Raw genomic sequence first — 57,671 nt, forward strand, 5'->3', positions numbered from 1 at the left:
AACCCAGCCGAGCGTCTTGGTGAACTACTGTCCGCATAACCAACCAGCGGTGTTGCTACGACCCCTGGAATCTGCCCTGTTCGCCGGGGCCCTCGACCTTGTGCCGCCTCAGCCGCCCATCACCCACGAGGTGAGAACCTGGGCCCATCGGGAGGGCGCGCCCGGTGGGTCGTCGTCGGGGGCGGGCAGCAGCACCGTGCCTGCGGTCGTCACCGGGTCGAACACGCTCAGCACCGAGGGCGCGATGTCGGGGCCGCACGAGGGCCTGGTCTCGACGGCGACCCGACCGCCGACGGCGTCGGCGCTGAACACTGTGGCCTCCGGCCGTGGATCCAGGCTCGGCAGCGGGACGGTCCCGCTCTCGCCCACCAGCGCCTCGCCGGCGGCGCAGGGATCGCTCCAGGGGTGCAACCACCCGGTGAGCGGAGTACCCCCGACCGAGACGAGGCGGTCCGAGACGTGCAGACCGGAGAACGGGAGCACGTCTCCGAGCTCGAGCCGACGCAGCAGGGCACCGTTGCCCCCGTCCAGGTCGCTGACCTCGAAGGTCACCAGACGGACCCCCATCTCGCGCAGGGTCCGCTGGTCGCCCACCTCCGCGGGATCCTCGTCCAGGCACTTCGCGAGGATCGCGGTGGCGGTCCACCACCCGACGGACGAGCACCACCCCGCCTGGCCGCCTTGCGGCAAGGACCCAACGACGCGGGCCTCGTCCAGGTCGACGACCTCGTTCTCGACGAGCACGAGGTCACCGCCCGGACTGGCCACGGCCAACCACGCGGGGGCACCGACGTCGACCGTGCGGGTCCCCGACGCACCCACGATGCCGAGCAGACCCTCCCCGCCGGAGAAGAGGCGCCGGCCACCGACCGTCGCGATGTAGTACGGCGTCTCCGCGGGCGCAGCCGTGGTCGGTGTCGTCGCGCCCGTGAGCAGGTCGAGCGTGAGGACGTCCTCGGGCTCGTACACGCCCCTGTCGGGACTGACGACCGCCGGGCGCACCAGGGCCTGCGTCGCAGGGGGTCGCCACTCGAGGATCTCCAGCTGGCGCCAGGCACCCTCGCGCACGTCGAGGGCAGGGTCACGGCGCAGGAGCTCGTAGGCGGTGCCTGCGGGGTCGATGAGCAGCAGGACCTCGACGGTCGGCGCGACGAGGCTGCCGGTGTCGTCCAGGGGTGCGGGGACCGCTGTCGCGAGAACCCACCCCGCGCCGGCGATCTCGAGGAGGCCTTCGGTGGGCGCGTACCGGGTCGGCAGGCCGGGCTCGTCGGCCAGGGCCACCGGCGTCACCACCGGTGGGTCCGTGCTCGGCTCGGGCCTCGGCTCCGGACTCGGCGTCGGGCTGGGCGTCGAGGTCGGGCTCGGGGTGTCGACCGGGACCACCGGCTCGCGCTGGACGCCGACCCACCAGCCTGCCACCGCGACAGCGGCGACCAGCGGCAGCACCACGGCGCCCTGCGTGGCGTGCCGGACGGCACGGCGACGACGCACGCGGCGCGCGAGCCCCGCGATCTCCGTCCCGTCCGGTCCCTGCCCAGCGACCTCACGCACGCGCGCCGCGAACGACGCGTCCATCATCTCGTCCAGGTCACGCACCACGACGCACCGTCCTTCCTGAGGTCTCCACGACGACGTGCGGCTCGGTGGAGGACGTCGTCCCGAGCGCGGCGTTGAGCGCAGCGACCCCGTCGGACACGTACCGCTTGACCGCTCCCTCGCTGAGCTTGAGCACGCGCGCCGTCTCGCGCACCGACAGGTCGTCCATGTGCCGGAGCACCACGCACGCCCGGACGCGGGGGCTCAGCGCGGCCAGCGCGCGTTCGACCTCGGAGGTCAGTCCCGGCACCACCGGCTCGACGTCCCGGACCGGCTCGCTGCCGACCCGTCGCCATGCCGCGCCCTCGGCGGTCCGACGGCGCCCCTGGTCGATGTACCGCGAGGCCACGGAGCGCCGCACGTACGACTCGGCCTCGGCCGCGGAGCTGAAACGCGCACGGCCCGCGAAGGTCGACACGAGCGCCTCCTGGACGAGGTCCTCCGCCGCTGCGCGCTCACCCACCAGGTGCAGCGCGTACGCCACGAGGCGTGGGTAGCGCTCCCGCACCACTTCCTCGAGCAAGGGTTCCCACCTGGCCACGTCTGCCCCTTCGGTCGTCTCTCAGAAGGAGAACGCAGGAGGCCCCGTCCGAGGTTGGGGCCGCGGTCAGCTGGGGTTCGGCTCCGTCCACCGGTGGACCAGAGCGGTGGCGCGCGCGGTGGCCTCGCGGACGGCCTCGGCGGTCAGCGCCTGGGAGCCACGGGGGTGCGCGCCGCCCGCGGCGAGCCCCACGAGGAAGGCGGTGAGGGGCGCCGAGGGTCGGTTGACCTGGTGCGCCACGTCTCTCACGAGGTCGAGCACGGGTTCGGAGACCTCGTCCAGGAGGCTCGCGGGGATCCCCAGCTCGGCGGTGATCAGCGCCGCCCAGCGTGCCCTGTCGTCACCGGTCTCGTCGTGTGCCATGGGTGCCTCCGTCGCTGGTGAGCGGGGGTCGTCGGGACCCCGCCCCTCGCAGGCTAGCCCTCTGCGGGTCGCGGACCACGCCTCGGGAAGGCCCTTGATATTACTTGGACTTGACGTGAGTAATACATCTGCCTGGGACTTAGGGCTGCTCGGACCTGCCCCCCCGACGCGGACACTGGACGGAGACCGGTATCCCGTCGCGAGCGTTCTCTCCTGGGCGGACACGGTCGCAGCAGCACGGGAAGGGCTCGCCATGCCAGACGTCGCAGAGACCGCACGGACATTCCTGGGGATGCCGGTGACCCGACGGCGATTCGTGCAGTGGAGCGCTGCCGCGGGCGGCACCGCCGCCGCCGTCGGGGCAGCTGCGCACTACGGGCTCCTCCCGGCCGACAGCGCGTCGGCCGCCGCCCGCGCGGTCGCCGGGGACGGCGCGGGCGAGAAGGTCGTCTGGAGCGCGTGCGTCGTGAACTGCGGCAGCCGGTGCCCGCTGCGCCTGACCGTGGTCGACGGGCAGATCACCCGTGTGGACAGCGACGACACCGGCGACGACGAGCTCGGGTCGCAGCAGGTCCGGGCCTGCGTCCGCGGCCGGTCGGTGCGCCAGCGCATCTACAACCCCGACCGCCTGAAGTACCCGATGCGCCGCGTCGGCAAGCGGGGCGAGGCGAAGTTCGAGCGGATCACCTGGGACGAGGCCTTCGACGAGATCGGCTCGCGCCTGCGCCGCACCCTCGACGACTACGGCAACGAGGCCGTCTACCTCAACTACGGCACCGGCACGCTCGGTGCGACGGTCGCGACCTCCTGGCCCCCCGCGGCCACCGGCGTCGCCCGTCTCATGAACACCCTCGGCGGGTACCTGAACCACTACTCGGACTACAGCACCTGCCAGATCACCGCGGCCTACCCCTACCACTACGGGTCCTGGGTCTCGAGCAACAGCTTCGACGACCTGGTCAACTCCAAGCTGCTCGTGCTGTGGGGCAACAACCCGCACGAGACCCGCATGAGCGGGGGCGGCGAGACCTTCGTGACCAAGAAGGCCAAGGAGATGAGCGACGTCAAGGTCGTGGTCATCGACCCGCGCTACAGCGACACCTCGGTCTCGATCGGCGACGAGTGGATCCCCCTGCGGCCAGGGACCGACACGGCCCTGGTCGCGGCCCTCGCCCACGTGATGATCACCGAGGACCTGCACGACCAGGACTTCCTGGACACCTACTGCGTGGGCTTCGACGAGGCGCACCTGCCGGACTCGGCCACGCCCGGCAGCTCCTACCGGTCCTACGTGCTGGGCATCGGCCCGGACCGCACCGCCAAGACCCCCGAGTGGGCCGAGCGGATCACCGGCGTCCCCGCCGGCACCATCGTCCGGCTCGCCCGCGACATCGCCCTGACCAAGCCGTGCAACATCACCCAGGGCTGGGGCCCGCAGCGGCACGCCAACGGGGAGAACACCGCGCGGGCGATCTTCACCCTCGCCGCGATCACCGGCAACATCGGCATCCCCGGCGGCGGCACCGGGGGACGCGAGGCTTCGTACTCGATGCCCACCGCCGGCTTCCCGACCCTGGCCAACCCGGTCGAGACCTCGATCTCGGTGTTCTCGTGGACCGACGCGGTGGTGCGCGGCCCGCAGATGACCGCCCTGGCCGACGGCGTCCGAGGCAAGGACAAGCTCGACGTCCCGATCAAGTTCATCTGGCAGTACGCCGGCAACGCCCTGATCAACCAGCACGGCGACGCGAACAAGACGCACGAGATCCTTCAGGACGAGTCCCTGTGCGAGACGATCGTCGTGATCGAGAACCACATGACGGCCTCGGCGCGGTACGCCGACATCCTCCTGCCGGACGTCACGACCTCCGAGCAGGCCGACCTCGCCCAGCAGGGCAGCGCGGGCAACCTCGGCTACCTGATCTTCGCCGACCAGGCGATCGAACCCCTCTACGAGTGCCGCAAGGTCTACGACATCCTCACCGGCGTCGCCCGGGCCATGGGGGTCGAGCAGGAGTTCACCGAGGGCAAGACCCAGGAGGACTGGCTGCGCGAGATCGTCGCCGCGAGCCAGGAGCTCACCCCGGAGATCCCCGACTTCGACGAGCTCCGCGAGATCGGCATCTTCAAGAAGAAGAACCCCGACGGCCCGGTCGTCCCGCTCCGTGAGTTCCGTGACGACCCCGTCGCGAACCCGCTGGACACCCCCTCGGGCAAGATCGAGATCTACTCCGAGCGGCTCCAGGAGATCAGCGAGACCTGGGAACTGCCCGCGGGTGACCACATCACCGCGCTGCCCGAGTACTTCCCGACCTGGGAGGGTGCGGAGGATCCGCTGCGCTCCCGGTTCCCGCTGCAGTGCATCGGACACCACTACAAGGCACGCACGCACTCGACGTACGGCAACGTCGAGTGGCTGCGCGAGGCCCACCCGCAGGACGTCTGGCTGAACCCGACCGACGCCCGGGCGCGCGGCATCGCCCACGGCGACACCGTCCACGTCTTCAACGACCGCGGGCGGATCCGGACCGTCGCCCGGGTGACACCCCGGATCGCACCGGGGGTCGTCTCGGTGCCGCAGGGCGCCTGGTACACCCCCGACAAGGACGGTGTGGACACCGGCGGCTGCACCAACACGCTGACGAGCCACCGTCCCAGCCCGCTCGCGAAGGGCAACGCACAGCACACCACCCTGGTCGAGATCGAGAAGGCGTGAGGTTCCCATCATGGGCGGACAGCTAGGTTTCTACCTCGACCAGAACTACTGCAACGGCTGCAAGGCCTGCCAGACGGCCTGCAAGGACAAGAACGACCTCCCGCTGGGCGTGACCTGGCGCCGCGTCGTGGAGTACTCGGGCGGGACGTGGGCCAACGCCGACGAGACCCTCGCCCCGAACGTCTTCACCTACTACACGTCGGTCTCGTGCAACCACTGCGAGGACCCGATCTGCGTGACCGTGTGCCCCACGGGTGCGATGAGCAAGGGCGAGGACGGGATCGTCACGGTCGACCCCGCCAAGTGCGTCGGGTGCCGGTACTGCGAGTGGGCCTGCCCCTACAGCGCACCGCAGTTCGACGCCTCGGCCGGTGTGATGTCCAAGTGCGACCTGTGCGCGGACTACCTCGCCGAGGGCAAGGAGCCGGCCTGCGTGGCCGCCTGCCCGTCGCGGGTGCTGAAGTTCGGGGAGATCGACGAGCTGCGCGCCCAGTACGGGGACGTCGCCGGGGTCGAGCCCCTGCCGGACCCGTCGATCACCCGGCCGAACCTGGTGCTCACCCCGCACCGCCACGCCCAGCGGACCGGCGAGGGCACCGGTGCGATCGCCAACCCCGAGGAGATCTGACCATGCACGTCGACGAGCTCCCCCTGGTGATCTTCACGATCTTCGCCCAGATGTCGGTCGGTGCCTTCGTCGTCCTGGGAGTGGTGCACCTGCTCGCCCGCCGCAGGGCGAGCACGGCCACCGTGGACCGGCTGAGCGACCCCGCGCTGTACGCCATCGGCCCGGTGATGGTGCTGGGCCTGGCGGCGAGCATCCTGCACCTCGGCAACCCGCTCAACGCCATCAACGTGCTCAACCAGCTGGGCTCGAGCTGGCTGAGCCGGGAGATCCTCTTCGGCTGCGCATTCGCCGGGCTGGGTGCCGCGTTCGCGGTGGTCCAGTGGCGAGGCTGGTTCACCCCCGTGCTGCGCCAGGTCCTCGCGGGCGTCACGGCACTGGTGGGGCTAGGTCTGGTCTGGTCGATGGCGATGGTCTACATGCTGCCGACCGTCCCGGCCTGGAACTCACCGGCCACCCCCGTGATCTTCTTCACCACGACCTTCCTGCTCGGGGCCCTGGCGGTCGGCTCGGCCTTCGTCTGGCTCCTCATGGTCCAGCGCCGTCGGGGCGTCGCGGTCGACGACGAGGTCACCGACCTGGTCCGGACCAGCCTGCGGTGGATCGCCGTCACCTCGATCGTGCTGCTCGGCGTGCAGTTCGTCGTCCTGCCCACCTACGCGTTGAGCCTGGCCGGGGCCGGTGGCGCCGCGGCGACCTCCGCGGCCTCGCTGATGACCTGGGGCGGTGTCCCCCTCGTGCTGCGCCTCGTGCTGGCCTTCGTGGGCGCCGGGCTGCTCGGGGTCTTCCTGTTCAAGGTCGCGGTCGCCGGCCGCGAGCGCCTGCTCTTCACGGTCACCCTGTCCGCCTTCGGCCTGGTGCTGGTCTCCGAGGGTCTGGGACGTGCGCTGTTCTACGAGAGCTTCACCCGGATCGGGATGTGACGTGACGACCACCCGGGTCGACCCTGCCCTGCTCGCCGAGCGGCTGGACTCCTTCGCCGGGGTCTGGCGGATGCTCGCCCGCCTGCTGCTCGAACCCCCCGACGCCGGGCTGGTCGAACGGCTGTCCGCCCCTGGGATGATCGACTCGTGGCCGCTCGAGGCTGACGAGCCGACGACGCGTGGCACGGCGCTGCTGCGCGCATCCGTGGCGACCGAGGACGAGGCCACGCTGCGTCTCGACCACGCGCGCCTGCTGGTCGGTCCCGGGCCGCTCCCGGCGGCACCGTACGAGTCGGTGCACCGCACCCACGACCGCCTCGTGTTCGACCGACCGACCTTCGAGGTCCGTGCCGCCTACCTGGCCTTCGGGCTGCAGGCACCCCGCCTGAACCGCGAGCCGGACGACCACCTCGGTCTGGAGCTGTCCTTCCTCGCTGCCCTGTGCGCCCGCGCGCTGGACGCGATCGAGCACGAGGACGAGCTCACCCTGGACACCTCGCTCGTGGCCCACGAGGCCTTCCTGCGTGACCACGTGCTGCAGTGGGCGCCCGCGTACCTGCGGCTCCTCGAGCAGCACGCCGGGACGGACTTCTACCGCGGCTGGGCCGCCCTGGGCCTGGGGGCCCTCGACCAGGCCCGCGCCGCCTTCGCGCCATGACCGCGCCGACCGTCACCGGTCCGGCGCACGACGGTCCGGCAGACGACGGTCCGGCGCACGACGGTCCGGCGCACGACGGTCCGGCGCACGACGGTCTGGCGCACGACGGTCTGGGACCGCTCCTGCGGTGGCTGCCCCGCCAGCCCGATCCCGTGGACCTCGAGCTGGTCTGCGCCGAGCACGACCGACCGGGCCGCGGACGCGCCGGGCGCACGGTCGTCCAGCTCGACGGGTGCGCGGCGACCCTGGCACCGTCGGTGCACCTCGAGCTCCTCGCTGCGGGTGTCAGCAGCCTCACCGTGCGTCTGGACGAGTGCCTGGCACCCGAGGTGGCTCTCGGGGTGGTCGACCAGGCCAACGCCCTCCTCACCGCAGCGGGTGCCACCGTCCACGTCGTGGCCGAGGTCACCGGGGGCGTGCGTCGTCGGGTCGTGCACCGCACCGATGACCTGCCGGTGCCTCGCCGAGCGGTGCTCGGCCTGCGCCCGGGGACCCGCGACGCCGTCGTCCCCCGGCCCGTGGCCGACCCGGCCCGCGCGGCCACCGCGCTGCGCGTCCTGGCTCCCGCCGTCGCGACCTCTCCACCGGCCGCGCTGAGCCTCCTTGCCGCACCCGGTGCGCGCCTCGAGGTCACCGGGTGCACCGGGTGCGGGACGTGCGTGCGGTCGTGCCCGACCGCGGCGCTGTCCCTGCGCGCGGGGCTGCCGCACCCCGACGGCTCGGTGACCCAGGTGCTCGCCCTCGCACCGGTCGACTGCACCGGCTGCGACGAGTGCCTCACGGCCTGCCCCGAGGACGCCGTCCGCCGGGTCGGGGAGCTGACCTGGGCGGACGTGGTGCGTGACGGGCTCGTCCCGCTCGCCGAGGTGCGGACCGTCGAGTGCCGTCGCTGCGGGGCGCCCGTCCCGGCCGGTGGCGGGGGTCTGTGCCCGGTCTGCGCCTTCCGGCGCTCCTCACCGTTCGGCTCGCTGGTGTTCCCGGAGGTCCCGGGCCCGCAGAACGCCGCACCTGCGCCGACGACGGCTCCCCGCGCCCCCGGGGCGGCGTAGCCTTCTGCGGTGAACGGGGCTGCCGCAGGACGACGACGATGAGCGTGCTGGGCGACCTGAGGGTCGTCGCGGTCCACCCAGGGTTCCGCAGGCTGTTCGCCGTGCGGCTCGTCTCCCAGACCGGCGACGGCATGTTCCAGGTGGGCCTGGCCACCCTGTTCTTCTTCGCCCCCGAGAGGATGACCACCGCGACCGACGTCGCCGCGGCCTTCGCGGTGCTCCTGCTGCCGTTCACCGTGGTGGGTCCCTGGGCGGGGGTCCTGCTGGACCGGTGGCGTCGTCGGCAGGTGCTGCTGGTCGGCAACGCGGTGCGGGTGGTGCTAGCTCTCGTCCTCGCGGTGCTGCTGGTGACGGTCGGGGTCGGGCCTGCGGTGTACGTGCTGACCCTGGTCACGATGTCGATCAACCGGTTCCTGCTCGCGGCGCTGTCGGCCGGCCTGCCCCGCGTGGTGCCCCGCGACCAGCTCCTGATGGCGAACTCGATCACCCCGACCCTGGGGGCCGCCGCGGCGGGTGTCGGTGGCGCTCTGGGCTTCGTCGGTGGACTGGTGGCACCGGCCGGCCCCGCGCACGACGCCGTGGTGCTGACCGGTGCCGCCCTGGTGTTCGCTGCCGCCTCAGCCCTCGCGCTGCGGTTGCGCCCCGACCAGCTGGGCCCGACGCGCCGGGCCGCCGCAGGAGAGGTCTGGGACAAGGTCCGGGAGGTCGGGCGGGGCCTGGGCGAGGGCGCCCGGTACCTGGTCGCCCGCAGGACCCCGGCCCTGGCCCTGGGGGTCATGGCGACGCACCGCTTCATCTACGGCGCGACGTTCATCGCCAGCATCCTCATCTCCCGCAACCTGCTCTCCGACCCAGCCGACGCCGACGCCGGGCTGCGCACCTTCGGGCTGGTGCTCGCCGCCTCGGCCGTGGGGTTCGGGCTCGCCGTGGTGCTGACGCCGCTGGCCCACGAGCGGGTCAGCCCGCCCACCTGGATCCTGGTGTGCCTGGGCGTCGGTGCGCTGAGCCAGCTGCTGCTGGCCGTCACCGCGACCCGCACCACGGTCCTGGTGGGCGCCGCGACGCTGGGGCTGGCCGCGCAGGGAGCGAAGATCGCGGTGGACACCATCGTGCAGCGCGACACCCACGACGACTACCGCGGGCGGGCCTTCGCGCTGTACGACGTGCTCTACAACGCGGCCTTCGTGGGCGCCGCCGCGCTGGCCGCCGTGGCGCTCCCGGACACCGGCTGGTCGCGACCCACCTTCCTGGGCCTGGCCGTGGCCTACGTCGGTGCGGGGGTCGCGTTCCGGGCCGGGACGGTCCGCGCGGGGAGTGCGGCGGACGCCTCGCCGGAGCGGGACTCCTGACCTACCGTTGGTCCTATGGAGGACCTCACCGCCATGATCGAGGGCAGACCTCGGGTGCCCTCGACCTCCTCCGGCGAGCGGGTCTCCGCGGCCATGCCGGCCGCGATGGCGGACCAACCGGCCGCGACCCTGCTGGTCAACCTCGAGCAGCGGACCGTCGTCTACGCCAACCGGCTGGCCGTCGAGCTCGGACCTGGCATCGAGCTCCCGGTCCCGCTGGCGCAGTGGTCCCGTGCGGCGGGACTGCGCACCCCGGACGGCACGCTCCTCGAGGACGGCCCGGACCTGCTCGAGGCGATCGCTGCGGGCAGCCCCGAACGGGGCCTGCAGATCAGTGCGGCCCGCGCCTCGGACACCTCGGCCGCGGGTGAGGCGCTGTGGGCCGTCGGCATGCCACTCACCGACGCGCCCGCACCGCTCGCCGACCAGGCCCTGGTGATCCTGCTGCCGATGCGCCAGCAGGAGACGGTCCGGGCCCTGCAGGACATCAGCGGCGATCTGCACGCCCGGGCGGCGACCGCCAGCGAGCTCTCGTTCACCATCTCCGACCCGCACCGGCCCGACGACCCCCTGGTGTGGGTCAACCCGGCCTTCGAGCAGGTCACCGGGTACCGCGCCGAAGACGTCCTGGGCCGCAACTGCCGCTTCCTGCAGGGACCGGACACCGACCGCTCGACGGTCGACCGCCTCGGTGCGGCCATCCGTGCCGGGACGACCGTCGCCGAGACCGTGCTCAACTACCGCAAGGACGGCACCCCGTTCTGGAACCAGCTGGTGATCAGCCCGGTCGTGGACGGCAGCGGCCAGGTCACCCACCACGTCGGCATCCAGACCGACGTCACCGTGCAGGTCGAGGCGCAGCGCGCCAGGGACGCGGCCCTGGACGACGCCCTGGCCTCCGAGGGGCGGCTGCAGCTCCTCGCCGAGGTCGGGCAGTCGCTCATCCAGCACCTGGACTACACGCTGAGCATCCGTACGCTCGCCGACCTCACCGTCCCGGCTCTCGCGACCTGGGGCTTCGTGGCGGTGACGAGCGACACCGGCCGGTTCGACCGCCTGCACGTCGCCGCCCGCGACCCCGAACGGGTGCAGGACGCGCTCGACCTGGAGAACCAGGACATCTCCTGGCTCACGCGCTCCCCGTCGGTCGCCGCAGCCCTCGCGGGCACGCCGTCCCACGGCCCGCGGCCCTTCGCGGTCGACATCGACGGGCTGCCCTCCCGCACCACTCCCGAGCAGCTCACCCTCCTGGGTCGGCTAGGGCTGGGCAGCGCCCTCGTGGTGCCGCTGCGGGCCCGCGACCGGGTGCTGGGGGTGCTGTGCCTGGTGCACGCCGACCCGGACGGCTTCACCGCGCAGGACGTCGCCACGGCCATCGAGGTCGGTCAGCAGGCCGGGCTCGGCCTGGACAACCTGAGGCTCTACCTGCGGGAACGGGACGCAGCGGTCACCCTGCAGCGCAGCCTGCTGCCCACCCTGCCCGACATCCCCGGCCTCGACGTGGACGCCACGTACCTGCCGGCCGCCCGCCGCGCCGAGGTGGGGGGTGACTGGTTCGACGTCCTCCCCCTGCCCGACGGCGTGACCGGGCTCGCCGTCGGTGACGTCGTGGGTCATGACCTGCGGGCCGCGGCCTCGATGGGTCAGCTCCGCTCGGTGCTGCGCTCCTACGCGTGGAGCGGCGAGTCCGCCGGGCGGGTGGTCTCGCGGCTGGACGAGCTGGTCCGAGGCCTGGACATGGCCGACATCGCGACCTGCATCTACCTGCGCCTGGACCGCGACCGGTTGTCCTACAGCCGGGCCGGTCACCCGCCGGCACTCCTGCGGCTGCCCGGCGGGGAGGTCCGCTCGCTCGACGGCGCACTGACCACCCCGGTGGGGGTCAGCACCCTGGGTGACGCCGCGCCCGAGGCCGAGGCCGAGCTGCCCCACGGCGGGGTGCTGGTGGTCTACACCGACGGCCTGGTCGAGCGCCGCGACCGCCCGCTGCGTGCGGGGATCGCCGCGCTGACCCAGGCACTGAGCCGGGTGCCCGACGGCGCCTCGGCCGCCCAGGTGGGCGAGCGGCTAATCAGTACCCTGGTGAGCGAGTCCCCCGAGGACGACGTGTGCCTGCTGGTCGTCCGACGCACGTGAGCGCCCCAGGGCCGACGATCACCACCGGCCCGACGAGCACGGCTCAGCCGCGGCCCGCCCACCACTGACGCAACGCCTGCTCGGCGACCTCGCGCGGCTGCGGGCCCTCCTCCATGCGCAGCTCGAGCAGGAACCGGTAGGCCTCGCCGACCTCGCGGCCCGGACCGATGCCCAGCACGGCCATGATCTGCTCGCCGTCCAGGTCGGGTCGGATCGAGGCGAGCTCCTCCTTCTCGCGCAGCTCGGCGATACGCGCCTCGAGGTCGTCGTAGGCGAAGGACAGGTGGTCGGCCTTGCGCCGGTTCCGCGTGGTGCAGTCCGAGCGGGTCAACCGGTGCAGCCGCTCGAGCAGCGGCCCGGCGTCGGTCACGTACCGGCGCACCGCGGAGTCGCTCCAGCCGCTGTCGCCGTAGCCGTGGAACCGCAGGTGCAGCTCGGTGAGCCGCGCGACGGCCTGGACGGTGTCCTTGTCGAAGCGCAGGGCCTTGAGGCGCCGGGCGACCATCTTGGCGCCGACCACCTCGTGATGGTGGAAGCTCACCCCGCCTCCCGGCTCGAACCGACGGGTCGGCGGCTTGCCGATGTCGTGCAGCAGCGCGGCGAGCCGCAGCACCAGGTCCGGTCCCGGGACAGGGCCGTCGGGGCCGGTCTCGAGGTCGATGGCCTGGCTCAGCACGATCAGCGAGTGCTGGTACACGTCCTTGTGCCGGTGGTGCTCGTCGATCTCCAGGCGCAGCGCGGGAAGCTCGGGCAGCACGTGGTCGGCCAGGCCGGTCTCGACCAGCACCTCCAGCCCGGGCAGCGGGTCGGGGGCCATCAGGAGCTTGACCAGCTCGTCACGCACCCGCTCGGCCGAGACGATCGAGATGCGCCCGGCCATCTGCTCGACGGCATGACGGACGTCGTCGGCCAGGGTGAACCCGAGCTGCGCGGCGAACCGGGCGGCGCGCATCATCCGCAGCGGGTCGTCGTCGAAGGACTGCTCGGCCGTCACCGGGGTGCGCAGCCTCCGGGCGGCCAGGTCGGACAGGCCGTCGAAGGGGTCCACGAAGGTCAGGTCGGGAAGCCGGACCGCCATCGCGTTGACCGTGAAGTCCCGTCGGGACAGGTCGCCCTCGAGGCTGTCGCCGAAGGCCACCTCGGGCTTGCGGGAGGACGGGTCGTAGACGTCCGCCCGGTAGGTGGTGACCTCCACCACGACATCGGCCGCGGTCCCGCCCCGGGCGAAGCGACGGGCACCGATGGTCCCGAAGTCCCGGCCGATGTCCCAGTGCGCGTCGCCCCAGCTCGCGAGCAGGGCCTCGGTCTGGTCGGGGGTCGCCGAGGTCGCGAAGTCCAGGTCCGCGCTGAGCCGGCCGATGAAGGCGTCCCGGACCGGACCGCCCACCAGGGCCAGCTCGTGACCGGCGGCGGCGAAGACCTCTCCGAGCTCGAGGGCCGCAGGGGCGAGGTCGGCGAGCACGACCAGGGCCCGTCGCTGCAGCTCGGTCAGCGGGACGGTGCGATCAGGGTCAGGGGTTCGGGCAGTGGGCGGCACAGCAGACCAGCGTGCCAGATCCCTGGCCCATCCCCACCTCGCCGAGTGCCACGGGGGTGGTGCGCGCCGGGCTGCGACCGCGTCCCGGCAGGACCCTGGGACGGGGTGGTGCCCGCCGCCGGTCGTTACAGTGGCGACATGTCCAGCGCCGTCCCCACCCCGCGGCCGGGCGCGGTGCCCGCTCCGCCCGGTGGCCATGCGCTGCACATCGACCCGCGGGGAACCCGCCGGGCTCCCGCCCAGGGTCTGCCCGTGGTCGAGGAGACCTCGGCCGGCGGTCTGGTCGTGGAGCACACCCAGGGACGCCCGCGCGCCGCGGTGATCGCCCGCCGCAACCGCGCCGGCCGGCTCGAGTGGTGCCTTCCCAAGGGCCACCTGGAGGGTCGGGAGACCCCCGAGGAGGCTGCTGTCCGCGAGATCGCCGAGGAGACCGGCATCGTGGGTCAGATCCTGCGGCCGCTCGGCACCATCGACTACTGGTTCACCGGTGACGACCGCCGCGTGCACAAGGTGGTGCACCACTTCCTGCTGGCGGCGACCGGTGGGGTGCTCACCGTGGAGGGCGACCCCGACGGCGAGGCCGAGGACGTCGCGTGGATCGCGGTCGTCGACCTCGCCGACCGGCTGGCGTACCCCAACGAACGACGGCTCGCCCTCAGCGCGTGCGCGGTGCTCGTCGGCGACGCATGACCTCGACCCGTCCCCGCGCCCACCGGCTCGCCCTGGTGCTCACGCTGCCGCTGCTGCTCGTGCTGCCCCTGCTCGCGGTGGTGGGTGCACCCGTGGCAGCGGCGACCACCACGCCCGAGGACGGGTCGCTGCCGGTCGAGGTCACCGTCACGGGGGTCAGCCCTCAGGTGCTGCGGCCAGGTGAGGACCTGACCGTCACCGCGACCCTGCACAACACCGGGTCGGCGACCCTGGCCGAGCCCCGGGTGATCGTCCGCATCAACCGTGACGGGTTCATCAGCCGCAGCTCCCTGGACACCTGGACCGACGCCGGGCCCGACGGCCGTTCGGGTGCGGCGATCCTCGACATCGACCTGCCCTCGGCCCTGGCCCCCGGTGCGACCGTCACCGCTCGGGGAACGGTGCCGGCGGGGTCGATCGGTCTGCGCACCGGTGCGACCTCGTGGGGTCCGCGCGGGCTCGCCCTGGAAGTGGTCGACGTTGCTGACCCGGCGCGTGCCCGGCAGGGCCTGGGCCGGACGTTCGCCCTGTGGTTCCCCGAGCAGGAGGTGACCGGGACCCGGCTGACGGTGCTCGTGCCGGTCGTCGGCCCGGTCGGCGACCGCCAGCAGCTGGTGGCAGAGACCTCCGTCGGAGGTCGACTGACGGACGTGCTCGCCGCGACCGGGGAGCACCGTGAGGTGACCTGGGTGGTCGACCCCGCGGTCCTGGAGGGCGCCGTGCCCGGCCAGGGCACCCCCGAGTCCTCGGCCGACGGTCCGGTTCAGGGCGACGACGGCCAGGACGGCGACGACCAGGACGCCGAGGCCGAGGACGCCGCCACCGACGACCCGACCGCGACCGACCCGTCCGCCGAGACCACCGACCCCACGACCGGGGCGCCAGCCCCCACGGCCGACGCCGCCTCGGACTGGGCCGACGACCTGGTGGCCGCCATGGTCGGGCGCGACGTCGCGCTGCTGCCGCACAGCGATCCCGACCTCGCCGCCCTGGCGCACGTGGGCGCCGGAGACCTCCTGGACCTCGCCATCGACCGCAGCGCCCAGGCGGCTCGTGAGGGTCTGGTGCCCGAGGGTGCGAGCACCACCCTCGCGTGGCCCGCCGACCCCTTGCCCGACCTCCCCACCGCGGCGTTCGCCCTGCGCCACGACGCACGCGCCCTGGTCGTCGGCCCGGGTGAGCTGACCCCGCCCTCGGTCCTGACCTACACGCCCACCGGGCGGGCCACCCTGCCGACCGCCAGCGGTGACGTGACCGCGATCATCGGCGACGAACGTCTCTCCACAGCCCTGCGCGCGGGTTCCGTGCCCAGGACCGTCGGCACGGACGCGCTGTCCGACGAGCGGGAGTCCGCGCGTGCCGCCAGCCCGGCCGCGTCACCGGTCGAGGCCACCCAGGCGCTGCTCGCCGAGCTCGCGGTGATCACCCGCGAGCGCCCGAGCGACTCTCGTCACCTGCTGGTGGTGGTGCCGCGTGACTGGCACCCCGACCCGACGACCGCCTCGGCCCAGCTCGAGGGACTGGGCTCGGTCCCGTGGGTGCAGATGGAGCCGGTCGCGGCACTGGTCGGTGCAGACGACCCCGAGGTGGACCGCGGCTCCCTGCCCGAACGCACCGTCGACCCCACCGAGGTCGACGCCGCGACCCTCGAGAGCTCACGCGCAGCGGTGGCCGAGCGTGAGCTGTTCGCCCAGATCGCGCAGGACCCTTCCGCGCTGCTGGGTGACCCCACGACCGAGCTGCTCGCCCCGACCTCGGTCGCGTGGCGGGCCGACCCGGCCGGCCGGGCAGCGCTGGTCGAGGCCGCCGTGACCCGCACCCGCGCCCTGACCCAGGTCGTCACGGTCATCCCGGGGAGCACCCTCAACATCATCTCGGCCTCGGGTGACCTCCCGGTGCGTCTGAGCAACGCGCTCGACCAGCAGGTCACGGTCGTCGTGGCGCTGCGCCCCGGGAACTCCCAGCTCCGGGTCGACGACGACGTCGCGGTCACCATCGAGGCCAACGGTGAGGCCCTCGCCCAGATCCCCGTGCACGCCATCTCGAGCGCCGACGTCGACGTGGTGGTCGAGCTGCAGGCCGCGGACGGCACGGTGCTCGACCGGTCGACCTCCTTCACCGTGCGCGTGCGGGCCGACTGGGAGGGCATCGGTACCGCGGTGATCGGCGGCCTGCTCGCACTGGGGCTGGTCTTCGGGCTGGCGCGTTCGATCCGGCGCGGACGCACGGGCCGCCGCGCGGCCCCGGTCGACTCGGGTCCCGACGCCCTGTCCCCCGAGCAGGTCGTCCAGCCATGAGCGCCCAGGGCGGATCGGCCGGCAAGGGCGAGAGCCTGGGGCGCAGCACCGCCGTGATGGCGGCGGGCACCGCCACCTCACGCGTGCTCGGCCTGGTCCGCGCATCGGTGCTGGCCGGCGCGATCGGGGTGACCGCCACCTCCGCGAACGCCTTCGCGCTGGCCAACTGGCTGCCCAACGTCATCTACATGCTCATCGCCGGCGGCGTGCTCAACGCCGTCCTGGTCCCCCAGGTGGTGCGCGCGTACCGCACCGCGGGGGGCCAGGAGTACGTGGACCGCCTGCTCACCCTGGGCGCCGTGCTGCTGCTCGGGGTCACAGTGGTGGCCACGGCCGCCGCGCCGCTCATCGTGAACCTCGCCTCGGACGTCGAGAACCAGGGCTTCCTGGTGCTCTCGACCACCTTCGCGCTGTGGTGCATCCCGCAGGTCTTCTTCTACGGCATGTACACGCTCCTGGGGCAGGTGCTCAACGCCCGGGGAACCTTCGGGCCGTACATGTGGGCGCCGGTGGTCAACAACATCGTGGCGATCGCGGGCCTGGCGGTCTTCATCGGTCTGTTCGGCCGGTACACGGTTGACGGACCCACGAACAGCTTCGAGTGGTGGGACCCGACACGTGTCGCGTTGCTGGGCGGTACCGCGACGCTCGGGGTGGCGTGCCAGGCGCTGGTCCTGCTCGTGCCGCTGTACCGCAGCGGGTTCCGCTACCGAGCTCGGGGCGGGTGGCGCGGGGCCGGGCTGGGCAGCGCCGGACGAGTCGCGGGGTGGACCTTCGGGGCGCTGCTCATCGGACAGCTTGGCATCCTGGTGGTGACCCGCATCGCCACGTCGGCCCCCGACAACGCGGCCGCCGGTGAGGTCGTCGCCGGCAACGCGGCGTACAACTACGCCTTCCTGTTCTTCATGCTCCCGCACTCGCTGGTCACGGTCTCCCTGCTGACCGCGCTGTTCACCCGGCTGTCCACCCATGCCGCCGGGCAGGACACCGCCGCCGTGCGAGCTGACACCTCCTACGGGCTGCGCACGATCGGGGTCTTCACGATCTTCGCGACCGCGGTGCTGGGCGTGCTGGCCCTGCCCGTCATGCGGCTCGTCTTCCCCTCGGTCCCCCCGGCGCAGATCTCGGTCCTGGTCCCGGTGGTCGTCGCGCTGACCGCAGGCCTGGTCGCCCTGGGGGCCTGGTCTCTCGTGCAGCGCGTCTTCTACGCCTACGAGGACGCCAAGGGCCTGTTCTGGTTCCAGGTGCCGATGACGGTCGTGGTCGCGGGCGGGGCCTGGGTCGGGTCGATGGTCCTGGCGCCCCGGTGGTGGACCGCCGCTGCGGGCGCGGCGATCGCCGCCTCCTACCTGCTCGGCGCACTCGTCGGAGGAGCGGCGGTACGACGTCGGCTGGGCGGGCTGGGCGGCGGGGTCGTCCGGCTGCACGTGCGCGCCGCCCTGGCAGCCCTGGTCGCCGCCGGTGTGGGATGGCCGCTCAGCCGCCTGTTCGGCGACCTGTCCTCGGCCGGCGTCGTGCTCTCGTTCGTGGTGTGCGCGGTCGTCGGCCTGGTCATGCTCGGCCTGTACGTGGCGATGCTGCGGGTGCTGCGGGTCACCGAGCTGCAGGACCTCGTCGCTCCACTCCTGCGCCGCCTGGGACGTAGCATGGGCACGCCGGGAGCCGCGGCGAACGATCCCGACCAGCGGCCGGGCGCGCACGGAGGAGATTCCTTGGACGTCGTCGTCGGACGCGGAACGTTGCTGGCCGGGCGGTACCGGCTGCACCAGCCGGCGCCCATCGACCTCCCTGAGGTCGAGGCGTGGGACGCCAGGGACCAGATCCTGGACCGACCCGTGCGGGCGCTGGTCCTGCGGGGCGAGCGCGTCACGCAGGCCCTCGACGCCGCACGGCGCGCCGCGCTGGTGACCGACCCCCGTCTCGTCCGGGTGCTCGACGTCGGGGAGCACGAAGGCGTCCACTACGTCGTCACCGAGCCGCTCCAGGGCCGTGACCTGGCCACGCTCACCGCGCACGGCCCGCTGCCGGCCGACCAGGCGCGGGCGATCATCGGCGAGGCCGCGGTGGCCCTCGAGGTCGCCCGACGGCGCGGGGTGCACCACCTCGCGCTGCGGCCCTCCTCGATCCACGTCACCCCCGACGGGTCCGTGCTGGTGTCCGGGCTCGCCCTCGACGGCGAGCTCACCGGGCACGGTCTGGGGGACGCCCGCTCCACCACCCGGGCCGACACCGTGGGCCTGGTCAGCCTGCTGTACCTGACCCTCACCGGTCGCTGGCCCGCCCCCGAGGGGACCGACGCCGGACGCGTGCCGGTCGCCCCCGTCGTCATGGGCAGCCCGGTAGCACCTGTCGAGCTCGTCCCCGGGGTGCCCAACGATCTCGACACGCTGTGCGCCGTGACCCTGGGCCCGCACGACGACGGGCCGCACAGCCCCGCCGAGCTGGTTCTCGAGCTCGAGCCGTGGGGGCCGATCGCCGCGCAGGAGATCTTCGGCGCGCTGGACGCCAGGTCCGGCTGGGCCGACCAGGTCGAGGCGCACGACTCCGCCGTGGCCGACGCCGCGGCCGGGAACGCCCCACGCGCCGACCCGACGCCCCCGACGGACGACCTCCCCGTGACGACCACCGTGCAGCGCCAGTCGGTGCGCAGCACCCTCGCCGAGCAGACGACCGCCGGGTCGCCCCGACCTGGCACGCCACCCCCGGCCGTGCCGCCCTCGTACCAGCCCCGGCGCGACGACACCTCGACCACGGTCAGTGCCGCCGCGAGCCCACGCCCCTCCGTCTCCTCCCCGACCCCTCGGTCTGCGCCCGCCCGCTCGGCGGTCCCCGAGAGCTTCGACGTGCTGGTCGGACGGTCGACCGAGGCGCTGACCACCAAACGCTTCGACCCCACGCCCTTCGTCCTGGCCTTCGTGGCGCTGGTCGTCATCGTCGGTGTCTTCGTCGCCTTCCAGCAGCTCACCCGACCGGTCCCTCCGATCGGCGGCGGGGAGCGCGTCGGGGGACCGACGGTCACCGAGGAGCCGGCCGAGACCGATGAGGGGACCCCGGACGCCGAGGAGACCCCGGAGGAGGAGCCCGCTGTCCCCGAGGAACCTTCCGGCGCACCGCCCGTGATCGCCTCGGGTCAGCAGCTCGACCCCGAGGGTGACCAGAACGAGCACCCCGAGGCCGTGGACCGTGCCCTGGACGGCGACCCCACGACCTTCTGGTTCACCCGGACCTACGTGTCCCCCACGTACGGCATGAAGTCAGGCGTCGGGTACGCGGTCACCCTCGCCGAGGTCGCGACCGTCACCTCGGTCTCGCTGCAGTTCACCACCACGGGTGGCAACGTCGAGGTCCGTGCGACCGACCCCGCCACACCCAACGAGGGGGAGGTCCTGGCCGCCGGACCGATGGGCCCCGACACCGTGTTCACGTTCGACCCCGTCGACACCCAGCACATCGTGCTGTGGTTCACCGAGCTGCCCCAGACGGCCGACGGTCGCAACCGGGTCGAGCTCACGCAGGTGTCGGTCTCCTGACCGAGCCGCGGGCACCGCGGCCAGGACCCACCCCAGCGGAACAGATGCCGCCTAGGATCCGTTGATGCCTGCACCAGCCCGGACAGGGCGGGTGGCAGCACCACCCCCCTCTCCACCACGACGAGACAAGGACCGCCACGTGGCAGACCAGCCCCCCGCTCCCCGCGAGCTGATCATCATCGGGTCCGGCCCCGCCGGGTACACCGCTGCTGTGTACGCCGCGCGCGCAGGCCTGAACCCGCTCGTGCTGGCAGGTTCGGTCACCGCCGGCGGCGCACTGATGAACACCACCGAGGTCGAGAACTTCCCCGGCTTCGTCGACGGGGTCATGGGCCCCGAGCTCATGGAGAACATGCAGAAGCAGGCCGAGCGCTTCGGTGCCGAGGTCGTCTACGACGACGTCACCTCGGCCTCGCTGACCGGCCCCGTCAAGACCGTGGTCACCGGCAACGGCGTGACCCACACCGCACGCGCGGTCGTGCTCGCGACCGGTTCGGCGTACCGCGAGCTCGGTTTGCCCGACGAGAAGCGACTCTCGGGACGTGGTGTCTCGTGGTGCGCGACCTGCGACGGCTTCTTCTTCCGCGACCAGGACATCATCGTCGTCGGCGGCGGGGACTCGGCGGTCGAGGAGGCCACCTTCCTGACCCGCTTCGCCCGCACCGTGACCATGGTGCACCGCCGTGACGAGCTGCGTGCCTCCAAGATCATGGCTGACCGTGCGATGTCCGACCCGAAGATCCGGTTCGCGTGGAACAGCGAGGTCACCGCCATCCACGGCGAGGACAAGGTGACCGGGGTGACGCTGCGCGACACCGTCACCGGAGCCGAGCGTGACCTCGCGGCGACGGGCCTGTTCGTGGCCATCGGTCACATCCCGCGCAACGAGCTGCTCACCGGCCAGGTCGACCTCGACGACGACGGGTACGTCCTGGTGGGGGCCGACGGCGCCCGCGGGACGGCGACCAACCTCGAGGGCGTCTTCGCCTGCGGCGACCTGGTCGACCACGTCTACCGTCAGGCCATCACCGCCGCCGGCACCGGCTGCGCGGCGGCCCTGGACGCCCAGCACTACCTGGCTGCGCTCGCCGACGTGGCGGAGCCCCCTGCACCGGCAACCCTGCCTGAGATGATCGAGGAGAAGCTGTGAGCGCGACCGTCCCCGTCACCGACGACACCTTCAAGGCCGAGGTGCTGGACTCCAGCACCCCCGTCCTGGTGGACTTCTGGGCCCCCTGGTGCGGCCCCTGCCGCCAGGTCGCCCCCATCCTGGAGGAGCTCGCCGTGCAGTACGACGGCAAGGTGAAGATCACCAAGCTCAACAGCGACGAGAACCCCCAGACCACCGCGGCCTACGGGATCACCTCGATCCCCACGCTCAACATCTACGTGGGTGGCGAGCTAGTCAAGCAGATCGTCGGCGCCCGCCCCAAGCCGGCGCTGGTCACCGAGATCGAGTCCGTCCTGTCCTGACCGTCTCCCCCGTGCCCGACAGGGCTCCCGGCGCCGACCGGGAAGGGTGACGCGCGACGACGCCACGTGGGACGCACCGTCCCACGTGGCAGACTCGCCTCATGACTCCCACGCACGGCGAGCCGATGGGGCAGGTGACTCCTGCCCCCGGCAGCGCCGCCCACCCCGTCCGGCCCGGCACCGGGACCCGCCTCGACCCGTGGATCGGTGCCTACGCCGACCGCACCCACGGCATGCGCGCCTCGGAGATCCGGGCCCTGTTCGCCGTCGCCAACCGGCCCGAGGTCGTCTCGCTCGCCGGTGGCATGCCCAACCTCGCCGGCCTGCCGATGCAGGCCCTGGCCGAGTCGGCCCACGAGCTCATCCTCAGTCGTGGCACCACCGCGCTGCAGTACGGCTCGGGGCAGGGCGACGAGCGGCTGCGTGAGCAGATCCTCGAGGTGATGCGCCTCGAGGGCATCGACGCGCACCCCGACGACGTCGTGGTCACCACCGGGTCGCAGCAGGCCCTGGACCTGGTCACCCGCCTGTTCATCAACCCCGGCGACGTCGTGGTGGCCGAGGCGCCGAGCTACGTAGGCGCTCTCGGGGTGTTCCGGGCCTACCAGGCCGACGTCGTGCACGTTCCGCTGGACGAGCACGGGCTGGTCCCCGAAGCCCTCGAGGAGACGCTGCAGGCCCTCCAGTCCGAGGGTCGGACGGTCAAGCTGCTCTACACCGTGCCGAACTTCCACAACCCGGCCGGCGTCACGATGACCCTGGAGCGACGCCCGCGGATCCTGGAGATCGCCAGGCGTCACGGTGTGCTGCTCGTCGAGGACAACCCGTACGGCCTGCTGGGCTTCTCGGGCGACCCGCTCCCCGCGATCCGTTCCCTGGACGACGAGGGGGTCATCTACCTGGGCTCGTTCTCCAAGACCTTCGCCCCGGGCTACCGGGTGGGCTGGGCCGTGGCCCCCCACGCCGTGCGCGAGAAGCTCGTGCTGGCCAGCGAGTCCGCGATCCTGTGCCCGTCCAACGCCTCTCAGCTGGCGATCTCGACGTACCTCGCGAACCATGACTGGCGCGGTCAGATCAAGGCGTTCCGTGAGATGTACCGCGAGCGTCGTGACGCGATGATCGGTGCGCTCGGCGAGCACATCCCCGAGGCGACCTGGACCGTGCCCGAGGGTGGCTTCTACACCTGGGTGCGGCTGCCTGCCGGCCTCGACGCCCAGGCCATGCTCCCGCGAGCGATCACCGCACGCGTGGCCTACGTCTCGGGAACCGCTTTCTACGCCGACGGACAGGGCGCCGACCACATGAGACTCTCCTTCTGCTACCCGACCCCCGATCGCATCCGCGAAGGGGTCCGTCGGCTCGCGAGCGTGGTGGCCTCCGAGTCCGAGCTGGTCGAGATCTTCGGCACGGCGGCTCACCGTGAGCTGCGGATCGTCGACCCGACCGCCCCGGACCTCGCATGAGCACCCCGAACGTCCTGGTCCTGGCCGGCGGGCTCTCGCACGAGCGGGACGTCTCCCTGCGCTCGGGCCGGCGGGTCGCCGAGGCCCTGCGCGGCGCCGGGGTCGAGGTGTCCGTGCACGACGTCGACGCCGACCTGATCCCGGTCCTCGAGCAGGTCCGTCCGGGCCTGGTGTGGCCGTTGCTGCACGGCGCGTCGGGAGAGGACGGGTCCATCCGGGACGTCCTGGAGCTGCTCGGCCTGCCGTACCTCGGGTCAGGCCCGCGAGCCAGCCGCGTGACGTGGAGCAAGCCCGTCGCCAAGACGGTGCTGGCCGCTGCAGGCCTGGACACCCCGCGGTTCGTGACCCTGCCGCAGAGCCTCTTCCGCGAGCTCGGGGCCGGTCGCGTCCTGGACGCCGTGCTCGGTGGCCTCGGACTGCCCCTGGTGGTCAAGCCCTCGCGCGGTGGGTCCGCCCTGGGTGTCACCGTCGTCCGCTCGGCCGAGGACCTGCCCCGGGCGATGGTCGACTGCTTCGCCTACGGGGACACGGCCCTCATCGAGCAGGCGGTGACCGGTGTCGAGCTCGCCGTCAGCGTGGTCGACACCGGCGAGGGCCCGCGCGCCCTGCCGGCGGTCGAGCTGGTGACCGACGGACCCTACGACTACGACGCCCGGTACAACCCGGGCCGCACGGAGTACTTCGCCCCGGCGCGCCTGTCGCAGGACGACGCCGCACGGGTGGGGGCTGCGGCCGTCCGCGTCCACGAGGCGCTGGGCCTGCGTCACCTGTCGCGGACCGACCTGATCCTGGACGCCGACGGTCGGCCCCAGCTGCTCGACGTCAACACCGCTCCCGGGATGACCGAGACCTCCCTGCTCCCCCAGGCTGCCCTGGCCGCGGGCCACGACCTCGGCACCCTGTACCGGTCGTTGGTGGAGCACGCGGTGCAGGACCAGAGCCTCACTCCCGCCTGACCGCCCGTCGGCACCGACCTACCGGAGCAGACCGGGGTCGTCGGGCGAGAGGGTCGCCAGGATGCGGTTGAGGTCCTGCACGGAGGCGAACTCGACCGTGAGGCGTCCTTTGCTCTTGCCCAAGGCGATCTTGACCCTGGTCTCGAACTTGTCCGACAGCCGGCCTGCGAGGTCGTCGAGGGCGGCGTTCCGGTCCCCCGGCCGGGCGCGACGGGCCAGGACCGGACGTTCGGGATCCCCGCCGAGGGAGACGATCTCCTCGGTCGACCGGACCGAGAGCCCTTCAGCGACGATCCGTTGGGCCAACCGCTCCATCGCCGCCGCGTCCGGCAGGCCGAGCAGCGCCCGTGCGTGGCCGGCCGAGAGCACCCCCGCAGCGACCCTGCGCTGCACCAGCGGAGGCAGTCTGAGCAGCCGCAGGGTGTTCGAGATCTGCGGCCGTGAGCGGTGGATCCGCTGGGCGAGCTCGTCGTGCGTGCAGCCGAAGTCGTCGAGCAGCTGCTGGTAGGCCGCAGCCTCCTCGAGCACGTTGAGCTGGCTGCGGTGGAGGTTCTCGAGCAGGGCGTCACGCAGAAGGTCCGCGTCATCGGTCTGCCGGACGATCGCCGGGATGGTGGCCAGGCCGGCTCCCTGCGTGGCACGCAACCGCCGCTCGCCCATGATGAGCTCGAACCGGATCTCGGGCTGGTCGGGGTCGGGCTCGACCTCGCGCACGACGACCGGCTGGAGGACGCCGATCTCCCGGATCGAGCCGACCAGCTCGGCGAGGGCGTCCTCGTCGAACACCGTCCGTGGCTGTCGCGGGTTGGTCCGGACCGAGCCGACGGGCACCTCGGCGAAGTAGGCCCCGGGGACGGGCAGCAGCCCGCCGTCGGTCCCGTCCTGCTGGTCCGTGGTGGGACTTCCTGCGTCGCCGGTGGCCGCTTCTCCCGAGGGTGCTGCGCCCGGGAGGGCAGCCGGCTCGCCGGTGCCGTTGCTCCCCGCGGCCTGCGTGCTGCCCAGGTCCGCGGGTCGGCGGGGCTCCACCACGCCGGCTGTGCCGTTCGCGTTCGCGTGGTCGCCCGGCTGACCCGTGGTCTCGGTGACGTCGGTCCCCGACTCCTCGATCTCGACGGGCGCCACGATGCTCGCACCGGGAAAGAACACGTCAACGGGTCGCGCGTCCCCGCTCCCGCTGGGGATCAACGCCCCGAGGCCTCGGCCCAGTCCACGTCGCTTCTCGGCCATCAGTTCTCCTCCGTGCTGGGGATGCGGGGGTGCTCGCCGGCGAGGGCCGCGGCATTCGTGGCGGGCGCCCCAGGGGCTCCCCTCTCGGCGATCTCGCGGGCGGCTGCGAGGTAGGACAACGCCCCTGTCGAACCCGGGTCGTAGGTCATGACCGTCTGCCCGTAACTCGGGGCCTCCGAGATGCGGACCGAACGCGGGATCGTGGTGCGCAGGGTCTGCACCGGGAAGTGCTCACGCACCTCAGCAGCGACCTGCTGCGCGAGGTTGGTCCGCGCGTCGTACATCGTCAGGGCGATCGTGGAGACGTGCAGCACCGGGTTGAGGTGGCTCTTGATCAGCTGCACGTTCTTGAGGAGCTGGCTCAGGCCCTCGAGTGCGTAGTACTCGCACTGGATCGGGATCAGGACCTCACGGGCGGCGACGAAGGCGTTGACCGTGAGCAGCCCCAGGCTCGGCGGGCAGTCGATCAGGATGTAGTCGAGCCGGTCCGTCCCGGTGGACTCTCGGTGGGCGAGGTAGGCGGCGATGGCGTTCCGCAGCCGGTTCTCCCGAGCCACCATGGAGACGAGCTCGATCTCGGCGCCTGACAGGTCGATCGTCGCCGGCGCACACCAGAGCCGAGGGATCCGAGCCGACTGCTGCACCACGTCCTGGAGCGCTGCGTCGTCGACGAGGACGTCATAGATCGACGGTGTGCCGGCACGATGATCGATGCTGAGCGCCGTCGAGGCGTTGCCCTGCGGGTCGTTGTCGATGACCAGCACGTTCAGGCCCGCCTGCGCGAGGGCCGCTGCGATGTTCACCGTGGTCGTGGTCTTGCCCACGCCACCCTTCTGGTTGGCGACCGTCACGACTCGCGTGGTCGCCGGCCGGGGGAACTGCCGACCGTGGAGGTCGATCCGTCGTCGTGCGTCGGCGGCGAGCTGGGCAGCCAGCGGTGTCGACTCGTCGGCGGTGGGAAGGCTGTCGATGATCGCAGCCCGTCGTTCATCGTCCGACCAGTCCGTCGTTTCACGTGAAACACGGCTCTGCGGGACGTGGTCCTGCTGATCCACCGGCTCTCCTGTCATTGCGTGCCCTCATCCTGCCATCGCGGCGTCATGTCCCCGTCACCGCCACGGGTCCCGACCCTCGTCGCACTCATCGACCTGTGCGACGACGGCCCTTGCGTCCTGTGGAGCGGCCTGGAGCTGCGGGGGTCACTCCAGGAGCCGCTGCTGCCGCTGCCGCAGGCTGAGCTGTCGTCGCGTGCAGGGAGGTCACCGTTCGGCGCACCACCCGGACCACCGTCGTCCCGTCCAGTCCGCTCACGGAGCGTGCCTCGAGGATCTCGCCGGTGTCCCCGCCGAGCGATCGCACCGTCTCCGCGGCTGCCTCCAGCTCGGCGGTGGCCTGCTGCCCCTTCATCGCCAGCAGCACGCCGTCGACACCGAGCAGGGGCAAGGTCCAGCGGGCGAGCCGATCCATCGGAGCGACCGCCCGAGCGGTCACCGCCGAGAACATCATGGTGCCGTGGAGCTCCTCGGCACGCCCTCGCACCACTCGGGCGTTGGTCAGGGCGAGTGTCTCGAGCACCTCGGTGAGCCAGGTGGTCCTGCGCTCCATCGGGTCGAGGAGGACCACCTCCAGATCGGGGCGCATCGCAGCCAGAACGACCCCGGGAAGGCCGGCGCCCGATCCGACGTCCAGGAGCGAGCCCCAGGCCGGCAGGAACTGTGCCACCGCTGCACTGTTGACCAGGTGTCGCTCCCACAGGCGTGGCACCTCTCGCGGGCCGATCAGCCCCCTGCGCACCCCCTCCTCGGTCAGCAGGGCCGCGAAGGCCGTCACGACGGGTAGGGCGTCTCCGAAGAGCTCCTGGACACGCGAGTCCTCAGGCCCGAGGGTCGCGACGACCTGCTCCTCGGTCACGACCTCCCCACCTGTCCTCGCGATCCTGCCCGTGCGCCAGCTGCCGCCATCCGTCGTGCTCCTCACATCGTGTCGTCGTTCTCCGCGATCCTGACCACGTGCGATCACGCATGCGTCAGGGGCCAGGGTTTCACGTGAAACGGGGTACTCGTGCCGTGCCCGTTCCGACACGACCTCGCCAGAACGCCTACGCCTTACTAGTCGGGTCACTCACACCGCCGGTCAGACACGGGAGGTCCACGGCGCGCATCAAGGACCCCGAGTGAGTGACTCGTGGCCAGGGCGGTCCGTTTCACGTGAAACGTCCATGGTGCCCTGCGCACCGCGCCGCCCTGGTCACAGGTCACGCGACCCTCCCAGCCCCTGACGACGTCCGACGAGCGGACTCCCGCTCTCCCACTGTGATGCCGCTCGTGCACCGACGTGCACCAGCGACCAATCTCTCCTCCTCCCGCGGTGGCCTCCGGTTCGAACCTGCCGCTCCACCCGAGCTCACGATGTCGACTCGTGACCGGGTACGCGAGGTGAACCTGATCCAGCCAGCGGCGACCCGCGGGACGCGGAGTCGACATCGGCCCTCCACCGGGGCCCCTCGACGCCGTTCCACGTGAAACATCCTGTGCACCGTCGGCCGTTGCTCGCGTGGTTCCACGTGAAACAGCGGTCTTGATCCGGCTCGCTCGGCCGAACCTCTCGTCGACTCAGGATCGGGGGATGACAGCTCACCGGCACGCGGAGGCCGTGGACCGCTACCTCGGTCCAGTCATACCGAGCGAGTCGTTTCACGTGGAACAACCGTCGGCACCGTCGCACCCGGAATGCAGGACGCCGGGCCCCGAAGGACCCGGCGTCAGCGAGAGACTCGCGATGCCCTCGAGTGCGGTGTCAGGAGGGGCGGACCACCACGAAGCGTGAGGGCTCGACGCCCTCGCTGTCACTCACGAGACCGGCCTCGGCCACGACGTCGTGGACGACCTTCCGCTCGAACGGGTTCATCGGTTCGAGGGAGACGGGTCCACCCGTGCTCTGCACCTCGGCGATGGCCTTCTTCGCGACCTCCGCCAGCTCGGCCTTCCTCGCGGCACGGAAGCCGGCGATGTCGAGCATCAACCGGCTCCGCTCACCCGTCTTCGTCTGCACGGCGAGGCGCGTCAGCTCCTGGAGTGCGTCGAGGACCTCGCCGTCCGCACCGACCAGCTTGCGGAGGGTGCGCTCGGTGCCCGGCTCGGCAACGATCTCCACCGCGGCCCGGCCGTGGTCCACGTCGATGTCGATGTCACCGTCGAGGTCAGCGATGTCGAGCAGCTCCTCGAGGTAGTCGGCAGCCACCTCACCCTCTTCCTCGAGCCGTCGCGAGGTGTCGGGCTCCTGGGGTGTCTCTTCGGTCACTGCGATGGGCTGGTCTGGCATGTCTGTCTCCTCGAGAGGGGAAGGCGGCTGAGCGGCGCTGGTCACTTCTTCTTCGGGGTGCGCGGCGGACGGCTCCCAGGCTCGCCGTCGCCCTGGGTACCGCCCTCACCAGCGCCGGAGGTACGCGGTGCGGATCCCGGAGCGCGCTCCGGACGCGGCTTGCCGGTCCCGGGCTTCGTGCCGCCCGTCTTCGGGCTGCCCGACCGAGGTCCCCCGGGCTTGCCAGCTCCACCCTTGGCCGTGCCGCTCCGGGGTGCGCCGGTGCGCGGCGTTCCGGTCGCGGAGGAGGCCGACCCGTCGGCTGCGGGACGCCGTGGCTTGCGGGGCCGCTCACCCGTACCGGCTGTCGAGGGCGCGGGTCCCGTACCGGTGGCTTCCTGAGAGGACTCCGTGTCGTCGGCCTCGTCCGAGCCCTCGGGCTGACCCTGCGCAGCAGCCGATCCCTCAGTAACGGGACGAGGACGCTTCTTGCGCTTGGGCTGCGGACGCTGTCCGCGCGGCTTCTCGGGCTCGGCCGGCTTCTCGTCCTCGAGGATGATCCCCTTGGCGGCAGCCTTCTTCGCGCGACGCTCCTTGAGGGCCCGCTCAGCCTCCGAGCCGGGTGTCGGGTTGCGCCGGATGACGTAGAACTGCTGGCCCATGGACCACAGGTTCGTCGTGGTCCAGTAGATGAGCACACCGATCGGGAAGTTCACGCCGGTCACCGCGAACACCAGCGGCAGGACGTACAGCAGCATCTTCTGCTGCTGGGCCATCGGCCCCTGCAGTGCCGAGGCGGGCATGTTCTTCTGCGTCAGCTGGCGCTGGGTGGTGAAGGTCGTCGCCGACATCAGGAAGATCAGGACGACCGTCACGATCTTGACGTTCACGCTGGTCGAGCCGAGGAAGGTCTCGGAGATCTGCGCTCCGAAGAGGGTCGCGTTGTTCGCCTCGATCGCGAGGTCCTGGGTGAGTCGACCGATATTGTCGCCACCGGCGTAGTTGCCCTCAGCCAGGTCTCCGAGCGAGAAGAGCACGCGGAACAGCGCAAAGAAGATCGGGGACTGCGCGAGGATCGGCAGGCACGAGGAGAACGGGTTGGTCCCGTGCTTCTTGTACAGCTCCATCGTCTCGCGGCTCAGCGCCTCACGAGATGCGGGGTCGGTCTTCCCCTTGTACTTCTTCTGGATCTTCTGCATGTCCGGGGCGAGCAGCTGCATGCCTCGGGAGGCCTTGATCTGCTTCACGAAGAGCGGGATCAGCAGGATCCGGATCACGATCACCAGACCGACGATCGACAGCGCCCAGGTCACACCCGACTCCGAGGGCAGACCGACTGCCGTCAACACGTCGTGGAAACCGACCATGATCCAGGCCACGACCCACTTGAGCGGGAAGAGGATGGTGTCGAACCAGTTCATCGCGCGGTGCTCCTCAGGAGTCGATCGTCGGACCCGTCCGAACGGGCAGAGGTTCTCGGGTCACGCGCGGGCGGCACGTCGTCGACGCCTCCCGCGGTCCACGGGTGGCACCGACCCAGTCGCCTCAGCGCGAGCCAGGTTCCGCGCAGGGCACCGTGACGGCGCACCGCGGTCACGGCGTACTGGGAGCACGACGGGTAGTAGCGGCAGGTCGGCCCGCTCAAGGGAGAGATGAAGACCTGGTAGAACCGCAGGAGGCCGAGGATGACCGCGCCCGGTAGCCGTCCGAGCCGACGCAGCACCGTGGAGGACGAGCTCACAGGCCGACCGCCCGAGCCTTTGCCCGCCGGCCGGCGGCCGAGAAGGCGGAGGAGAAGTCGCGTGCGAGGTCGGCGTAGGTCGCCTCGGCGGCGGGGGGAAGTGCGCGCACGACGACGTCCACGCCTGTCGGCCACGTGTCGTGCTGCTCGACGACCACGTTTCGCAACCTCCGTCTGACCCTGTTCCGCACCACTGCCCCACCGACTGATCTCGCGACCACGAAGCCGACGTGCTGGGCCCCGTCGTCGGTGGTCGGTCGTAGGTGCACCACGACCGTCGTCCTGCCTGCTCTCGACCCACCCCGGATGGTCGCCGCGAAATCCGCGGGACGACGCATCCTCAGGTGAGCGGGGAGCACCGGATCAGGTCAGGCGGACAGCTCGGTGCGACCCTTGCGGCGGCGTGCCGCGAGGATCGCCCGGCCGGCGCGGGTGCGCATGCGCAGCCGGAAGCCGTGGGTCTTCGCCCGGCGCCGGTTGTTCGGCTGAAAGGTGCGCTTCGTCACGTCAGACTCCAAGAGGTTTCGATCAGGTCACCGCCTGGCCGGCGGACAGTCGTCTCCGCCTCGACACTGCCTGCCGTCACCCTGGTCACCACCCGAGGAGGGCGCTGCAAGGGCGAACCGAGTAGGACGGGGTGCTGGGGTCTCACTCGTACGTGCGCGGGCACGCTGACAAGAGCCGTCGAGAACGGCTGTGTCACGGTACGCGCCCCACTGCGAGGGGTCAAACCCACCCGACACCGCAGACGCCGGATCCTGCCCGGCCCGCGGACCTGTACGTCCCGCGTCAGTCATGGGTAGTGCAGCCCGACCTCACATCCTTGCACCCGTTCGGCGGATGACAACCTCCGACACACCGAGAATCATGTGGGCCGGACGAAGATCATCCGTCATGGCGTGGTGCACCCGGGGCGACTCCAGCCTGTGCACGACGAGGTCTCGTCCGGCGTCGCGCGAACGCTCGGCCCCAGCACGAGGTGGTGCTGGGACGAGCGTCGTCTCCCTGCGCACAGCTTGTGGAAAACTATGTGGATTGTTCGTGCCCGTGCGAGACTTCAAGCCGAGGAACACCACCTCCACGCACCCTCGGACGTCCAGGTGGACCCCCGCCCTCCCCAGCCGGACCACACAGGAGTCATCACGTGCCATCACAGGACGACACGATCGCCGAGGTGTGGGACCGCGCCGTCGGGCAGCTCGCCACAGACCCCTCGACGTCCTCCCAGCAGCTTGCCTTCATCCGGCTCGCACGGCCGGTGGGTCTGCTCGACGGGACCGTCCTGCTGGCTGTCGGCAACGACTTCACCAAGGACTACCTCGAGTCGCGCGTGCGCACCGAGCTCACCACCGTGCTCAGCAAGGTGCTCGGGTTGGACGCACGATTCGCGGTCATGGTCGACCCCGCCCTGCAGGACGAGAACGCACCGACCCCCTCCGCACGGACTGAGCAGGGCCGACTCACCCGCCAGGACGATGACCTGGACGACCAGGACGACCACCGTCGACGGCGTTCGCAGTACGACGACGAGCCCACCTTCGGTCAGCGCTCCCACCACGGGAACGGGAGTCCGGCCAAGACGGTCGAGCCTGCGCGGCTGAACCCGAAGTACCTCTTCGAGACCTTCGTCATCGGCTCCTCGAACAGGTTCGCGCACGCCGCCGCCGTCGCGGTCGCCGAGGCCCCGGCCAAGGCGTACAACCCGCTGTTCATCTACGGCGACTCGGGACTGGGCAAGACCCACCTGCTGCACGCGATCGGTCACTACGCGCACTCCCTCTACCCAGGGGTGAGGGTGAGGTACGTGAACTCGGAGGAGTTCACCAACGACTTCATCAACTCGATCGGTGAGGGGAAGGCCGGAGCGTTCCAGCGCCGTTACCGCGAGGTCGACGTGCTGCTGGTCGACGACATCCAGTTCCTGCAGGGCAAGGAACAGACGATGGAGGAGTTCTTCCACACCTTCAACACCCTGCACAACGCGAACAAGCAGGTGGTCATCACCTCTGACCTGCCCCCCAAGCAGCTCAACGGCTTCGAGGACCGGATGCGGTCACGCTTCGAGTGGGGTCTGATCACCGACGTCCAGCCGCCCGACCTCGAGACGCGCATCGCGATCCTGCGGAAGAAGGCCGGCAACGAGAAGCTCCAGGCTCCCGACGACGTCCTGTCGTACATCGCCTCGAAGATCTCGACGAACATCCGCGAGCTCGAGGGGGCGCTCATCCGGGTCACGGCCTTCGCGAACCTCAACCGGCAGCAGGTCGACCTCGCGCTCGCCGAGATCGTCCTCAAGGACCTCATCACCGACGAGGACACCGCTGAGGTGACCGCGGCGGCGATCATCGCCCAGACCGCGAACTACTTCGGCCTGACCATCGACGACCTGTGCGGGGCCTCGAGGTCGCGGGTCCTGGTCACGGCTCGCCAGATCGCGATGTACCTATGCCGTGAGCTGACCGACATGAGCCTGCCCAAGATCGGTCAGCAGTTCGGTGGTCGTGACCACACGACCGTCATGCACGCCAACCGCAAGATCCGCGAGCTGATGGCCGAGCGTCGCTCGATCTACAACCAGGTCACCGAGCTGACCAACCGGATCAAGCAGCAGCACCGCGGCTGAGATCACCCCGTCGGTCCATTCCCAGGAACGACCTGATCACACGAACACCCGTAGGACGACTGTTCACACCTGTGTACATCTCTGTGGATGGCGGTGGACGACGGCATCAGACGTGTGGACGCAGACCATCGCATCGGTGGACGCAGGATGAACGACAACTCTCCGTCCACCGGTCAGGTCCGCTGTCGACATCACGTGCACGGGAGCGTCCACACGGACGGATCGCCCCTGACCTGCACACCGATCGGTTGTCCACAGTGTCCACACGACCGATGACGATGACTAACTCTTGTCATCTGCGAGATCCACAACACCTTCGTCCAGTGCACAGCCTCGACTCACCGACCTGGCCCGAACCACAGGTCGAGCAATACCCGGTGCCCTCCGTACTCGCGTAGGGTTCAGCCAGATCTGTGTGCGCCGCTCCTGTGCGGTGCCTACGCGAAGGGAAGTGCGATGAGGTTCAGGGTCGAACGAGACGTCCTCGCCGAGGCCGTCACCTGGACCGCTCGATCCCTCCCGACGAGACCACCGGTCCCGGTCCTGGCTGGTGTCCGTCTCGAGGCGTCCTCCTCGGGTGTGGTCCAGCTCTCGAGCTTCGACTACGAGGTCTCGGCCAGGTCCGAGATCGCGGCCGACGTCTCCGAGCCGGGCACCGTCCTGGTCTCGGGACGGCTCCTCGCCGAGATCTCCCGAGCCCTGCCGGGCAAGCCGGTCGATGTCGTCCTCGAGGGCAACAAGGTCACGCTGACCTGCGGGGCGAGCCGGTTCACGCTGCTGACGATGCCGGTCGACGACTACCCGGCCCTGCCGGCGATGCCCGACCTGGCCGGCACCATCGACGGTGCCGAGCTCACCAGCGCCGTCGCGCAGGTGACCGTCGCCGCGAGCCGTGACGACACGCTCCCGCTGCTCACCGGTGTGCGGATGGAGATCGAGGGTGACGTGATCACCCTCCTCGCGACCGACCGCTACCGGCTGGCGATGAGGGTGCTCAGCTGGCACCCGGCCTCCCCCGGCATGTCCTCGGTCGCCCTGGTCCGCGCCCGCACCCTCTCGGACGCGGCGAAGTCGCTGGGGGGCTCGAACCAGGTGAGCCTGGCCCTGTCCACCGGCGGAGGGGTCGACCTCATCGGCTTCGAGGCAGGTGGGCGACACACCACCTCGCTGCTGGTTGACGGCGACTACCCTCCCGTTCGTCGGCTGTTCCCGGACGAGACGCCCATCCACGCGGTCGTCGCGACGCAGGCGCTGACCGATGCCGCGCGTCGTGTCGCCCTCGTCGCCGAGCGGAACACGCCGATCCGGCTGGCCTTCAGCGAGGGACAGCTGGTGCTCGACGCAGGTCAGGGTGATGACGCGCAGGCGTCCGAGGCGCTCGAGGCTGTCCTGGTCGGCGACGACATCACGGTCGCCTTCAACCCCCAGTTCCTGCTCGACGGGCTCGGTGCGCTGAGCACCGACTTCGTCCGGATGTCGTTCACCCACCCCAACAAGCCCGTCGAGTTCACCGGGCAGGAGTCCCTCGAGGGTGAGGACATCTCGTCGTACCGGTACCTGCTGGTGCCGATCCGTTTCGCCAGCTGAGCGACGGGTCCACCGGCTCAACCGTGAGCGGAGGAGAGATCATGCACATCGGTCTGGTCGGTCTGGGGAAGATGGGCGCGAACATGCGCCAGAGGCTGCGCGACCACGGTGTCCAGGTGACGGGGTACGACCGCAACCCGGAGGTCTCCGACGTCCAGAGCCTGCCTGACCTGGTGGCTGCGCTCGGCGAGGGGTCGCGGGTGGTCTGGGTGATGGTGCCCTCCGGAGCACCGACCCACGCTGTCGTGACCGAGCTGGCGGGGCTGCTGTCCGCGGGAGACATGGTCGTCGAGGGAGGCAACTCCCACTACACCGACGACGTCGCCCACGCCCGTACCCTTGCGGCGCTCGGGATCCGCTACGTCGACGTCGGTGTATCGGGTGGGGTGTGGGGGCTCGAGAACGGCTACGCACTGATGGCAGGAGGGTCCTCCGAGGACATCCAGGCCCTCGACCCGGTCTTCGAGGCCCTGCGTCCACCGGGGCCACGGGAGAACGGTGTCGTCCACGCCGGCTCCGTCGGTGCCGGGCACTACGCGAAGATGGTCCACAACGGCATCGAGTACGGGTTGATGCAGGCCTACGCCGAGGGGTACGAGCTGCTCGAGGCGCAGGACATCGTGACCGACGTGACCGGCACCCTCAAGGCATGGACCCAGGGGACCGTGGTGAGGTCCTGGCTGCTCGACCTCCTGGTCGCAGCCCTCGAGAACGACCCCGAGCTGGCGACGATCGACGACTGGGTCGAGGACTCGGGTGAGGGTCGGTGGACCGTCGACGAGGCGATCGACCAGGCCGTCCCGCTGCCGGTGATCTCCGCAGCCCTGTTCGCCCGGTTCGCGTCACGACAGGGGGCCTCCCCGGCGATGAAGGCCGTCGCGGCACTGCGGCAGCAGTTCGGCGGTCACGCAGCGCGTCCGGCTCCCCCCGCCTCGTGAACCCTGCCGTGACCCGCGCCCACCGAGGACGGTAGAGGTGCACGTCACCCAGCTCTCGCTGACGGACTTCCGCTCCTACGAGCAGGTCGAGCTGACCCTCGAGCCCGGGGTCAGCGCACTGGTCGGACCCAACGGCCAGGGCAAGACCAACCTCGTCGAGGCGATCGGCTACGTCGCGACCCTGGGCAGTCACCGGGTCGCTACCGATGCTGCATTGGTGCGGTTCGGTGCGCCGCGTGCTGTGGTGCGCCTGCGTGCCGCGCGGCGTGACCGGCAGAGTCTGGTCGAGATCGAGATCAACCCTGGTCGGGCGAACCGGGCCCAGGTCAACAGGTCACCGGTGAGGCGTCCGCGGGACGTGTTGGGGATCCTGCGGACGGTCCTGTTCGCCCCCGAGGACCTTGCGCTGGTCAAGGGCGACCCTGACGGACGACGTCGTTTCCTGGACGACCTTCTGGTCCAGGTCTCACCCCGGATGGCCGGGGTGCTGGGTGACTACGACCGTGTGCTGCGGCAGCGCGGTGCGTTGCTCAAGACCGCCGGCGCAGCCCGTCGCGGTTCACGGGGTGGTGCTCGTGGGCAGAGCGCCTCGGGTGAGACCGTGGAGCCTGACCTGCGGACCCTGGACGTCTGGGATGCCAAGCTCGCGCAGACAGGAGCGCAGATCCTTGCCGCGCGGGTCAGCCTGGTCGAGAGCCTGCGGCCCCATGTGGCAGCCGCCTACGAGCAGGTCAGCGCAGGTCAGGGTGAGGCGGTGCTCGGGTACCGGTCCTCGCTCGAGGCCAGCGGTGACGTGGACGAGGACGGCAGGCCGGGCAGGGGTGCCACGACCGGTCCTGTGCAGACGGCGGTCCCCCACCTGGGTGCCGGGCACCAGCTGCTCGAGGCACAGCTGCTCGAGGCGATGAGCAGGATGCGACGTCAGGAGATCGAGCGGGGCGTGAGCCTGGTAGGACCCCACCGGGACGACCTGGTGCTGACCCTGGGAGGACTCCCGGCGAAGGGGTATGCGAGCCATGGCGAGTCGTGGTCGTTCGCGCTGGCCCTGCGTCTGGCGTCGTACCAGCTGCTGACCCATGGCACACCCGACGACGAGGTGCTCGGTCAGGGGATCTCGGACTGGGGTGAGGACGCCGAGCCGGTGCTGATCCTCGACGACGTCTTCGCCGAGCTGGACTCACGCCGTCGTGAGCGGCTCGCGGCACTGGTCGCGCCGGCTGCGCAGGTGCTGGTGACGGCCGCCGTCGCGCAGGATGTCCCTGAGGCTCTCGAGGGTGCACGGATCGATGTCATGGAGGGGCAGGTGCGTCGTGTCCGATGACCCCCGCCAGGACGTGCCCGGGGAGGATGGGGTCCCACCCCCTGCACCGCGCGAGCTGACCGGACCGCTGGCCGAGCAGATCGGTCTGACCCCACCGGCGGAGGTCGCGAAGGCGGCGCTGAACCGTGCCCGTGCGGCGGCTGCTGCCCGGGGTTTCCGGCCCGGGCAGCCGGTGCGCCGTCGCGAGCAGCCTGCTGACCACCGTTCGGGGCCGGCGCGGGACGGTCGGGACCCGGCGCTGCTGGGTGACACCCTCTCGAGGCTCGCGGCCGAACGGGGATGGACCCCTGAGCTGTCGGTGGGTGGGGTGCTGGGTCGGTGGCGTGATGTCGTCGGTGACCAGGTGGCCGACCACTGCGAGCCCGAGACCTTCGAGGACGGCCTGCTCGTGGTGCGGACCGACTCCACGACGTGGGCCACCCAGGTGCGCCTGCTGGTCCCTCAGCTGCTGGCACGTCTCGAGCAGGAGGTGGGCGCGGACGTCGTCCGTGAGGTCAAGGTCCTGGGGCCCTCGGGCCCGCAGTGGGGCAAGGGTCGACGCCGGGTGGCCGGTCGAGGGCCGCGGGACACGTACGGCTGAGTGGTCTGCACTCGATGTCGGTGCCGCGCGTTCGCCGATCGGGTGAGACGGCAGCCGGAGGTGGTCCTGTGAGCCTCCGACAGCCCTTGCTCGACCACCTGTTCACAGGGGTGGTCTCACGATGCGCCACGGCTGTGCGCAGGACGTCCTGAGCGGCATCTACGGGTAGACTGTGCAGCGTCATTCCTGGAGCAGCGCTGAGGTCCACCATGGTCCGGTGATCGTGGGGGACGTCGGAACCTGCCCGGGGACACTTGTGCATGTCTGGCGGTCCGGTCCTCGGCCCACGCGCGCGTGCGCGACACCCTGAAGGAGCACCCCTGCCCGTGACAGACCAGAGTCCCACCCCTGTCCCGACCAACGGCGGCACCTCCTACGGCGCCAGCGACATCACCGTCCTCGAAGGACTCGAGGCGGTGCGCAAGCGCCCCGGCATGTACATCGGCTCGACCGGTCCCCGGGGGCTCCATCACCTGGTCTACGAGGTCGTCGACAACTCGGTGGACGAGGCCCTGGCCGGGTACTGCAGCCACATCGAGGTGACCCTCCAGGCCGACGGCGGTGTGCGGGTCTCCGACGACGGCCGGGGGATCCCGGTCGAGATGCACCCCACCGAGGGGCGACCCACGGTCGAGGTGGTCATGACGATCCTGCACGCCGGTGGCAAGTTCGGCGGGTCGGGGTACGCGGTCTCGGGCGGTCTGCACGGCGTCGGGATCTCGGTCGTCAACGCGCTGTCCAGCAGGGTCGAGACCGTCGTGCACCGTGACGGTCACGTCTGGACCCAGAGGTTCGCCGACGGCGGCAAGCCGGTGGGCGAGCTGCACCAGGGTGAGACCACGGACCGCACCGGCACGACGCAGACCTTCTGGGCCGACGACACCATCTTCGAGACGGTCGACTTCGACTTCGAGACGCTGCGGTCGCGCTTCCAGCAGATGGCCTTCCTCAACAAGGGCCTGAAGATCACCTTGACCGACGAGCGTCCCGAGCACACGGGAACCGAGGACGAGGTCACCTCGGCCGAGCCCGTCGAGGGTGCGCTGGACGACGTGAGCGCCGCGACGACATCGTCGGGAGGGACAGCCCGGTCGGTGACCTTCCGCTACGAGGAGGGGCTGGTCGACTACGTCCGCCACCTCAACAGCGCCAAGAAGGTCGAGCTGATCCACCCCGAGATCATCGACGTCGAGGCCGAGGACACCGAGCGCCGGATCTCGGTCGAGATCGCCCTGCAGTGGACGGGTGCCTACTCCGAGTCGGTGCACACCTATGCCAACACGATCAGCACGACCGAGGGTGGAACCCACGAGGAGGGCTTCCGGGCGGCGATGACCACGTTGGTCAACCGCTACGCGAGAGCCAAGAACCTGCTCAAGGAGAAGGATGACGCCCTGACCGGGGACGACGTCCGCGAGGGCCTGACCGCAGTCATCTCGGTCAAGCTCGGTGAGCCGCAGTTCGAGGGGCAGACCAAGACCAAGCTCGGCAACACGGTGGCCAAGACCTTCGTGCAGAAGGTCGTGCACGAGCAGCTCGGTGACTGGTTCGACGCCCACCCCAACGAGGCGCGGGACATCATCCGCAAGTCGATCCAGGCCTCCCAGGCACGCCTCGCGGCGCGCAAGGCCCGTGAGGCCACCCGTCGCAAGGGTCTGCTCGAGTCCGGTGGCATGCCCGGCAAGCTCCGCGACTGCCAGTCCAACAACCCGGTCGAGTGCGAGGTCTTCATCGTCGAGGGTGACTCGGCCGGTGGATCGGCGGTGCGAGGCCGCAACCCGCGGACCCAGGCGATCCTGCCGATCCGCGGGAAGATCCTCAACGTCGAGCGGGCCCGTCTGGACCGTGCGCTGGGCAACCAGGAGGTCCAGGCCCTCATCACGGCCTTCGGGACCGGGATCGGCGAGGACTTCGACCTCGCCAAGCTGAGGTATCACAAGATCGTGCTGATGGCCGACGCCGACGTCGACGGCCAGCACATCAGCACCCTGCTGCTCACGCTGCTCTTCAGGTACATGCGTCCGCTGATCGAGAACGGTCACGTGTACCTTGCGCAGCCGCCGCTGTACAAGCTCAAGTGGTCGAACGCGCCGCACAGCTACGTGTACACCGACCGCGAGCGGGACGCGTTCCTGGTCGAGGGCCAGGCCACGGGCAAGCGGATCCCCAAGGAGAACGGGATCCAGCGCTACAAGGGTCTGGGAGAGATGGACTACAAGGAGCTGTGGGAGACGACCATGGACCCGGACGAGCGCACGCTCCTCCAGGTGACCCTGGACGACGCCGCCGCTGCCGACGAGATCTTCTCGGTCCTGATGGGAGAGGACGTCGAGCTGCGACGCTCCTTCATCCAGCGCAACGCCAAGGACGTGAGGTTCCTCGACATCTGAGAGGACCAGGGCGGTGCGCGGCCGGCTCCGGCGCGCAGCACCGGCCCGCCCCGAACATCTGACCGCGGGCTCTCGCAGGACGCCCCGAACGGACAGGACCAGCGACCACGGTCGCGGACGAGAACGAGGTAGAACGTGACCGAGCAGACACCGCCCGAGGGCTCCGACCTCCCCGAGGGGACCGCCGACGGCGCGACCCCGGAGATCCCGGCCGAGGGCATCCCGATCGGTGTGATCACCGACCGGATCAGCCCGGTGGACCTGCAGCTCGAGATGCAGCGGTCCTACCTCGACTACGCGATGAGCGTCATCGTCGGCCGTGCCCTGCCGGACGTCCGCGACGGGCTCAAGCCGGTCCACCGCCGGGTGCTCTACGCGATGTACGACGGCGGCTACCGGCCCGACCGGCAGTTCTCCAAGTGCAGCCGCGTCGTCGGCGACGTCATGGGCAAGTACCACCCGCACGGCGACACGGCGATCTACGACGCCCTGGTGCGCCTCGTCCAGGACTGGTCCCTGCGCTACCCGCTGGTCTCGGGGCAGGGGAACTTCGGCTCGCCCGGCAACGACCCGGCCGCCGCCCCGCGGTACACCGAGTGCAAGATGGCCCCGCTGGCCATGGAGATGGTGCGGGACATCGACGAGGAGACCGTCGACTTCCGCGACAACTACGACGGCCGCACCCAGGAGCCCGCGGTGCTCCCGGCGCGGTTCCCCAACCTGCTGGTCAACGGCAGCGCCGGCATCGCGGTCGGGATGGCCACGAACATCCCGCCGCACAACCTGCGTGAGGTCGCCGCGGGGGTCAAGTGGCACCTCGACCACCCGCAGGCGAGCAAGGAGGAGCTGCTCGAGGCCCTCATCGAACGCATCCCGGGGCCCGACTTCCCCACCGGCGCGACGATCCTGGGCCGACGTGGCATCGAGGAGGCCTACCGGACCGGTCGTGGCTCGATCACGATGCGTGCCGTGGTGACGGTCGAGGAGATCCAGAACCGGATCTGCCTGGTCGTGACCGAGCTCCCCTACCAGGTCAACCCCGACAACCTCGCCTCCAAGATCGCCGACCTGGTCAAGGAGGGTCGTGTCCAGGGGATCGCGGACATCCGCGACGAGACCTCGGGACGCACCGGCCAGCGCCTGGTCGTGGTGCTCAAGCGTGACGCCGTGGCCAAGGTGGTGCTCAACAACCTCTACAAGCACACCCAGCTCCAGGACACCTTCGGCGCGAACATGCTCGCGCTGGTCGACGAGGTGCCGCGCACCCTGAGCATCGACGCCTTCGTCCGGCACTGGGTCACCCACCAGCTCGACGTGATCGTGCGACGGACCACATACCGACTGCGCCAGGCCGAGGAGCGGGCGCACGTCCTGCGCGGCTACCTCAAGGCGCTCGACGCGCTCGACGAGGTCATCGCCCTGATCCGTGCGTCGGGCACGGTCGAGGAGGCCCGCGTGGGTCTGATGGGTCTGCTCGAGGTCGACGAGATCCAGGCGAGGGCGATCCTCAACCTGCAGCTGCGTCAGCTCGCCGCCCTCGAGCGACAGAAGATCATCGACGAGTACGACGGCCTGATGGTCAAGATCACCGACTACCGGGAGATCCTGGCCAGCCCGCAGCGTCAGCGCGACATCGTCGCCGACGAGCTCGACGAGATCGTGGCCAAGTTCGGCGACGAGCGCCGCACGACGATCCTTCCCTACGACGGCGAGGTCTCGATGGAGGACCTCATCGCCGAGGAGGAGGTCGTGGTCACGATCACCCGCGGCGGCTACGCCAAGCGCACCCGCAGCGACAGCTACCGGGTGCAGAAGCGTGGCGGCAAGGGCGTGCGGGGTGCGCAGCTGCGTGCCGACGACGTCGTCGAGCACTTCGGGGTGACGACCACCCACCACTGGTTGCTGTTCTTCACCAACCTGGGTCGGGTCTACCGGGCCAAGGCCTACGAGCTGCCCGAGGGTGGCCGGGACTCCAAGGGTCAGCACGTCGCGAACCTGCTCGCCTTCCAGCCCGGTGAGCAGATCGCCAAGGTCATCGACCTGCGCGACTACGACGCGGCGCAGTACCTGGTGCTCGCGACCCGGCGTGGCCTGGTCAAGAAGACCCTGCTGTCCGAGTACGACTCGAACCGGTCGGGCGGGCTGATCGCGATCAACCTGCGTCAGGACGAGGAGGGCCGTGCCGACGAGCTCGTCTCGGCGGCGCTGGTCGACGAGGACTCCGAGCTCCTGCTGGTCTCCCGCAAGGGGCAGGCGGTGCGCTTCGAGGCCACCGCCGAGCAGCTGCGGGCGATGGGACGGGCGACCTCGGGCGTGACCGGGATGAAGTTCCGTGGTGACGACGAGCTGCTCTCGATGGACGTCATCACCGACAGCTCCTTCCTGGTGACGGTGACCGACGGCGGAACGGCCAAGCGCTCGGACATGCACCGGCTCAACACCGACGGCAACCTCGAGTACCGGCGCACCAAGCGCGGTGGCCTCGGGGTGCGTGCCGCACGGCTCCCCGACGACCGCGGGATGCTCGTCGGTGCCCTGATGGCCGACGCCGGCGACGAGGTCCTCGTGGTCATGGAGCGCGGCAAGGTCGTGAGGTCCGCGGTCGAGGAGATCCCGGTGCACGGACGTGACGCGACAGGTGTGATCCTGGCGAAGCCCGACGCGGGCGACCGGATCCTGGCAGTTGCTCGCAACGTGGAGCGGAACCTGGCGGACAATACGGCTACCGTTGACGAGGATGCGGTCACGGACGAGGCGACGGCACCGATCGAGGGAGACTCATGAGCACCGACGGGACCAAGCCGCCGTCGATCGCGCCGAAGAAGCCTGCGGGCTCCTCGGCGGGCGGTCCTGGCACCCGCACGGACACCTCGACCCGGGCTCAGCCCGCTGGGAGCGAGGGTCCGACCACCGGTGCCAAGGCGCCCGCCCCGAAGACCCCGCCCGCACCGAGGACCCCGGCGACGACCAAGGACACGACCTCCACGGACGCGTCGGGCTCGGGACCCTCGGTCACCGACCGGCTCAAGAAGGCCGCGTCGGGCGCTGCGGAGTCGGCACGCAAGGCGATGCCCTCGCGTGACGAGGGCCCGTCCACCGGACGGACGTCAGCGACGGACCGGCCACCGTCCACCGATCACGCGGGCACCGCACGCTCCACGACGACCACGACGGGTCCGGCCCCGGCGGCCGCACCCTCAGGTCCGCGCCGGGTGCGTCTGGCCGTCTCGAAGGTCGACCCGTGGTCGGTCATGAAGCTGTCGTTCCTGCTGTCGGTCGCGATCGGCATCATGATCGTGGTCGCCGCGGCGGTGACCTGGTACGCGCTGGACGCGCTCGCCGTGTTCACCCAGGTCAACGACGTGATCGCGACGCTCACAGGGGACGAGACCTACCTGAACCTGCTCGACTACGTGGGCTTCGAACGGGTCGTCTCGTTGGCCACGATGATCGCCGTGGTCGACGTCGTGCTCCTCACGGCACTGTCGACGATCGGGGCCTTCCTCTACAACATCACCGCGGCGCTGGTCGGGGGCATCCACCTGACCCTGACGGACGACTGAGCACGAGGGCGAAGGTCGCCGAAGTTGGGAGTCCACCCCGCGCTGGGGTAGTCTCGTGCGGCGCCTGGATCGTCCTCGCGCAGCGGGCCTATAGCTCAGACGGTTAGAGCGCTTCCCTGATAAGGAAGAGGTCAGAGGTTCAAGTCCTCTTAGGCCCACTTCTGGCTCACCACCGGAGGACGCATGAAGAAGCTGCTCATCGCCCTGCTCGCAGGCGCGGCCGGCTACGTCCTCTGGCGCACGTACGCGGAGGACCGTGACGAGCGCGACCTGTGGGCCGAGGTCACCGACAGCTTCGAGTGACCGGTCCGGTGCACCACACCGGACCTGGCACCGCAGGGTGCCACCCAGACGTCGACACCGACGCCCGGGGCCATGGCGCAATTGGTAGCGCACCTGCTTTGCAAGCAGGGGGTTAGGGGTTCGAGTCCCCTTGGCTCCACCCTTCAGCGGACCTGCTGCGTGTGGCATGGTTCTGCCGTGATCGGCCTCCTTCTCCAGAGCGTGCGACTGGTGCGCGCCGTGGGGCGGGTCTTCGCTGAGCCTGCCGGCCGGGCACTGGTGCTGCTCGTGGCCACGCAGCTCCTCTCGGGGACCATCTTCTACGTGACCGTCGAGGGATGGCGCTGGCTCGATGCCCTCTACTTCTCCGTCATGGTCCTCACCACGATCGGGCTGGGCGACCTCGCCCCGCAGACCGACCTGGGCAAGGCTTTCACCGTGGTGTACGCGCTGGTCGGTGTGGGCATGCTCGCAGCCTTCGTGACGGTGCTGGCTCAGCACCTGGGCCTGGGCGTCCCTCGTCACCGGCGCAGGAGGGGTGAGGGGACGCACGACGCCGAGGGTTAGGGTTCGACCCACGCGACCTCGTCACGACACCTCCGGAGGAACGAATGGATCGGACCGACCCGCTCGCCCTCCCGCCTCCCCCGTCGGTCGCGGCGGGCTTCGTCCCGTCCGGCTGGTACCCGCAGACGCCCGGCTCGTCGGTCGAGCGCTGGTGGGACGGGTCGGCCTGGAGCTCGCGGACGCGCGCGGCCCTCGAGGTCGACGAACGGCCCGGACCCGTGGTGATCAAGAACACCGCCGCGACGGCGGGTCTCGCGCTGGGTGCCCTGGCGTTGGTCGTGAACACCTTCCTCGTGGTCTCGGTGGCCGCCCTGGTGATGTCGGTGCGCGGGCTGAGCCGATCCGGTCAGCTGCAGACCCACGGCTACGGGCCGGTCGGACGCCGTCGGGCCCTCGGTGGTGCGGTTCTGGGGGTCGTGGCGGCGGTGCTGACCGCGTCGGTCAAGTCCTTCCTCTTCTGATCGACCTCTTTCTGTCACCCCCGAGCCACCGACCTGCTCGTCAGTCCTCCCCCAGCAGCCCGATCTCCTTCATCGCCTCGCCGAACATCCCCGTCGCGTCGACCTCGATCGAGCCGTCGTCGCTGTCGCGTGTGACCTGCTCCCAGCGGCGGTCGCGCCAGTAGTACACGTGCGGGCTGACGCCACCGGGCCGGTCGCTCTCCCCACGGGCCAGGGCCACCAGGGTCTGGACCGCCTGGACGCAGTCGATGCCGGTGAGCGGGTGGACGGCCAGGACATGGCGGTTGGGGACCGCGACGAGCACCCCGTGGGACGGGCTCTCGAGGCCGAAGTCCTGCCGGAGCACGGCGTCCAGCACGAACATCCGGCTCGCGTTGAAGAACCCGCCGAGACTCAGGTGGACGGTGCCCTGGTCCGGGTCGTCCCCGCCGAGCACGGTGACGGTGTCGGCCCGCAGCCCCAGCAGGTTGGTGTGGGCCACCTCGTGGACCGCGTCGCGGCCACCGAGCCTCTCGATGTCCTCGGCGCGGGTGAGGGTCGAGATGTGCTCGGGGTAGTCGATCGAGAGCACCCCGACCAGGTCTCCCACGCTCATCAGCGGGTCGACGACAGGGAACGGGAGGTCCGCCGCGGGCAGCACCCGCAGGAACACCTGGTCGCGGACGGCGTCGAGATCCTGCGGGACGGGTAGCTCCTGGGCGGCCACCATCACCTGGGCGTGGCGTCGCAGCAGCGAGGGCCACTCCCGTTCGGGGGTGCCGGCGGCGATCTGGGCGAGGTTGCTCAGCCCGAGGACGTTGCCGTCGGCGCCGTGCAGCGCGCCGTCCCCGATGACGGTCTCGACCCCGCACTCGGCGAAGGCCTGCCGGGCCGTCGAGGCCAGCCGAGCTGCCTGGTCCACGGTGAGCTCGGGCAGCGCGCCGTCCGCGGGCGCATCGGACGGGACGGCGCGCCGTCTGTCCCTGCCCCAGCGGAACCACCGCATCGTCGTCGCCCTCCTCCGGAGTCGTGGGTCTGCCTCGACGGTACCCCGTGACGTGCAGCCCCCCGTCGGGGCGAAGGGTGACAGGCTGGATGCCCCGACCACGAGGAGAGCGCGATGGACCCGAGCCCCGACCCGACCCTGCGTCACCGGACCGACGAGGTGGCCCTCACCGTCCTGGACCCGCAGGGCGTCCCGATGACCGGCACCGAGGTGGTCGTCGAGCAGCGCAGCCACGCGGTGGGTCTGGGGAACATCGGGTTCGACCAGATCCCGCTCGCCAACGACGAGCTCTCGGGGCAGGCCGCAGCACAGGCCGTGGAGCTCGCGGCGCTGTGGCTCGACCTCCACAACTCCGCGACCCTGCCGTTCTACTGGGGCCAGTTCGAGCCGGTGCGAGGACGGCCCGACACACGACGGCTGCTGCGGACGGCCCGTTGGTTCGACGACCGCGGCGTGCGGGTCAAGGGTCATCCGCTGGTCTGGCACACCCTGACCGCTCCGTGGCTGCTCGACCTGCCCACCGCCGAGGTCGTCGAGGCCCAGCGGGCGAGGATCCGCCGTGAGGTCTCGGACTTCTCCGGTGTGATCGACACCTGGGACGCGATCAACGAGGTGGTGATCATGCCGGTCTTCGACAAGGAGGAGAACGGCATCACCCGGGTCGCCCAGGAGCTCGGCCGCGTCGGGGTGATCCGGCTGGCCTTCGAGGAGGCCCGCGCGACCAACCCTGCGGCGACGCTCCTGCTCAACGACTTCAACCTCTCGGCCGACTACGAGCACCTGATCGAGGAGGTGCTCGAGGCCGGGATCCAGGTCGACGCCCTCGGGCTGCAGAGCCACATGCACCAGGGCTACTGGGGCGAGGAGAAGACGCTGGGCATCCTGGAGCGCTTCGCACGCTTCGGGCTGCCGCTCCACCTGACCGAGACCACCCTGCTGTCGGGAGACCTGATGCCCCCCGAGATCGAGGACCTCAACGACTACCAGGTGAGCCACTGGCCCTCGACCCCGCAGGGCGAGGAACGTCAGGCGCACGAGGTCGTCCGGCACTACACGACCCTGCTCTCCCACCCGTCGGTCGAGTCGATCACCTACTGGGGTCTGTCCGACCACGGGGCCTGGTTGGGTGCCCCCGTCGGGCTCGTCCGTGCGGACGGCACGCCCAAGCCCGCCTACGACGCCCTGCACGGGCTGGTCAAGGGTGAGTGGTGGCTCCCGCCCACCAGCCTGCGCACCGACGACGCCGGACAGGTCACGGTCAGCGGCTGGCGCGGTGCCTACGGTGTGGCGTGCGCCGCAGGCTCGGGGACCTTCACCCTGGACGGGTCGGGCAGCGCCCAGGTGCGGGTCGGCTGAAGAGCCTGGCGCCCGGGGGCTGACCGAGAGGCAGGTCGCGAGGTAACGTCCGTCGGGTGAGCCGCGACGTCTCTCATGACTCCTTCCTCGCCCAGGCCGAGCCGCTACGACGCGAGCTGCTCGCGCACTGCTACCGGATGGTCGGTTCGGTGCACGACGCCGAGGACCTGGTGCAGGAGACCTACCTGCGTGCCTGGCGCTCCTTCGACCGCTTCGAGCAGCGCTCGTCTCTGCGCACCTGGATGTACCGCATCGCGACGAACACCTGCCTGACGGCGCTCGAGGGGCGGGCACGGCGACCGCTGCCGACCGGGCTCGGGCAGCCGGCCGGTGATCCTGTCGCCACGCTCCAGGAGCGGCCCGACATCCCCTGGCTGGAACCCCTGCCCGACTCCCTGGTCTGGGGCGGGCCCGAGCCGGACCCGGCGGCCGTGGTGGTCACCCGGGACTCGGTGCGGCTGGCCCTGGTCGCTGCGCTGCAGCACCTCACGGCCCAGCAGCGGGCGGTGCTGCTGCTGCGCGACGTCCTGGGCTGGCGGGCGGCCGAGGTCGCCGACGCCCTCGACCTGTCGGTCGCAGCGGTCAACAGCACGCTGCAACGCGCACGCGCGCACGTGGGCCGGCTCGACGAGGACGTCGAGGTGCTCGACCGGACCGACGAGCGGGCCGAGCAGCTTCTCGAGCGGTACGTCGAGGCCTTCGAGTCCTACGACGTGGAGGCCATCGTCTCGCTCCTGACGGCCGACGCGGTGTGGGAGATGCCTCCCTTTCTGGAGTGGTACCAGGGCTCGCGGGACATCGGTCGACTCATCTCGCTGCGCTGCCCGGCATCAGGTGCCGGCGACATGCGCCTGCTCCGGACCGAGGCCAACGGCCGGCCCGTGGTGGCCGTCTACATGCGTGACGGCGGGGTCCACCGGGCGTTCCAGCTGCAGCACCTCACGCTCACCGACGCCGGGGTGGCGGCCGTGACGGTGTGGTTCGGTGTCGAGCTCTTCCGGTCCTTCGGGCTGCCCGAGACGCTCGACGACATCGCCGCGGTGCTGGTCCCCGGTGCGGTGCCGGTCAGCCACCTCACCGGCTCGCCAGATGCAGGACGGGGCGGTCACCCGCAGGATTGAAGGATCAACCGACAACGGGAGGTCCTATGACCGTCAAGGTCGCCGTCATCTACTACTCCTCGACCGGCAACGTGCACGACATGGCCGTACGCCTCGAGCAGGCCGCCACCGCGGCGGGCGCCGAGGTGCGCCGCCGACGCGTCACCGAGATCGCCCCGCAGGCCGCGATCGAGGGCAACCCCGCCTGGGCCGCGCACGTCGATGCCACCCGCGACGAGCCCACCGCCACCCCTCAGGACATCGACTGGGCCGACGTCGTGCTGCTCGGGTCACCGACCCGCTTCGGCAACGTCACCAGCCAGTTCCAGCAGTACATCGACACCCTGGGCCCGCTGTGGGCGCAGGGGAAGCTGGCCGACAAGGTCTACGCGGGCTTCACGTCCTCGCAGACCACCCACGGTGGCCAGGAGTCCACGCTGCTGTCGATGTACCACCTGGTGCACCACTTCGGCGGGATCCTCGTGGCCCCCGGGTACACGGCTCAGCTCAAGTTCACCGACGGCAACCCGTACGGCGTGTCGCACGTCTCGGGTCCGCAGAGCGACCTCGACCTGGCCGGATCGACCCTCGAGGCGCTCGACCACCTCGCGCAGCGGACGGTGGCGGTCGCGGGCAGGCTCGCCGCCTGAGAGCGAGGTCTCCGGCGCCCGACGCGAAGAGGCCCGGCACGCGCTGCGTGCCGGGCCTCTCGTCGTCGTGCCGCGACCGGGTCGTGCTGCCGATCAACCCTGTCCGGATCGGTCGGCGACCGGGCTACGTGGCGGACTCGTCCGGGTTCTTCGCGGTGTTCAGCGGGTCACCGGCCTGGTGGGGGACGTCCGTGGGTACCGACTCGGAGTCGAGCGGCTCACCGGCCGCCGGGGTGTCCACGGGTGCGTCCGTGGCGCCGGGGGCCGTACCGGTCCCGGGCTTCGAGCTGGGCAGGTTCTCTGTCACGTCACTGCTCCCTCCGGTTGGTGATGCGGTGCTGCTGCTCGCGCGGCGGCGGGGGGCCGCCTTCTTGGTGGCCTCACGGGCCTTCTCGGTGGCCTCCCGCGCACGCTCGGTGGCCTCGCGGGCCCGCTCGGCGGCCTTCTCGGTCGCCTCGCGGGTCTTGGCGACCGCCTCACCGGCGGCCTCCCCCACGTTCTCCGCTGCGTCGCCGAGCTCGTCGCGCGCCTCGGCGGCGCGTGCCTTGAAGCGGTCCTGGGTGTGCTCGTCGCCCAGCTTCTCCCAGGGCTGCTCTGCCCACGGGTCGGTGGTGGGCTCGCTGCGCCGCCAGGCCACCACGGCCGCGCCGATCGCGGCGATGCCCGCGAAGAGCCAGAAGACCTTGGCGCCCTTGTGCGACTTCTTCTTCTCGGCGACGTGCGCCACGGCGCTGAGCTTGCTCGTGGTGGCGTCGGTGGCCTTGTCGGCGCCGGCTGCCGCTGCGGCTGCCGCTGCGGTCACGGCCGCGACCATCTTGGGCAGCAGGTCGTCGACGAGCCGGTCGTGCGCGGAGTCGACGATCGGCACGGCCTTCTCGGCAGCGCGCTCGACCCGCGGGGCAGCGGCCTTGACCCCGTCCCGCCATGCCTTGTCGACCCGGGGTGAGGCCCAGTCGACCGCCGCGCCGACGTGCGGCGTCGCCCAGTCCTTGGCGTGCAGCGCGGCGACCTTCGCCTGGCCGGCCAGCTGGGCTGCCGTCTGGCCTGCGTGCTGGGACGCGTCGGCGATCACCGCGCCGAGGTCGGCGGCAGTGCCCTTGAGTCGATCGGCGTCCAGGTGATCGGAGTGGGCGGAACGGCGGAGGTGCATCTTCGACTCCCATGATCGGTGGCGGCCACCATCGTGGCCCGGATGCGGAACCCGGTAACACCCCATGCTGCCACCGTTGCCGATCCGGTGCAGTGCAGATGATCGCGAGGGCAGGTGGGCCCGGGGCGTGCGTGGGAGGATGTCGGCATGTTCGCAACCATCCACACCACCTCCGGTGACATCCGTGTCGAGCTCTACCCGAACCACGCGCCCAAGACGGTGCGCAACTTCGCCGGGCTCGCTTCCGGTACGCAGGCCTGGACCGACCCCAAGACCGGTGCCGAGCGCACCGACGCGCTGTACGACGGCGTCGTGTTCCACCGTGTCATCTCCGGCTTCATGATCCAGGGCGGCGACCCCCTGGGCACCGGCACGGGCGGCCCGGGCTACACCTTCGACGACGAGATCCACCCCGAGCTCGGCTTCACCGAGCCGTACCTGCTGGCCATGGCCAACGCCGGGACGCGCCGCGACCCCGCGTCCGGCAAGCCCGCGGGCACCAACGGCTCGCAGTTCTTCATCTCGGTGGGTGCCACGCCCTGGCTCACCGGCAAGCACACCATCTTCGGCAAGGTCGCCGACGACGCGAGCAGGGCCGTGGTCGACACCATCGCCACGACACCCACGCGCGCGGGTGACCGTCCCGTCGAGGACGTCACCATCACGTCCGTGACCATCGAGGACTGACGGTCCCTCCGTACCGTCTGCCGAGCACCCCATGAGCGATCAGCCCGAGGGCGGACCGGCACCTGCCCAGGTGCCGGTCTGCCCGAGGCACCCGGACCGTGTCTCGTACGTGCGTTGCCAGCGCTGCGGCCGGCCGACGTGCGCCGAGTGCCAGCGCCCGGCCGCCGTCGGCATCCACTGCGTGGACTGCGTGCGGGAGGCGAGCCGGGCCGCGCCGCAGGTCCGCACGGCGATGGGTGCGCCCATCCGTCGGGGGCGACCCGTGGTGACCCTGACGATCATCGGGCTGTGCCTCGCGAGCTTCGTGCTGCAGCTCACGGTGGGTGGGTCCTGGACCTCGGCGTGGGCCTTCGCGCCGTTCCTCGGTCAGGTCGAGCCGTGGCGGTTCCTGACCGCGGCGTTCCTGCACTCGACCGGAGCGCTGTTCCACATCCTGTTCAACATGTACGCGCTGTGGCTCGTCGGGCCCTACCTCGAGCACCAGCTCGGTCGAGCCCGGTTCATCACCCTGTACCTCCTGGCCGCCGTCGGCGGATCGGTGGGCTTCCTGCTGTTCGCCAGCCCGCTCGACGGATCCTGGTTCACCGCGGTGGTCGGTGCCTCGGGTGCGGTGTTCGGCCTCTTCGGCGCGGTCCTGGTTGTGCTCCGGCGGCTCGGCGGTGACGCTCGGCAGATCCTGGTGCTGCTCGCCATCAACGGCGTGATCGGCTTCGTGGTGCCCGGGATCGCCTGGGAGGCTCACCTGGGCGGTCTGCTGGTGGGCGCCGGCCTGGGGGCGGCGTTCTCCTACGCGCCGCGGGACAGGCGTCCGCTGGTCGGCATCGTGGCCCCGGTGGTCGTGGCCGCGATCCTGCTCTCGCTCACCCTGCTGAAGTTCGCGACCGTCCCGGCCTGACGAGGGGCTCGGCGTTGTAGACGACCACGGGGGCACGCGTGCCCGTGCTCGCGTAGAGCCGCTGGGCGCTGACGTTGTCCTCACGGGTGGTCCAGCGGACCACCTGGTGCCCCGAGTCGGCGGCCTCGACGCGGATCGCCTCGAGCAGGGCCCTCGCCGCTCCCCGACCGCGCGAGGTGGACCGGACGTACAGGTCGTCGACCCACAGCCCGGTGCCCGCGGTGATCGGCCGCTCGAAGACCCTGACGTGAGCGAAGCCGACCGGGACGACGTCGTCGAGGGCAAGGTGGCAGTGGGTCTGCGCCGCGGGGTCCAGGATCCAGGACCACACACGGCCCACCTGCTCCCCGGTCAGCGTGACCTGGCCGAGCGAGGCGTAGTCGCCGAAGAGGGAGCGCCACGCGATCTCGTCCTGCGGCTCGGCGGGGCGGGTCGTGAGCCTCCCGGGGATGCTGCTCGTGCTCATCGCTGCGCTCCGGTAGCCGTCGGCATCGCTCGTCTCCTCGCGGGGTCCGCCGTTGTCCCCAGGTTTGCTCACACCTGTGGAATTACACCAGTGTAGTTATCCACAGAGATGTCCACTCCCTGGGGACAGCCGAACGCTCGTACGGGGGGAGGGTTGTGGACAGCTCAGCGCCACCGGGTGGTCAGGCTGAACCCGGCGATGACGAAGGCGAAGCCGATCGCGAGGTTCCAGTTGCCGATCGGCAGCGGCCACTCGGTGCGCGTCACATAGGTCACGACGATCCAGATCAGTCCCACGATCATCAGTGTGAGCATCGTCGGGACGAGCCACGGCGGGTTGCCCTTCGGCTTCGCGGACGCCGGGGGCGGGACGTAGGCGGGCTTCTTGCGGGGCTTCGACTCGGGCACGGCCGATCTCCTGACACCTGGATGGATGGGCACGATCAGGCCCGTCGTTCGTTCGTCTAGCGTAGTAGGCACCACGCGCGAACCCGCGGACCCCTTGCGGAGCCTGCGGCAACCGCGACGACAGACCACGACGACGAGCCCGGAGGGAGACCCATGGCGGACGACGACGTCCTGGGTGCCCGGGACCCGGCGGACCCGGACCCCTCTGCTGACCCCACGCTCGACCAGGCCCGCGACCCGGCCCCCGACCAGGCCCGCGACCCGGCCCCCGACCAGGCCCGCGACCCGGCCCCCGAGCCTCGCCGCGCACCGGTCTGGGGGGCGTTGAGCGTGGTGCTCGTGCTGGTGCTGGCCGGGTTCCTGTTCGCCGCCAACGCCCGGCTCGCCGAGACCCAGGACGGGCGCAACCCTCAGGACCTGCCAGGGCTGGTCCAGGTCGAGCTCGCCCGCACCGACGCGCTGGCCACGCAGGTCGCCGACCTGCGCGCCGAGGTCGACCGGCTCACCGACGCCGTGCAGCAGAACGTCCCGCGCACCGACGAGGATGGTGACCTGCTCGCGCTGCAGTCCGGGCAGGTCGCGGTGACCGGGCCCGGGCTCGTCGTCGAGCTGACCGACGCACCCGCGAACCTGCCACGACCCTCGTGGGCCACCAACGACCACCTCGTGGTGCACCAGCAGGACCTGCAGGCGGTGATCAACGCCCTGTGGGCGGGGGGAGCGGACGCGATGGCCCTCCAGGACCAACGTGTCATCTCGACCTCCGCGTTCCGGTGCGTGGGCAACGTGCTGCTGCTGCACGGACGCCACTACGGCCCGCCCTACGTCGTGAGTGCGATCGGCGACCCCGAGGAGCTGCGTGCCGCACTCCTCGCCTCTCCCGGCATCCAGCAGTACCTCGAGTACGTCGACGCCGTCGGGCTCGGCTGGTCGGTCAGCGAACGAACCGATCTCGAGCTGCCCGCCTACAGCGGAAGCCTGTCGTTGCGCTATGCCACGGCAGGGGATCAGGTCGTGGCGGCGAGTCCGTGAGCCAGGGGACCGACCATGCGACGCGCCCGGCAGCAGCCCCGGTGCAGTCCTCGCGTCGGAGGGTCGACCCGGTGCAGGTGGTGCTCGGCGGTGTCGGGGAGCTGCTGATCACCGTGGGTCTCCTGCTCGGGCTGTTCGTGGTCTGGCAGCTGTGGTGGACCGACGTCGTCGCGGGTCGCCTGCAGGACGAGGTCGTCGCCGACCTCGGGTGGGACGTCCCCGCCGCCGAACCGGTCGTCGGCGACCCGGCGCGGCGCGACGCGCCCCCCGTCCTGCCCGCACCGGCGCAGGGGGTCACCTTCGCGACCCTGGTGGTACCCCGGTGGGGACCGGACTACGAGCGACCGGTCACCGAGGGGGTCGGGCGTGCGGCGGTGCTCGACACCCTGGGCATCGGGCACTACCCGGGCACGGCCATGCCGGGCGAGGTCGGCAACTTCTCCCTCGCCGGGCACCGTGTCACGTACAACAAGCCCTTCCACCTGGTCGAGGAGCTCGAGCCGGGTGACGCCCTGGTGGTCCGCACCGAAGAGGTCTGGTACGTCTACACGGTCACCGAGACCCGGGTCGTCCTGCCTGAGCAGGTCGAGGTGATCGCCCCGAGCCCCGGACGTCCCGACGCAGCCCCTCAGGAGGCCATGATCACGTTGACCACCTGTCACCCCATGTTCTCGGCCCGGGAGCGGTTCGTCGTGCACGGCGTGCTGGACCACTGGCTGCCCGTCGCGGACGGCACCCCCGTCGAGCTCGCGGCTGGCGCATGATGTACGCAGCGATCTGGCGTCTGCTGCCCGGACCGGTCTGGCTGCGCGTGATCCTGGCCCTGGCCCTGGTGGTGGGCGTGGTCGCCGTCTGCTTCCAGTGGGTGTTCCCCGCGATCGCCCCGTTCATGCCCTTCAACGAGATCACCGTGGATGAGTGAGATGACCAAGATCCTCGTCGTGGACAACTACGACTCCTTCGTCTACACGATCGTCGGCTACCTCGAGCAGCTCGGGGCCGAGACGACCGTGGTCCGCAACGACGCCGTCCCACCCGCTGACGAGCGCTCCGGGTACGACGGCGTGCTGGTCTCTCCCGGACCGGGCACCCCGCACGCCGCCGGGCAGAGCCTGGACGTGATCCGCGACTGCGCCGCCAGCGCGACCCCGATGCTGGGTGTCTGCCTGGGTCACCAGGCCCTCGCGGAGGCCTTCGGGGCGACGGTCACCCACGCGCCGGAGCTCATGCACGGCAAGACCAGCCGGGTCGCGCACGACGGGTCGGGGGTGCTCACCGGGCTGGGGACCCCGTTCACGGCAACCCGCTACCACTCGTTGGCCGTCGTCGACGGGACGGTCCCGACGAGCCTGAGGGTGACGGCCCGGACCGACACCGCGGGCGGCGCGGGCGTCATCATGGGGCTGCAGCACCGCGAGCTGCCACTGCACGGTGTGCAGTTCCACCCCGAGTCGGTGCTCACCGAGGGCGGCCACCGGCTGCTGGCGAACTGGCTCGAGATCTGCGGCCTGGCGGGGGCCGTCGAGGCCTCGGCCGGCATGGCGCCGCTCGTCCGAGGCTGATCCCCCCAGGTCGGGCACCGTGCCCGCCTGCCCCCCCGGGTGAACGCAGAAGCCGGTGAGCCCGAGGGCTCACCGGCTTCTCACGTCAGTCGGGCCGCGAGGACCGCTCAGTCGTCCTCGTTGTCGTCCCCGCCCCCGTCGTTCGGCGGGGTGGCGGGTCCGGTGGAGATCACCAGGACCACGGACGACCCCTCGTTGACCAGCGCGTTGGGACCTGGCTCGGTCGTGATGACCCGACCGGCCTCGACCGAGTCGGACGCCTGCTCACGCACGGTCGTGTTGAGCGAGGCCCCACCCATCCGCTCCTCGGCCTGCGCGCGGCGCAGGTCGGTCACGTCGGGCACCGGGATCTGCTCGGGGCTGCGCTCGATCGCGACGATGACCTCGATGTCCGAACGCTGCGGCACGGGGCCCGGGCTCCGGCTCTGACGGATGACGGTCCCGACGGCCGCGTCGCTCTCCTCCTGGGTGAAGGTGGGCAGCAGGCCCAGGTCGAGCAGCGTCTGACGCGCCTGCTCCTGGGTCTGGCCGGTGAGGTCGGGCAGCTCGACGTTGCCGCTCGAGAGCAGCAGGGTGATCGAGGTGTCGGGGGCCACCGCCTCGCCCGCACCCGGGGTGGTACCCGTGACCGCGCCCTCCAGCACGTCAGGGCTGTCGACGACCTCGGTGAGGATGTCGCCGGTGAAGCCCAGCTGCTCCAGACGCGCACGCGCATCGGCCTGGGTGAAGTTCGTGAGCTCGGGGATCGTCAGCGCCTCGGGGCCCTGCGAGACGTAGATCTCGACCTCGGTCCCGACCGGGAGGTCCTGCCCACCTTCCGGGTCGCTGCGCGAGACGAGGCCGGGGTCCAGGTCGCTCGCCTCGAGCAGCCAGACGATCTCCAGGTCGAGGTCGGCGACCTGCGCGCGGGCATCGTCCTCCTGCACACCGACCAGGTCGGGGAACTCGACCGTCGCGGGCGGGGTCTCGTCGCCACTTCCCCGCAGGAGCAGCCAGACGATGCCGATCACCGCGATGACGGCCACGGCGATGAGCGTCCACAGCAACCAGCGACGGTTTGGCTCGTCGTCCTCCTCGGCGGGAGGTCCGCCCGGGGTCTCGGTGCTCACCTGCGCCCAGGGCGCTGCCGCGGGCACCACCTGGGTCGCGCCGGTCGCGCCCGACGCCCCGAAGACCTGCGTCGAGTCGGGGTTCGTCTGCCCGAGCACCTGGGTGCGGTCCGCGGCGGCGGCGCCCATGGCTGCGGCACCCAGTGCCCCGAGGGCAGGTGCGTTGACGTGACCGCCGCGCACCGCGGACTCAAGGTCGGCCCGGAACTCAGCGGCCGTGCTGTACCGGTCCTCGCGATCCTTGGTCAGCGCCTTCATCGTGATGCGGTCGAGGGCCTCGGGGACGTCCGAGGCGTAGGTGCTGGGCGGCTGTGCCTGCTCGCGCACGTGCTGGTAGGCAACGGCCACCGGTGAGTCACCGGTGAAGGGCGGACGACCGGTCAGCAGCTCGAACAGCAGGCAGCCGGTCGAGTACAGGTCGCTGCGCGAGTCGACCGTCTCCCCGCGGGCCTGCTCGGGGGACAGGTACTGGGCGGTGCCGATCACGGCCTGGGTCTGCGTCATGGTCGCCGCGGAGTCGGCCATGGCGCGTGCGATCCCGAAGTCCATGACCTTGACCGCACCCGTGGGGGTGAGCATGACGTTCGCGGGCTTGATGTCGCGGTGCACGATCCCCGCGTGGTGGGAGTACTCCAGGGCCGAGAGCACCCCGGAGGTGATCTCGGCGGCCTCCTCGATCGGCACCGCCGAGCCGTCGCGCAGGATGTCGCGGACGGTGTGGCCCTCGACGTACTCCATGACGATGAAGGGGACGTGGGAGACGCCTCCGGCATGCTCGGTGAAGACGTCCTCGCCGGTGTCGTACACGGCCACGATGGACGGGTGGTTGAGCGAGGCCGCGGCCTGGGCCTCCCGGCGGAACCGTGCCTGGAAGGAGGGATCGCGGGCCAGGTCGGATCGCAGGATCTTGATCGCGACCGTGCGGCCCAGACGGGTGTCATGGCCGATGTGGACCTCTGCCATCCCGCCTCGGCCGATGAGCTCGCCCACCTCGTACCGGCCACCGAGTATCCGGGGTGCGTCGTCCACCACTACTGGTCCCTCGCTGTCTGAGTGTTCTCGTTCCGGATCGGGTCCGGGCGTTCGCCGATCATCCCACTTGTCCGCTCGGGTCCGGCGGAGGTGACCATCACGATCTGGTAGCCGCCGTCGGAGCCTGGCGTGCCGGGGGCGGCACGGGACGGCCCGAAGATCCTATCGGCGAAGGCCGCACCCAGGAGCGCGAAGATCACCATGAGGACCAGGGCCACCAGGGGGGCCGTGAGGTGACCCATCCGCCGGCCGGTGGTGGTCGAGGTGCGCAGCACGCGCGGCAGCGACCTCGCCGTGGTGCGGGCGGTGCTCCGGCTCGCACCGCGGGCTCGCGTGGGGGCGACCCCGGGCGGGAAGGCCGGCGCGTCGCTGGCCAGCGGCGCGGCCTGGTCCTCGGGCCGGCCCGGCACGGGGACCGACAGACCCGCGAGCCGCGCCGCGGTGCCGGCGGTGTGCGGCGGTGGCTCGTCGGCCTGGTCGGCGGCCGCCTGGTCGGCGGTCGACGCGCCGTCGGTCGAGGACGGGTGCGGCGGCACCGTGGTCGGCGGTGGCGCGGTGGTCACCCGCTGCTGCCTGGTCGGCTCGTGCACCCCGGGCAACGGCTGCGCCTCGCGCCCAGGAGGCGGGGAGGGCAGCACGACGGCGGGCACCATGCCGGTGTTCGGGATCGTGCCCGTCGCGCGCGACCAGCCGTCGTCGTCGATGCTCTCGTAGCTCTCGACGGTGTCCATCACGTCGATCGTCCGGGCGTGGCGCCC

52 protein-coding genes and 2 tRNA genes (1 of these 54 running past the window's edge) are annotated in these 57,671 nt (G+C 71.2%); 36 read left to right on the plus strand and 18 right to left on the minus strand.

The features are described from left to right. Positions 1–108: 108 nt before the first annotated feature. The 3 genes from M1R94_RS06925 to M1R94_RS06935 form a co-directional block, all read right to left on the minus strand. Positions 109–1,599, minus strand: coding sequence for a hypothetical protein (locus tag M1R94_RS06925; protein ID WP_249380952.1), 1,491 nt, complete (start codon positions 1,597–1,599; stop codon positions 109–111). Then, positions 1,589–2,137 (minus strand): sigma-70 family RNA polymerase sigma factor, encoded by a 549-nt coding sequence (locus tag M1R94_RS06930; protein ID WP_249380953.1) that lies wholly within the window; start codon positions 2,135–2,137, stop codon positions 1,589–1,591. The genes M1R94_RS06925 and M1R94_RS06930 overlap by 11 nt, the downstream gene beginning before the upstream one ends. Before the next feature lie 66 nt (positions 2,138–2,203). After that, the gene (locus tag M1R94_RS06935) at positions 2,204–2,500 is read right to left on the minus strand and encodes a DUF6457 domain-containing protein (protein ID WP_249380954.1); all 297 of its coding nucleotides are present in this window, start codon (positions 2,498–2,500) and stop codon (positions 2,204–2,206) included. A gap of 253 nt (positions 2,501–2,753) precedes the next feature. Here M1R94_RS06935 and M1R94_RS06940 point away from each other — a divergent pair, with 253 nt between their 5' ends. From M1R94_RS06940 to M1R94_RS06970, 7 genes are read left to right on the plus strand one after another with little or no spacing between them, the layout of a single operon-like run. After that, the gene (locus M1R94_RS06940) at positions 2,754–5,216 is read left to right on the plus strand and encodes a DMSO/selenate family reductase complex A subunit (RefSeq protein WP_249380955.1); all 2,463 of its coding nucleotides are present in this window, start codon (positions 2,754–2,756) and stop codon (positions 5,214–5,216) included. Between the two features lie 10 nt (positions 5,217–5,226). Further along, a complete protein-coding gene (locus tag M1R94_RS06945) occupies positions 5,227–5,844 on the plus strand; it encodes a DMSO/selenate family reductase complex B subunit (protein ID WP_249380956.1) in 618 nt (205 codons plus the stop codon). A gap of 2 nt (positions 5,845–5,846) precedes the next feature. Then, positions 5,847–6,764, plus strand: a complete 918-nt coding sequence (locus tag M1R94_RS06950; protein WP_249380957.1) for a dimethyl sulfoxide reductase anchor subunit family protein — start codon at positions 5,847–5,849, stop codon at positions 6,762–6,764. Position 6,765: 1 nt separating this feature from the next. Further along, positions 6,766–7,422 (plus strand): TorD/DmsD family molecular chaperone, encoded by a 657-nt coding sequence (locus M1R94_RS06955; RefSeq protein WP_249380958.1) that lies wholly within the window; start codon positions 6,766–6,768, stop codon positions 7,420–7,422. Continuing rightward, positions 7,419–8,471, plus strand: a complete 1,053-nt coding sequence (locus M1R94_RS06960; RefSeq protein WP_249380959.1) for a 4Fe-4S dicluster domain-containing protein — start codon at positions 7,419–7,421, stop codon at positions 8,469–8,471. Before M1R94_RS06955 ends, M1R94_RS06960 begins: the two co-directional genes overlap by 4 nt. Positions 8,472–8,509: 38 nt before the next feature. After that, a complete protein-coding gene (locus M1R94_RS06965; protein ID WP_249380960.1) occupies positions 8,510–9,820 on the plus strand; it encodes an MFS transporter in 1,311 nt (436 codons plus the stop codon). 15 nt (positions 9,821–9,835) lie between these two features. After that, positions 9,836–11,956 (plus strand): SpoIIE family protein phosphatase, encoded by a 2,121-nt coding sequence (locus M1R94_RS06970; protein WP_249380961.1) that lies wholly within the window; start codon positions 9,836–9,838, stop codon positions 11,954–11,956. Positions 11,957–11,999: 43 nt separating this feature from the next. Here the strand turns inward: M1R94_RS06970 and M1R94_RS06975 are convergent, their stop codons facing one another. Then, complete coding sequence (locus M1R94_RS06975) at positions 12,000–13,493, minus strand: CCA tRNA nucleotidyltransferase (protein ID WP_249380962.1); 1,494 nt, start codon at positions 13,491–13,493, stop codon at positions 12,000–12,002. A gap of 138 nt (positions 13,494–13,631) precedes the next feature. On the opposite strand from M1R94_RS06975, the gene M1R94_RS06980 reads away from it, so the two are divergent. The 7 genes from M1R94_RS06980 (at position 13,632) to M1R94_RS07010 (ending at position 23,902) form a co-directional block, all read left to right on the plus strand. Then, positions 13,632–14,183: an NUDIX hydrolase gene (locus M1R94_RS06980; protein ID WP_249380963.1), complete on the plus strand. Its 552-nt coding sequence runs from the start codon at positions 13,632–13,634 to the stop codon at positions 14,181–14,183. Then, the gene (locus M1R94_RS06985) at positions 14,180–16,480 is read left to right on the plus strand and encodes a DUF6049 family protein (RefSeq protein ID WP_249380964.1); all 2,301 of its coding nucleotides are present in this window, start codon (positions 14,180–14,182) and stop codon (positions 16,478–16,480) included. Before M1R94_RS06980 ends, M1R94_RS06985 begins: the two co-directional genes overlap by 4 nt. Continuing rightward, a complete protein-coding gene (locus M1R94_RS06990) occupies positions 16,477–20,010 on the plus strand; it encodes a murein biosynthesis integral membrane protein MurJ (protein WP_249380965.1) in 3,534 nt (1,177 codons plus the stop codon). The genes M1R94_RS06985 and M1R94_RS06990 overlap by 4 nt, the downstream gene beginning before the upstream one ends. A gap of 139 nt (positions 20,011–20,149) precedes the next feature. Then, a complete protein-coding gene (gene trxB, locus M1R94_RS06995; RefSeq protein WP_249380966.1) occupies positions 20,150–21,160 on the plus strand; it encodes a thioredoxin-disulfide reductase in 1,011 nt (336 codons plus the stop codon). Then, complete coding sequence (gene trxA / locus M1R94_RS07000) at positions 21,157–21,483, plus strand: thioredoxin (RefSeq protein ID WP_249380967.1); 327 nt, start codon at positions 21,157–21,159, stop codon at positions 21,481–21,483. Before trxB ends, trxA begins: the two co-directional genes overlap by 4 nt. Before the next feature lie 125 nt (positions 21,484–21,608). Continuing rightward, on the plus strand, positions 21,609–22,946 hold the full coding sequence (locus M1R94_RS07005; RefSeq protein WP_249381242.1) for an aminotransferase-like domain-containing protein: 1,338 nt from the start codon (positions 21,609–21,611) through the stop codon (positions 22,944–22,946). Next, on the plus strand, positions 22,943–23,902 hold the full coding sequence (locus M1R94_RS07010; protein ID WP_249380968.1) for a D-alanine--D-alanine ligase family protein: 960 nt from the start codon (positions 22,943–22,945) through the stop codon (positions 23,900–23,902). The genes M1R94_RS07005 and M1R94_RS07010 overlap by 4 nt, the downstream gene beginning before the upstream one ends. An 18-nt stretch (positions 23,903–23,920) precedes the next feature. On the opposite strand, the gene M1R94_RS07015 is transcribed toward M1R94_RS07010, so the two are convergent. The 8 genes from M1R94_RS07015 to rpmH all read right to left on the minus strand — a co-directional run bounded on the left by M1R94_RS07015 (position 23,921) and on the right by rpmH (position 30,676). Beyond that, complete coding sequence (locus M1R94_RS07015) at positions 23,921–25,129, minus strand: ParB/RepB/Spo0J family partition protein (RefSeq protein WP_249380969.1); 1,209 nt, start codon at positions 25,127–25,129, stop codon at positions 23,921–23,923. Next, entirely contained in the window at positions 25,129–26,199 is a 1,071-nt protein-coding gene (locus M1R94_RS07020) for a ParA family protein (protein ID WP_374109440.1), read from the minus strand. The genes M1R94_RS07015 and M1R94_RS07020 overlap by 1 nt, the downstream gene beginning before the upstream one ends. Before the next feature lie 70 nt (positions 26,200–26,269). Next, positions 26,270–27,040 carry a 16S rRNA (guanine(527)-N(7))-methyltransferase RsmG gene (gene rsmG, locus M1R94_RS07025; RefSeq protein ID WP_249380970.1) on the minus strand — a complete coding sequence of 257 codons (771 nt, stop codon included), beginning with the start codon at positions 27,038–27,040 and terminating at the stop codon, positions 26,270–26,272. A gap of 885 nt (positions 27,041–27,925) precedes the next feature. After that, a complete protein-coding gene (locus M1R94_RS07030) occupies positions 27,926–28,450 on the minus strand; it encodes a Jag family protein (protein WP_249380971.1) in 525 nt (174 codons plus the stop codon). 41 nt (positions 28,451–28,491) lie between these two features. After that, entirely contained in the window at positions 28,492–29,850 is a 1,359-nt protein-coding gene (gene yidC, locus M1R94_RS07035) for a membrane protein insertase YidC (RefSeq protein ID WP_308199881.1), read from the minus strand. Next, positions 29,847–30,170 (minus strand): membrane protein insertion efficiency factor YidD, encoded by a 324-nt coding sequence (yidD, locus tag M1R94_RS07040; RefSeq protein WP_249380972.1) that lies wholly within the window; start codon positions 30,168–30,170, stop codon positions 29,847–29,849. Before yidD ends, yidC begins: the two co-directional genes overlap by 4 nt. Beyond that, positions 30,167–30,529, minus strand: a complete 363-nt coding sequence (gene rnpA / locus M1R94_RS07045; RefSeq protein ID WP_249380973.1) for a ribonuclease P protein component — start codon at positions 30,527–30,529, stop codon at positions 30,167–30,169. The genes yidD and rnpA overlap by 4 nt, the downstream gene beginning before the upstream one ends. A gap of 9 nt (positions 30,530–30,538) precedes the next feature. Next, complete coding sequence (rpmH, locus tag M1R94_RS07050) at positions 30,539–30,676, minus strand: 50S ribosomal protein L34 (RefSeq protein ID WP_191783193.1); 138 nt, start codon at positions 30,674–30,676, stop codon at positions 30,539–30,541. A 638-nt stretch (positions 30,677–31,314) separates the two neighbouring features. On the opposite strand from rpmH, the gene dnaA reads away from it, so the two are divergent. The 13 genes from dnaA (at position 31,315) to M1R94_RS07115 (ending at position 44,482) form a co-directional block, all read left to right on the plus strand. Further along, positions 31,315–32,793, plus strand: coding sequence for a chromosomal replication initiator protein DnaA (gene dnaA, locus M1R94_RS07055; protein WP_374109441.1), 1,479 nt, complete (start codon positions 31,315–31,317; stop codon positions 32,791–32,793). Between the two features lie 456 nt (positions 32,794–33,249). Beyond that, positions 33,250–34,380 carry a DNA polymerase III subunit beta gene (dnaN, locus tag M1R94_RS07060; RefSeq protein ID WP_249380974.1) on the plus strand — a complete coding sequence of 377 codons (1,131 nt, stop codon included), beginning with the start codon at positions 33,250–33,252 and terminating at the stop codon, positions 34,378–34,380. Between the two features lie 41 nt (positions 34,381–34,421). Continuing rightward, positions 34,422–35,318: a phosphogluconate dehydrogenase (NAD(+)-dependent, decarboxylating) gene (gnd, locus tag M1R94_RS07065; RefSeq protein ID WP_249380975.1), complete on the plus strand. Its 897-nt coding sequence runs from the start codon at positions 34,422–34,424 to the stop codon at positions 35,316–35,318. A 37-nt stretch (positions 35,319–35,355) separates the two neighbouring features. After that, positions 35,356–36,639, plus strand: coding sequence for a DNA replication/repair protein RecF (gene recF / locus M1R94_RS07070; RefSeq protein WP_249380976.1), 1,284 nt, complete (start codon positions 35,356–35,358; stop codon positions 36,637–36,639). Beyond that, positions 36,629–37,219: a DciA family protein gene (locus M1R94_RS07075; protein WP_249380977.1), complete on the plus strand. Its 591-nt coding sequence runs from the start codon at positions 36,629–36,631 to the stop codon at positions 37,217–37,219. The genes recF and M1R94_RS07075 overlap by 11 nt, the downstream gene beginning before the upstream one ends. A gap of 260 nt (positions 37,220–37,479) precedes the next feature. Further along, positions 37,480–39,609, plus strand: coding sequence for a DNA topoisomerase (ATP-hydrolyzing) subunit B (gene gyrB / locus M1R94_RS07080; protein WP_374109442.1), 2,130 nt, complete (start codon positions 37,480–37,482; stop codon positions 39,607–39,609). Between the two features lie 135 nt (positions 39,610–39,744). Next, positions 39,745–42,393 (plus strand): DNA gyrase subunit A, encoded by a 2,649-nt coding sequence (gene gyrA / locus M1R94_RS07085; RefSeq protein ID WP_374109443.1) that lies wholly within the window; start codon positions 39,745–39,747, stop codon positions 42,391–42,393. After that, complete coding sequence (locus M1R94_RS07090; protein ID WP_249380979.1) at positions 42,390–43,172, plus strand: DUF3566 domain-containing protein; 783 nt, start codon at positions 42,390–42,392, stop codon at positions 43,170–43,172. The genes gyrA and M1R94_RS07090 overlap by 4 nt, the downstream gene beginning before the upstream one ends. 84 nt (positions 43,173–43,256) lie before the next feature. Beyond that, a tRNA-Ile gene (locus tag M1R94_RS07095) sits at positions 43,257–43,330 on the plus strand. Positions 43,331–43,355: 25 nt separating this feature from the next. After that, positions 43,356–43,475 (plus strand): DLW-39 family protein, encoded by a 120-nt coding sequence (locus tag M1R94_RS07100; RefSeq protein WP_249380980.1) that lies wholly within the window; start codon positions 43,356–43,358, stop codon positions 43,473–43,475. A 66-nt stretch (positions 43,476–43,541) separates the two neighbouring features. Continuing rightward, positions 43,542–43,614: transfer RNA gene (locus M1R94_RS07105), tRNA-Ala, on the plus strand. A gap of 38 nt (positions 43,615–43,652) precedes the next feature. Continuing rightward, positions 43,653–44,021 (plus strand): potassium channel family protein, encoded by a 369-nt coding sequence (locus M1R94_RS07110; protein WP_249380981.1) that lies wholly within the window; start codon positions 43,653–43,655, stop codon positions 44,019–44,021. Positions 44,022–44,065: 44 nt separating this feature from the next. Continuing rightward, the gene (locus tag M1R94_RS07115; RefSeq protein WP_249380982.1) at positions 44,066–44,482 is read left to right on the plus strand and encodes a DUF2510 domain-containing protein; all 417 of its coding nucleotides are present in this window, start codon (positions 44,066–44,068) and stop codon (positions 44,480–44,482) included. Between the two features lie 40 nt (positions 44,483–44,522). On the opposite strand, the gene M1R94_RS07120 is transcribed toward M1R94_RS07115, so the two are convergent. Continuing rightward, positions 44,523–45,467: a DUF1444 domain-containing protein gene (locus tag M1R94_RS07120; protein WP_249380983.1), complete on the minus strand. Its 945-nt coding sequence runs from the start codon at positions 45,465–45,467 to the stop codon at positions 44,523–44,525. 114 nt (positions 45,468–45,581) lie between these two features. Here M1R94_RS07120 and M1R94_RS07125 point away from each other — a divergent pair, with 114 nt between their 5' ends. The 3 genes from M1R94_RS07125 to M1R94_RS07135 are packed head-to-tail and all read left to right on the plus strand — an operon-like array spanning position 45,582 to position 48,573. Then, the gene (locus tag M1R94_RS07125; RefSeq protein ID WP_249380984.1) at positions 45,582–46,823 is read left to right on the plus strand and encodes an endo-1,4-beta-xylanase; all 1,242 of its coding nucleotides are present in this window, start codon (positions 45,582–45,584) and stop codon (positions 46,821–46,823) included. A gap of 56 nt (positions 46,824–46,879) precedes the next feature. Then, complete coding sequence (locus M1R94_RS07130) at positions 46,880–47,944, plus strand: sigma-70 family RNA polymerase sigma factor (protein ID WP_249380985.1); 1,065 nt, start codon at positions 46,880–46,882, stop codon at positions 47,942–47,944. A 26-nt stretch (positions 47,945–47,970) separates the two neighbouring features. After that, positions 47,971–48,573, plus strand: a complete 603-nt coding sequence (locus M1R94_RS07135) for a flavodoxin family protein (protein WP_249380986.1) — start codon at positions 47,971–47,973, stop codon at positions 48,571–48,573. 124 nt (positions 48,574–48,697) lie between these two features. Here the strand turns inward: M1R94_RS07135 and M1R94_RS07140 are convergent, their stop codons facing one another. Next, complete coding sequence (locus tag M1R94_RS07140; protein ID WP_249380987.1) at positions 48,698–49,723, minus strand: hypothetical protein; 1,026 nt, start codon at positions 49,721–49,723, stop codon at positions 48,698–48,700. A 147-nt stretch (positions 49,724–49,870) separates the two neighbouring features. On the opposite strand from M1R94_RS07140, the gene M1R94_RS07145 reads away from it, so the two are divergent. Next, the gene (locus tag M1R94_RS07145; protein WP_249380988.1) at positions 49,871–50,410 is read left to right on the plus strand and encodes a peptidylprolyl isomerase; all 540 of its coding nucleotides are present in this window, start codon (positions 49,871–49,873) and stop codon (positions 50,408–50,410) included. Positions 50,411–50,441: 31 nt separating this feature from the next. Then, complete coding sequence (locus tag M1R94_RS07150; RefSeq protein WP_249380989.1) at positions 50,442–51,305, plus strand: rhomboid family intramembrane serine protease; 864 nt, start codon at positions 50,442–50,444, stop codon at positions 51,303–51,305. Here M1R94_RS07150 and M1R94_RS07155 read toward each other — a convergent pair. Together M1R94_RS07155 and M1R94_RS07160 are read right to left on the minus strand one after the other, a co-directional pair. Further along, a complete protein-coding gene (locus M1R94_RS07155; protein ID WP_249380990.1) occupies positions 51,271–51,771 on the minus strand; it encodes a GNAT family N-acetyltransferase in 501 nt (166 codons plus the stop codon). The genes M1R94_RS07150 and M1R94_RS07155 overlap by 35 nt on opposite strands. 164 nt (positions 51,772–51,935) lie before the next feature. Continuing rightward, a complete protein-coding gene (locus tag M1R94_RS07160) occupies positions 51,936–52,178 on the minus strand; it encodes a cell division protein CrgA (protein WP_249380991.1) in 243 nt (80 codons plus the stop codon). A gap of 153 nt (positions 52,179–52,331) precedes the next feature. Between M1R94_RS07160 and M1R94_RS07165 the strand changes: the two genes are divergently transcribed. Genes M1R94_RS07165 through M1R94_RS07180 form a run of 4 tightly spaced genes read left to right on the plus strand, consistent with a single transcriptional unit; the run spans position 52,332 to position 54,772 of the window. Next, positions 52,332–53,210 (plus strand): DUF881 domain-containing protein, encoded by an 879-nt coding sequence (locus M1R94_RS07165; protein ID WP_249380992.1) that lies wholly within the window; start codon positions 52,332–52,334, stop codon positions 53,208–53,210. Next, positions 53,207–53,974 (plus strand): class E sortase, encoded by a 768-nt coding sequence (locus M1R94_RS07170; protein WP_249380993.1) that lies wholly within the window; start codon positions 53,207–53,209, stop codon positions 53,972–53,974. Before M1R94_RS07165 ends, M1R94_RS07170 begins: the two co-directional genes overlap by 4 nt. Continuing rightward, positions 53,971–54,132, plus strand: coding sequence for a hypothetical protein (locus tag M1R94_RS07175; protein ID WP_249381267.1), 162 nt, complete (start codon positions 53,971–53,973; stop codon positions 54,130–54,132). The genes M1R94_RS07170 and M1R94_RS07175 overlap by 4 nt, the downstream gene beginning before the upstream one ends. Position 54,133: 1 nt before the next feature. After that, on the plus strand, positions 54,134–54,772 hold the full coding sequence (locus M1R94_RS07180; RefSeq protein ID WP_249381246.1) for an aminodeoxychorismate/anthranilate synthase component II: 639 nt from the start codon (positions 54,134–54,136) through the stop codon (positions 54,770–54,772). 107 nt (positions 54,773–54,879) lie between these two features. Here M1R94_RS07180 and pknB read toward each other — a convergent pair whose 3' ends face one another. Then, positions 54,880–56,913, minus strand: coding sequence for a Stk1 family PASTA domain-containing Ser/Thr kinase (gene pknB, locus M1R94_RS07185; protein ID WP_249380994.1), 2,034 nt, complete (start codon positions 56,911–56,913; stop codon positions 54,880–54,882). Next, positions 56,913–57,671, minus strand: the end of a protein-coding gene (locus tag M1R94_RS07190; RefSeq protein ID WP_249380995.1) for a serine/threonine-protein kinase. The gene runs 846 nt beyond the window's last position; the window shows 759 of its 1,605 coding nt (coding positions 847–1,605); its start codon lies beyond the right edge, outside the window; it ends in the stop codon at positions 56,913–56,915. The genes pknB and M1R94_RS07190 overlap by 1 nt, the downstream gene beginning before the upstream one ends.

It is taken from the genome of Actinotalea alkalitolerans, from assembly GCF_023369855.1.
In the GTDB taxonomy this organism is placed as follows: Bacteria; Actinomycetota; Actinomycetes; order Actinomycetales; family Cellulomonadaceae; genus Actinotalea.

Bases quoted from the DNA above. Each gene is read 5' to 3' on its own strand.
- M1R94_RS06935 (WP_249380954.1), bottom strand. From the start codon at position 2,500: ATGGCACACGACGAGACCGGTGACGACAGGGCACGCTGGGCGGCGCTG.
- M1R94_RS06940 (WP_249380955.1), top strand. From the start codon at position 2,754: ATGCCAGACGTCGCAGAGACCGCACGGACATTCCTGGGGATGCCGGTG.
- M1R94_RS06945 (WP_249380956.1), top strand. From the start codon at position 5,227: ATGGGCGGACAGCTAGGTTTCTACCTCGACCAGAACTACTGCAACGGC.
- M1R94_RS06950 (WP_249380957.1), top strand. From the start codon at position 5,847: ATGCACGTCGACGAGCTCCCCCTGGTGATCTTCACGATCTTCGCCCAG.
- M1R94_RS06960 (WP_249380959.1), top strand. From the start codon at position 7,419: ATGACCGCGCCGACCGTCACCGGTCCGGCGCACGACGGTCCGGCAGAC.
- M1R94_RS06965 (WP_249380960.1), top strand. From the start codon at position 8,510: ATGAGCGTGCTGGGCGACCTGAGGGTCGTCGCGGTCCACCCAGGGTTC.
- M1R94_RS06970 (WP_249380961.1), top strand. From the start codon at position 9,836: ATGGAGGACCTCACCGCCATGATCGAGGGCAGACCTCGGGTGCCCTCG.
- M1R94_RS06980 (WP_249380963.1), top strand. From the start codon at position 13,632: ATGTCCAGCGCCGTCCCCACCCCGCGGCCGGGCGCGGTGCCCGCTCCG.
- M1R94_RS06985 (WP_249380964.1), top strand. From the start codon at position 14,180: ATGACCTCGACCCGTCCCCGCGCCCACCGGCTCGCCCTGGTGCTCACG.
- M1R94_RS06990 (WP_249380965.1), top strand. From the start codon at position 16,477: ATGAGCGCCCAGGGCGGATCGGCCGGCAAGGGCGAGAGCCTGGGGCGC.
- M1R94_RS07005 (WP_249381242.1), top strand. From the start codon at position 21,609: ATGGGGCAGGTGACTCCTGCCCCCGGCAGCGCCGCCCACCCCGTCCGG.
- M1R94_RS07010 (WP_249380968.1), top strand. From the start codon at position 22,943: ATGAGCACCCCGAACGTCCTGGTCCTGGCCGGCGGGCTCTCGCACGAG.
- M1R94_RS07015 (WP_249380969.1), bottom strand. From the start codon at position 25,129: ATGGCCGAGAAGCGACGTGGACTGGGCCGAGGCCTCGGGGCGTTGATC.
- M1R94_RS07020 (WP_374109440.1), bottom strand. From the start codon at position 26,199: ATGACAGGAGAGCCGGTGGATCAGCAGGACCACGTCCCGCAGAGCCGT.
- M1R94_RS07030 (WP_249380971.1), bottom strand. From the start codon at position 28,450: ATGCCAGACCAGCCCATCGCAGTGACCGAAGAGACACCCCAGGAGCCC.
- yidC (WP_308199881.1), bottom strand. From the start codon at position 29,850: ATGAACTGGTTCGACACCATCCTCTTCCCGCTCAAGTGGGTCGTGGCC.
- dnaN (WP_249380974.1), top strand. From the start codon at position 33,250: ATGAGGTTCAGGGTCGAACGAGACGTCCTCGCCGAGGCCGTCACCTGG.
- gnd (WP_249380975.1), top strand. From the start codon at position 34,422: ATGCACATCGGTCTGGTCGGTCTGGGGAAGATGGGCGCGAACATGCGC.
- gyrB (WP_374109442.1), top strand. From the start codon at position 37,480: ATGTCTGGCGGTCCGGTCCTCGGCCCACGCGCGCGTGCGCGACACCCT.
- M1R94_RS07090 (WP_249380979.1), top strand. From the start codon at position 42,390: ATGAGCACCGACGGGACCAAGCCGCCGTCGATCGCGCCGAAGAAGCCT.
- M1R94_RS07100 (WP_249380980.1), top strand. From the start codon at position 43,356: ATGAAGAAGCTGCTCATCGCCCTGCTCGCAGGCGCGGCCGGCTACGTC.
- M1R94_RS07115 (WP_249380982.1), top strand. From the start codon at position 44,066: ATGGATCGGACCGACCCGCTCGCCCTCCCGCCTCCCCCGTCGGTCGCG.
- M1R94_RS07120 (WP_249380983.1), bottom strand. From the start codon at position 45,467: ATGCGGTGGTTCCGCTGGGGCAGGGACAGACGGCGCGCCGTCCCGTCC.
- M1R94_RS07125 (WP_249380984.1), top strand. From the start codon at position 45,582: ATGGACCCGAGCCCCGACCCGACCCTGCGTCACCGGACCGACGAGGTG.
- M1R94_RS07135 (WP_249380986.1), top strand. From the start codon at position 47,971: ATGACCGTCAAGGTCGCCGTCATCTACTACTCCTCGACCGGCAACGTG.
- M1R94_RS07140 (WP_249380987.1), bottom strand. From the start codon at position 49,723: ATGCACCTCCGCCGTTCCGCCCACTCCGATCACCTGGACGCCGATCGA.
- M1R94_RS07145 (WP_249380988.1), top strand. From the start codon at position 49,871: ATGTTCGCAACCATCCACACCACCTCCGGTGACATCCGTGTCGAGCTC.
- M1R94_RS07150 (WP_249380989.1), top strand. From the start codon at position 50,442: ATGAGCGATCAGCCCGAGGGCGGACCGGCACCTGCCCAGGTGCCGGTC.
- M1R94_RS07155 (WP_249380990.1), bottom strand. From the start codon at position 51,771: ATGAGCACGAGCAGCATCCCCGGGAGGCTCACGACCCGCCCCGCCGAG.
- M1R94_RS07165 (WP_249380992.1), top strand. From the start codon at position 52,332: ATGGCGGACGACGACGTCCTGGGTGCCCGGGACCCGGCGGACCCGGAC.
- M1R94_RS07175 (WP_249381267.1), top strand. From the start codon at position 53,971: ATGATGTACGCAGCGATCTGGCGTCTGCTGCCCGGACCGGTCTGGCTG.
- M1R94_RS07180 (WP_249381246.1), top strand. From the start codon at position 54,134: ATGACCAAGATCCTCGTCGTGGACAACTACGACTCCTTCGTCTACACG.